Raw genomic sequence first — 57,265 nt, forward strand, 5'->3', positions numbered from 1 at the left:
TGAGCTTGCGCCGCACCCCCTTGATCCGCGCCATCAGTTCGCCGCCCTGGTTCTTGTCCACCAGCGGGATCAGCCGGTAGCCCACTTCCAGGCCCAGCGGGTCGACCGGGCGCAGTTCGTCCCAGGTCAGTTCGGCGGTGGGCGAGGGCGTGGCACCGGGCAGGCCGAGGGTCTCGCCGCGGCTGGCGGCCGGCGTCTCGGCGGCACGCGCGGCGGCCGTGCTCTTCTTCCAGGCCTTCCAGGCCACGAAGCCGAGGATGGCGGCCAGCGTCAAGAAGGCGACGTTGGGCATGCCGGGCACCAGCCCGACCACGCCCATGATGGCCGCGGCGATGGTGAGCGCGCGGTACTGACCGAACACCTGGCCCATCATGGCCTGGGCCATGTCCTGCGAGCGCGAGGCGCGGGTGACCAGCATGGCCACTGCCGAGGACACCAGCAGCGCCGGCAACTGCGCCACCAGGCCGTCACCGATGGACAGCAGGGTGTAGGTGGCGGCGGCGTCGCCGAACGGCATGCCGTGCTGGAGCACGCCGACCGCCAGGCCGCCGAGCAGGTTGATGAACAGGATCAGGATGCCGGCGATCGCGTCGCCGCGGATGAACTTGCTGGCACCGTCCATCGCGCCGTAGAAGTCGGCTTCCTCACGCACTTCCTCGCGGCGGGCCTTGGCCTCCTCGCGCGTCAGCAAACCGGCGTTGAGGTCGGCATCGATGGCCATCTGCTTGCCGGGCATCGCGTCCAGGATGAAGCGGGCGGTCACTTCGGACACGCGCCCGGCACCCTTGGTGATCACCACGAAGTTGATGATGGTCAGGATGGCGAAGACCACGATGCCGACCGCGTAGTTGCCGCCGATCACGAACTCGCCGAACGCGGCGATCACCTTGCCCGCCGCCTCGTGGCCGTTCTGGCCGTTGAGCAGGATCACGCGGGTGGAGGCCACGTTCAGCGCCAACCGCAGCATGGTGGTGATAAGCAGCACGATCGGGAAGATGGTGAAGTCCAGCGGGCGCTTCACGTACACCACCGCCAGCAGCACCATCAGCGAGATGGCGATGTTGAAGGTGAACAGGGCATCCAGCACCGGCGCGGCCAGGGGCATCACCACCATGGCCAGCAGCGCCAGCACGATCAACGGCGCGCCCAGGCCGTTCCGGATCATGTCCAGGACCTTGCGGGCGTTCATGCCGGCACCGACGGGCTGGGCGCTCATGCGCGGCCTCCCGTGCCGAATTCATCCACGTTGATGCTCGGGGCGGCCGGCATCGGACCGCCGCGCCAGGTGCGCAGCTGGTAAACGTAGGACAGGACCTGGGCTACGGCCGAATACAGTCTCACGGGAATTTCCTTTCCAAGTTGACCTTCCCGATACAAGGCGCGTGCCAAAGGCGGGGCAGAGACGATGGCGACCTTGTTGCCGTCGGCCACTTCACGGATGCGCAGGGCGGTTTCATCCACGCCCAGGGCCACCACGGTGGGGGCGCCCATCTTGCCGCCCTCGTATTTCAGGGCCACCGCGTAGTGGGTGGGGTTGACCACCACCACGTCGGCGGTGGGCACCGCTTCCATCATCCGGCGGTTGGACAGCTGCTGCTGCAGCTGGCGGATGCGGCCCTTCACTTCCGGGCTGCCTTCGCTTTCCTTCATTTCCCGGCGCAGCTCTTCGCGGGTCATCTTCAGCTTGCGCATCCAGTTCCAGCGCTGGTAGGGCGCATCGAAGGCGGCCAGCAGCATCATCGCCCCGCCGGTGGCCAGCATCAGCTTCAAGGTGAAGCCCAGGCCGTGCACCATGGCTGTTTCCAGCGGCTGGTTGAGCAGGTCGCGCAGCGGCCGCACGCCGTGCCAGACCACCAGCCCGGCGGCGGTGCCGACGAAGGCGATGCGCAACAGCGACTTGGTGAACTCGGCGATTGCCTCCGGGCCGTACAGGCGCTTCATGCCGGCCATCGGGCTGAGCCGCTTGAAATCGGGCATCAGCGACTTGTTCGACCAGCGCAGCCCGCCCATCACCACCGGGCCGAGGAAGCTGGCCAGCAGGCAGATCAGCACCAACGGCCACATCGCCCACAGCAGCTGCAGCAGCAGCTCGCCGAAGTGGCCGAACAGGGCCTGCGGGTGCATGCGCAGGCCCGGTTCCGGGCTCAGCGCCGTCTTCATCCAGGCCTTGGCACTGCTGCTGATGCTGCCCGAATAGGCCATCAGCGCCAGCACGCCGGCACCGAACACCGCGGCGGTGGCCAACTCCCGCGAGCGCGGGATGTTGCCCTGCTCGCGGGCATCGCGCAGGCGTTTTTCGGTAGGTTGCTCGGTCTTTTCGCCGGCTTGTTCGTTCTCGGACATGGCTGCACGACACGGGGGGATTACCCGGGGTCGTGCAAGAACCGTTCCGTGACGTCAGGCCGGGCCGCTGCGCGCGTGCGAGACCTGCACCTGGTCGGACTGCGTCGCGGTGGCGATGGTCTCCTTCAAGGGCACCTCACCCACGCCCAAGGCCCGTTCGATCACCAGCGCGGTGCCTTGCCCGTGCAACAGCGCCTGCAGCCGGCCGAACTCACCGCACCACAGGGTTTCGATGTCGCGGTCGCGAGCGCGGTCGCGGTCGGTCGCCAGGGCCACGGCCCGGACCTGCAGGCGCCCGCCGTCGGCACGGCCGCCCACCTCAACGCCATAGCCAGGGGTGGCCGCCTTCTTGAGAACGACCGCGCCAGTGTCCTGCCATGCGGTGGCCATGCCTTCGCGCACCTCATAGCCGAGGCTGGCCAGCCCGTCGAGCACGGCCTGGCGCCGGGAAACTGCCGCCAGCGCCTGCTGGTGGCTGGCAAGGGCGGTGTCGCACTGCAGGATGAGCTCGGTCAGCAGCGGCAGCGCGGTGTCGGTACTGCAGGCGGCCACCCGGGTCAGCAACGGCGCATGCTCGGCAGGGTCCACGGCAGCCAGCCTGCTGGCCACATCCTGCAGCTGTTCCAGCTGCGTGCGGCGCTGGGCGAACGCGGCCGAGGCGGCGGCCAGGTCCAGTACCAGGCTGTCCAGCAGCAGGTTGCGCCGTTGCGGGGCCGTTTCCTGCTCGGCCTTGTGCAGCGCCTCCAGGTAGGGTGCTGCGACTGCCGCGCCCTGCAGCAACTGCAGTTCGGCGATGTGGCGGTCCACGCGCAGCAGGCGCGCCTCGCGCTCGGGGTCGGCGGGCTGCCGGGCGGCCCAGTCGGCCAGCGTGGGGGTGGGCGTGGCGGTCTGCAATGCGGCGGCCAACGCGCGCTGGTCATCACTCAGCGTTGCCTGCGCGTCCGGCGGCGACAGGAGCGCGAAGGCACGGGCCAGCACCGCCTCCGCGTCAGTACCGGCGTAACCGTCGGCCAGTGCCCGCAGCGCCTGCAGCAGGCCGGCGTCTGCATCAACGGATCGGTCCTGCAGGGTGTTGAGCACGGCGGCGGCGTTGTCGCGCTGCCGCCGCTGCTGCTGGCGGCCTGCGGCAGCGCGGTCGATGGCGCGCGCCTCGCGGTCGCGGGTGTCGGCCTGCAGGAAGGCCGTTTCGGCCTCGATCAGCAGCGCATACCGCGTGTTGTCGCTGTCCGCCAACAGCGCCTGCAGCGCCTGGCGGCGTGCCACTACCGCGGCCACCGCCGATGCGTCGCTCTCGCCCACGCGCTCACACTGGGCCTGCCAGCGCGCCACCGCCTGGTCCAGCCGGTGCAGCATCGCCTCACGCAGGGCCAGCAGTTCTTCGGCAGTCACGATGCGGACGACTTTGGGACCACTCATGGCAGGGTTTCCGGTTGTGAGGGGACAGGCGGGGGCGGCACCGGGGCGGGGGCCATGGCCGCGTCGATGGCCAGGCGCAGCCGTGCCCGTTCGGCCTCGCCGTCGTGGTACCAGGCATGCGAGGACACCCGGTGGATGCCGCCGATGGCGCGGCGCAGGACCGAAGGCCGCCAGATTTCACGGGCGCGGGCATGCGCCAGCAGCGGGTGGCTGGGCGCGTCGCACTCGATGCCGATGGCGAAGTTGCCGGTGTCGGGATGTTCGATGGCGAAGTCCAGCCCGAATGCATCGCCTTCACTGGCGGCCGCGGCGTCCCATCCCAGCGACTGCAGGTAGGCCCCGACGATCTGCGTGAAGCCGTCGGCGGGCGCCGCGTGGGTGCGGTTGGCCACGCTGCGATCGGTCTGCAGGCGATCCAGCAGCCGCGCGCTGCCGTCGAACTCGCCGGCACACAGGGCGCGGGCGTACTCCAGGTACCCCTGCAGGTAGTCACGCGGGCTGGCCGGGGCGCGCTGGGTGTTGAACAGGTCGGAGATGTCGGCGATCGGCATCGAGGTGATCATCACCACCCGTTGCCGGGCGCGGGTGACGGCCACGTTGAGGCGGCGCTCGCCGCCGGTCTGGCCGAGCACGCCGAAGTTGCGCCGGAAGGTGCCCTGCGCGTTGCGGCCGAAGGTGGAGGAGAACACGATGATGTCGCGCTCGTCACCCTGCACGTTCTCCACGTTCTTGACGAAGACCGCCATGTCCTCGCCGTCTTCGCTGCGCTCGCGTTCCTCGGCGAACGCGGCACGGAAGGCGGCATCCTGCCCGGCGCGCTGCTCCAGGTGCTCTTCGATCAGCTCGGCCTGCTTGCGGTTGAAGGTGACCACGCCCACCGAGGGGCGGGCGGCATAGGGGTGCTGCCACAACTGGGCGAGGTACTCCACCACCCGCGCCGCTTCGGCAGGGTTGCTCTGGTGCTGGTACACACCGTCGACCTGGATCAGTTCCAGTGGCTTGATCCGCGCGATGCTGCTGCGCGGATGGCGCACCGGCACGTTGAGCCGGTTGCCGTAGAAGGCCGCATTGGAGAAGCCGATCAGTTCGCGGTATGCCGAGCGGTAGTGGATCTGCAGCGTGGTGCTGGGCAGGGCATTGCGGGCCAGCTGCAGCAGGTCCGGGCAATCCTTGATCTCGCGCCGGTTCCAGGTTTCCTCGAAGGCGTCGCGCTGCTCGGCATCGACCTCGGCATCGGGCTCGTCGCCATCGAAGACCTCGGCTTCATCGCTTTCCACCCGGCTGGAGAAGAAGGCAGTGGGCGGCATCTGCTTCTCATCCCCGCTGACGACCGTGACCCGGCCACGGAACAGCGTGGGCAGGGCGAACTCGACCGGCATCTGCGAGGCTTCGTCGTAGATCACCGTGTCGAACAGCCCGGCCTGCAGTGGCAGCACGCGGCTGGCCACGTCCGGGTTCATCAGCCAGATCGGGCGCAGGTGCATCAGGCCCAGTTCGCTGCCCAGCTCGATGAACTCGCGCAGGCGGCGCGAACGGCGCCCGGTCAGCCGGGTCACGTCTTCCCACTGCTTGCGGTTGCCCAACTGCTGCAGGTCGATGTGGGTGCCCAGCATCTGACGGTTGAGCCGGCGCATCTGCTGGTCGGCAGCGGCCAGGCTGGCGACCTTGGCCTGGGTTTCATCCTGGCCGAACTGCAGCGCCGGGATCGCCTGCTCCATGCGGTGCTTCCAGCCCAGCCGTGCTTCGCGATGCAGCAGGCGGCGCACGGCCGGCTCCAGCGCGTCGCTGGGAAGGGCATCCAGCTGCGGTTGCAGCTGGCGCAGCAGTGCCAGCAGGTCCAGGTCTGCGGCCGACAGCTGCCCGGCGCGCCCGCGGAAGGCCTGGTAGGCGGCCAGATGGGGCAGGGCATCCTGCAGGTGCTGCAGCACCTGGGCATTGCTCTGGTTGTGGGCGATGGCCGCGGCCAATGCGTCGGTCAGCGTCTGCTCCAGCCAGTCGGCCAGCAAGGCGAGCTGCTGCGCGCTGGCATGGCGGGCGGCATGCCGCGCCAGCGAGGCATCCAGGTCCTGCAGCAGTGCCTCCAGGTGCGCGCGGTCGCCCGCCAGCGCAGCGTCATCGGCCTGCTGGGGGCGTGGCGACTGTGCCAGCGCCTGGGCCAGTGCCTGTACGTCCAGCAGTTGGCGCCCGCTGGCGCGTGCCATCGGGCCCAGCGCCATGCCGGTCTGTTGGCCAACCGGGTCCAGCGCCAGCTGCTGGTGCAGGCCGGCCAGTTCGCTGCGCAGCGGGCGCAAGCGTGCTTCCAGCGTCGCGGCGGCCAGCAGTGCTGCGGCGCCTGCTTCGCCCGTCGCGTGGGACTGCTCCTGCAGGACACGGTTCACCCGTCGCCGGCGCAGCAGGTGCAGCGGGTTGAGGCGGGCCAGCAGGCCGCGTGCGCCCAGGACGCGCGCGGCGTCGCGCTGCAGCTGCGCCAGCGTGCGCTCGTCGACGCCGGTGAGGGCCGGCGACAGCGTGCTGGAGAAGGCGTCGAGGTCGAGCGCCGCCACGGCGTGCTCGATCTGGTGCAGCCGGTCCAGCGCGATGTCGCCCTGGCTTGGCTGGCCCGCGCGTGCGGTGCGGAACAGCGGCAGCCAGCGCGCCAGCCGGATCCGTTGTGCGTCGTCCAGGCCGAGCAGGGTCGCCACGTGCGCCGACTTCCACGCCTGGTGCGGAGCGGGATCGTCCAGCTCGAAGCTGGCCGGGTGTGCCAGCAGGATCGCCTGCCGGTGCTGTTCGGCCGCAGTGAACGCCTGCAGGGCGGCAACGAACGCGGCGAGGGTGTCCGCGTCGGCCGCGAAGGGACGCAACTGCACCAGCGGGCTGCCTTCGTAACGCGCCGGCAGCCACAACCGGATCAACGGCGCACACGCTTCCTCGCGCTGCACCAGGGTGGGCAGGTCCAGTGCCAGCAGCCGTTGGCGCAGGGCCGGCAGAACCAGCGGGGGCGTGCCGGTGTCCAGCGCGATCAGTTCGCCGAGCAGGCGCCGGTAGCTCAGTCCGGTGGCGTCGTCGATCTGGTGCAGGCTGTGCTGGTGGCGGTCGAGTTCGCCTTCCAGCGCCTCGATCCGCGCGGCCACCTGCTGGCGCTGCTGCTGCCAGGCCGATTGCGTGGCGCCGGCGGTGAACAGGCCGTCGAGCTGCTCGCGGATGCTGCGGATGACCGGTTCGCGGTCGCGGTTGACGTCGTTGAGCATGACCACGCGCTGGCCCAGCCCTTCGGCGACCAGGCGCTTGTGCACCACTTCCAACGCAGCGTGCTTCTGGCAGACGATGAGCAGGCTGCGTTGCCGGCCGATCGCGTCGGCCACCATGTTGACGATGGTCTGGCTCTTGCCAGTGCCGGGTGGGCCTTCGATCAACAGGCCCGGCCCCTGCCGTGCCTGCAGCACCGCCGCTTCCTGCGAGGGATCGCTGGCCACGGTGAAGTAGCGCTGCAGCTCTGGCGCGGCAGGCGGCGGGGGGCTGTCGGCGTCGGTCGGCGGTGCCAGCCGCAACGCGGTTTCAAGACCGGTGCCGGACGGCGACAGAACCTTGAGCTGGCGCAGGTCTTCGCCGATGGCCTGGCCCATGAACGTGACATGGAAAAGCACCGCGGCGCAGTCCAGCTCGTCCTGGTAAGGGGCCACCTCCACGCTGCTGGGGGGCAGGCCCACCAGGCTGCGCGAGCGGATCGTGGCCAGCATCCCGAAGGCATCCATCACATCGGCGGCCCGGATCGCCGAGCGCCCCAGCAGTTCGTCGGCGGTGCTGCGCCAGCGCTTGCAGGTTTCGGTGCCCAGCACGCTTTCAAGGGCAGGGTTGAGCCGCACTTCCTCGCGTTCGCCATCGAAGGCCAGCCCGACCTGGCCGCGCGTGCCCGGTTCCAGCAGCAGGGTGACCGGCCACAGCAGCAGCGGAATGATCCGGGTGCGCGACGTGCCGCGCGGATCGCGGCTGAGCAGGAACGGAAAGCCCAGATACAGCCCGTCGATGCCGGTGTCGCGCCTGTACAGCGCGCTCTGCCGTGCCAGGGCCATCAGGCGGGGTTCCAGCTGCGGGGTGCGCTGGAACGATTCGGGGTCCAGCTGGACGGCGCGCGCGTTGCGCTGCAACAGGTGATCGAGCAGTGCGGCGGCGGGGCGCCGGGTGCTGTCTACTTCGTGCATGTCCACGCGTGCGGTGGTCTTGCCGATGCTCATGCGCACCAACGGCCCGCGCATCACCGCGGTGACGACCTTCTTTTCGAAGAAGTCCAGGATCTGCGAGACGTACTGCTGCTTCTGGGGCTGCAGCCAGCGGCTGGCGGGCACGGCCAGCACCACCAGGGCGCGCGCCAGCGGCATGCGCCGCTCCAGCCGGAACTGTTCGGCCCAGCCATCCACCACGGGCAGGCCGGAACGGGCGAAGCCCAGGATGCGCGCGTCCACGCTGCGATACAGCTCGGTACGCGGGTGCAGCAGCAGGGCCGCGGCTGCGTCGTTGTCGAAGGTCTCGAGACCGGCGCTGGCGGCCAGCGTGGCAGCCTCGGCGAGGATCGCCTCGGCGCTGCGGAACTGGCCGATCTCCGCGCTCAGCAACACGATCAGGTCTTCTTCGGCCACCACCCTGCGCTCGGCCAGCGACAGCAGCCCGGGATGCGCGGTATCAGGTAGCAGGCGCTGGCGTTCCTGCCATTGCGAGGCCAGCTTGGCCCGCGAGGTGGACAGCAGGTAGACGCGCAGGGATTCTTCGACCAGGGCGATGTGCTGGTGCAGCGCGCGCTGGCGCACGCTTTCCTCGCGCCGCTTGAGCCTGCACAGCCAGTTGTCGGTCTGCAGGTGTTCCAGCAGGTCCGGCACCGACCCGCTGACCAGCCGGTAGCCCTCCAGCGGGTGCTCAAGCAACCAGCCTGGCGTGACGATGTCGCCACGATGGATCAACGGCATTTCCGGGTTGAGCACCTTCAACGCCAGCATCAGCCGGAAATCGTCCTCGATGCCTTCGTGGCGCGCGATCTGGCGCAGCCCGGCGATGCGGGTGGCGGGCAGGCCGACCTGCTCGGCCCAGGTGACGATCCCCCCGCGCAGCAGATGGTCCAGGGCCTGGTCCCAGCCGTCGGCCTGGGCGGCGGCCAGCGCGAACACCGCGGGGCGATGGTAGCGGCGCGTGCCCAGCGGCAGGCTGGCGCCGTCGCCCTCATCCTGCGCGTGTTGCGCCGCCGGCGGCGCCGGTACGGCAATGCCGGCCAGCCAGTCGGCCACCTGCGGCCATTGCCAGCGCTGGTGGCGGTCGCGGGCCAGCAGCCCACGCAGCAGCAGCACCAGCTCCGGGTCCAGCGTATCCGGGATCGGAACACCATTGGCCAGCACGTGGATCAGGAACGCGTTGGGATGGATGCCGTTGAAGCAGGCGCCGTCGGTGAGCTGTTCGAGCAGGATCATGCCCAGGCTCCACCAGTCCGACGCCGCCGCCACGCCACCGGCGATCGCCTCGGGCGCCATGTAGCGGCTGATCTCCAGGGGCGAGACGATGTCCAGGTCGAACTCGGACAACCGCGCCGAACCGAACCCGCTGATCACCAGATCCAGCGGCGTGCGGGCCCGTACCAGCAGGCTGGCCGGGCGCAGGTCGCGGTGGCGCAGCCCGGCTTCGTTGAACGCATGCAGCGCCTGCCCCAGTTCGCTGACGATATGGCGGACCGCCTCGCGGTCGCCGATCACGCTGCCCAGCTCGGCCAGGGTGCCACCGGTGAGCATTTCCACGACTTCAAAGGCGCGGTCATCCCAGCGCCCGGTGGCGATGATCTCCGGCACGTGCGCGCGGGGCAGGCGGCGGATCACATCGTAGATGGCCGGGTCGGGTTCGGCACCGGGGCGGTACAGGGTGAGCACGGCCTGCACCGCCGTGGCGGTGTGTTCGGCCTGGTAGCGGTCACGCACGCCGTCGGTGCTGCTGATCTGGCGCAGCAGGCGCCAGCCATCGATGACCGTTTCGCTGCTGTCGGCGGCCGGCGGCGGTAGCTCCGCCACCGCCGCCGTCGCGTCCGCTGCGCTGGCGCCACAGTGCAGGCACATCAGGTCGCCGGGCGTCATCGGGTGGCCGTTGTCGCAGACCACGTCCGCTGCGGCGGCGCCGACCGTCGAGGCCTGCACCGCTGCCTGGGTGACCACGCTCTGCGGCCGCCAGCCAGCGGGGTGGATCGGCTCGCCGGCCAGATCCCAGCCGCACGCGTGCGCGTCAACAAGGCCTTCGCAGAACATCTCGGCCAACGCGCGTTCGGTGTGGCAATTGGGGCAAAAACGAATCATGGACTTACTCGGCTGGACGACGCGATGAAGTGTGTGCGCTGGTCTGCACCTGATGACCCTGCGCGCGCAGCAGCTCGCGCAGGCGCAGCAGGTCGCCGCGGCGGGGGATGCCGGCCATCCAGACGGTGCCGGTGGCATCGAACATCAGGTCAAGTGCCTTGTCGGCCGGCGTGCTGGTGCGCGCCAGGCCGGCCAGGCGCGACCGACCGAGCGCGGTGAGCAGGGTGAGGCGCTGGTTGTCGCTGCCACGCAGCGCCAGCGACTGGGCTGCATGTTCAAGGTAGGGGTCGCTGATCACCGCGTCGATCAGGTCGCGCGCCTGGTCGAGCATGGGCTGCAGCGTTTCCAGCGGGTGCCCGCTGTACACCAGGATGTCCGCGGCGGTGCGTTGGCGCAGCCCCACCAGCATCTGCAGCAGCGCGTCGAACTGGTCGAACGGCTCGCCGCCGGAAATCGTGATGCCGTCGGCCTGTGCCAGCCACGGCGCCACCTGCTCGAGCAGGCTGGCCACGTCGACGACCGTGCGCCCCGGCCCCCAGGTGTCGGCCGAAATGCAGCCGCTGCAGCGGATGCTGCAGCCTTGGAACCAGATACCCAGGCGCTGCCCCGGCCCCAGCGTGGTCACTGGGAAATGCACGCGCGACAACTGCAGTGGACGGTTCAACCGCGCGCCAGGTCGAGGACGTTGGCGTCCACCGCAACGATGGTGAACTGCTGGCCGGGCTGCGCGTCCTGGTCGAACAGGGCACGCGCCAGCGGGTTGAGCAGGTGCGCCTCGAGCTGGTTGCGGATGCCGCGCCCGCCGTTGGACAGGTCCTTCAGGCAGAGCGACCGCAACGCATCGCGGGCCGACGCGGCCAGGGTCACGTGCAGCTGCTGGGCCTGCAGGTCGGCCAGGGTTGCGTCGACCATCTGGTCGAAGATCTGCACGGCGACCTCCTCGCGGATGAAATCGAACACGATGATGTTCTCGCCGATCCGGTTGAGGATCTCCGGCCGGTTCAGGACCAGCTTGAAGTGCCGGTCGATTTCGTCGTGCACCTTGCTCTGCACCTGCTCGAAGGGCTCGCCGGGCAACACGTTCGCCACGCGCTCGCCATGCTCGCCCTGGCGGTAGATGCCCAGGTTGGAGGTGAACACGATCAGCGCCTCGGAGAAATACACGCGGTCGCCACGCCCGGAGGTGAGCACGCCGTCGTCGAGGATCTGCAGGAACTTGTCGAGGATGCGCGGATGGGCCTTCTCGATCTCATCGAACAGGACCACGCTGAACGGTTTCTCGCGGATGGCGTTGGTCAGCTCGCCGCCCACGTCGTAGCCGACGTAGCCGGGCGGGGCGCCGATCAGCCGCTGGTCGGCATGCTCGGCGCTGAACTCGGACATGTCGAACCGGATGTAGGCGCTTTCGTCGCCGAACAGCAGGCTGGTGACGGTTTTGGCCAGCTCGGTCTTGCCCACGCCGGTCGGGCCGGCCAGGAATGCCACGCCGCGCGGCCGGTTGCCCTTGCGGCTTGCACCCACGCCGGTCATGGCGCGCTTGACGATGTCCAGCATGTGGGTCACCGCATGGTGCTGGCCCTTGACCCGCTGGTGGACGAACGCATCGCCCAGGCGGATGCGCTGCCGGTCGATGCGCAGCCACGGGTCTTCGGTGACGCCGACCTTGTAGCGGCGCACGGCGTCGCCGATCTGGTCCACGGCCACGCCTTCGACCCGGGCCAGCTGGGCGATGGCACTGAGGTCCAGCAACAGCAGCCCCTCGGTGCTCTGCACGAAGGCGTCCACCGCCTGCGCGGTAGCCTCGGCGCTGGCGTCCTGGGCACCGGCCAGTCCCTTGAGCAGGGCCGGGGCCAGTGCGCGCCGGGTGAGCTGGTCCGGCTTGGCCACCGGAACGTGGCGGATGCGCGGGTTGCCGACCAGCAGCCAGTCGGGCAGGTCACCTTCCTTCTCCACCACCCAGAGCACCGTGTTGAAGAACGGCTTGCGCTGCACGCCGCCCGGTCGGCTGCGGGCCTGGTGGGAGAGCACCAGGGCCTGGGTGAACAGCTGGTGTTCGGCCGCGCTGAGGGCGTCGCTGCGCACCGCCAGGCGCGAGGCGAAATCGATGATCAAGGCCACCGGCTCGCCCTGGCGGACGACCAGCCGTTGGAGCGTGGCACTGAGCAGGTCGATACCGGCAGGCGCGGCGCCGTCCACCGGGGTCAGTCCCAGCGATTGCAGCAGGGCGATGCCGCTGGCCGGATCGGTGCCGGGGCGTTCCAGGGCGCGGAAACCGGCCAACGGGTCCCAGCCCAGCACCTGCGCGTAGCCTTGATCGAGCAGGGTGTTGCACAGGGTCTGGTTGAAGCTCTGCGCGGTTACCGTGCCCGGCGCCACTTCGGCTGCCTGCAGGTCGCGGATGTTCCCGGAGAGCACGAACTGGCTCTTCAAGGGAAGGAAACGAACAAGATCGCGCTGCCAGCGCGGACCTTCAAACACATTCTTCCCTGACATCCTGCTGCCTGCTATTCCCATGGTATGGGCAGGGTATTGCGCGCAGCCGTCAATTTCCAGCGCGTGCCGCTAGCCCGCCGCCGCGCCCGGCCGTGCCTGCGCCTTCCATCCGGCGGCCATCTCCACCCGCGGGCGCGGGTGGTCGTGCAGCTGCATGAAGCGTTCCGGGTCCACCGGGCGCCCCAGCAGGTAGCCCTGCAGGTAGTCGCAGCCCAGCCGCTCCAGGTAGGCACGTTGGCCGGTGGTTTCCACGCCTTCGGCCACGATGTCCATGTCCAGCGCGTGGCCCAGCGCGACGATCGCCGAGACGATCACCACGTCTTCCGAGCTGGTTTCCAGGTCGCGCACGAAGGCGTGGTCGATCTTGATCTCGGTGGCGGGCAGGCGCTTGAGATACAACAGGCTCGAATAGCCGGTGCCGAAGTCGTCGATGGAAATGCCCACGCCCAGGCTGGCCATGCCCTGCAACAGGGTGAGGCTGGCCTCGGTGTCGCGCATGACGGTGCTTTCGGTGATCTCCAACACCAGCCGCCGCGGCTCCAGCCGATGGGTACGAAGCGCGTCGCGCACCTCCTGCAGCAGGTGCGGCGAGCTGAACTGGATCGGCGACAGGTTCACCGACACCGTCCAGCTTTCGTGACCGGCGTCTTGCCACTGGCGCAGCTGGCGGCAGGCCTCGCCCAGCGCCCAGCGCCCGATCTCGTTGATGACGCCGCTGCGCTCGGCCAGCCGGATGAACCGGTCCGGCGGAATCAGGCCCTGTTGCGGGTGGCGCCAGCGGATCAAGGCCTCGGCGCCACTGACCCCCTGGCCGGCCACCCGGATCTTGGGCTGGTAGTGCAGGAACAGCTGGTCGGTGCCGATCGCCCGGCGCAGATCGGCCAGCAGCTGGAACTGCTGCTCGGCGCTGTCGTTCATCCAGTCGGAGAACACCGCGTAGGCGTTGCGGCCGGCCTCCTTGGCCTGGTACATCGCCGCGTCGGCAAAGCCCATCAACTGGCGCTCGCTGGCGGCGTGGTCCGGGCAGATCGCGATGCCGATGCTGGCGGTGACCTGCAGCTCGTGGTCGGGCAGCAGCGGGCCGCCGCCGACCGCCTGCAGGATGCGGCTGGCCAGCGTGGCGATGTCCTCGTCGTTGTCGATCCGCACCACCAGCACGAATTCGTCGCCGCCCAGCCGTGCCAGCACGTCCGAAGGGCGCAGCAGCTGGCGGGTGCGCTCGGCCACGGCCACCAGCAGCGCGTCGCCGGTCTGGTGGCCGTAGGCGTCGTTGACCTGCTTGAACCCGTCCAGGTCCATGAACATCACCGCGAAGCGGCTGCCGCGCTGCTCGGCCTCGGCCAGCGCCTGCTCGATGCGTTGTTGCAGCAGCAGCCGGTTCGGCAGGCGGGTCAGGGGATCATGCAGGGCGGCCTGGGTGAGTTCGGCCTGGGCGACGTCCAGCGAACTGCGCAGCGTGTCGTTGCGCAGCCGCAGCAGCTGCGCCTGCATGCGCTGGTCCAGCCAGGACACGATCAGCACCACGGCCAGGATCGCCGTGGTGAGCACCAGCACCAGTGCGGCCAGCCACTGCGCCTGCAGGCCATCGCCGGCGGCCGCGCCGCAGATGCTGTCGGCCGGGAAGCGTGCGGCGGCCATGCCGGTGTAGTGCATGCCGACGATGGCGCTGCCCAGCAGCACGGCCGGCATCAGCCGGTGGCGCATGCGGCGCTGACTGTGGCGCAGCCGGAAGGCAACGAACAGCGCGGTCCACGAGGCCGCCAGTGCGATCAGCAACGACGCGGTGACCCAGCCGGGGTGGTAATCGATGCCGGGCTGCATGCGCATCGCCGCCATGCCCAGGTAGTGCATCGAGGCGATGCCGCTGCCCATCAGCAGGGCGCCCAGCGCCAGCCGCGAGTGCGGCAGGGTGGGGCGCGACACCAGCCACAAAGCGAAGATCGAGGAGGCCATCGCGGCCAGCAGCGACACCGCGGTCCACCCGAGGTCGTAGCCCAGTGGAATGGGCAGGCGGAAGGCGAGCATGCCGATGAAGTGCATCGACCAGATGCCCAGTCCCATCGCGCAGCCACCGCCGAACAGCCACAACGCGCTCAACCGCGCGCTGGGCGCGGTGGTGATCCGATTGGCCATGTCCAGCGCGGTGAACGACGCGAGCATGGCGACCAGCAGCGAAACCACGACCAACCACGGTGTGTAGCTGCCGTCGAGCATCGATGACTCTCCTTGGTCCGCGCATCTGCAATGGCGTTGGGCATGCAGGCCGCACGTGCCTTTCCCCGGCGTGTGCGGCTCCCGGCCCCGGACTGCGGGCGGTGACTACAGCCTACCGCCAACGATGGGGGGGATAGCAAGTGTCCGCGCACACTTTTTCGTGAGGGCGGGGTGAATCAGCGGGTCACGCCATCGGCGGCCTGGAAGGCGGCATCGAACAGGCGCTGCACGGGCGGACCCATTTCGCCGGCCAGGACGGTCAGCAGGAACAGGCCCAGCAGCAGCGCCACCGGCAGGCCCAGCTGGATGGGATTCAACGCGGGCGCGGCACGGGCCAGCACGCCGAAGGCCAGGTTGATCGCCAGCATCGCCACGGTGAGCGGCAGCGCCAGGCCGAGCGCACCGCGGAACACCTGCAGGGCAAAGGTCGGTGCGGCGCTGAGGAAGGTGTCGATGTTGGGCAGCGCGGCGCCGATCGGGACCGCCTTGTAGCTGTCCATCAGCAGCGAGATCAAGGCCAGGTGGCCGTTGGTGCTGAAGAACAGCAGGCCGAACAGCAGGTAGAACCACTGGCCGATGACGCCGGAACTGCCGCCGCGCAGCGGGTCGCTCATCTGTGCAAAGGCCAGGCCCGTGCCTTGGGCGACCAGCTCGCCAGCCATGGCGCCGGCTTCGAACACCAGCCGCAGCAGGAAGCCGATCGAGACGCCGATGGCCAGCTCGCGGGCGATGCTCAACACAGTGGCGGCGTCGAACCCGGTCCACTGGGGCACCGGCGGCAGCAGCGGCGACAGCGCCACGGCCAGCGCACCGGCCAGCACCACGCGCACCCGCGACGGCACCGCGCGGGTGCCGATCAAGGGCATCGCCATCAGCATGGCGCCGATGCGCAGCATGGTCCACAGGATGGTGCCGATCATGCCGAAGGCCTGCAGGCCGTCGGCAGCCATCTGGGTGGCGGAATCCATGGCCTGCTACCCGATCAGGTGCGGGATGCGCTGGAACAGCAGCGTGGTGTACTCCACCAGCTGGCCGATCAGCAGGCTGCCCAGCGCGAACAGCACCGCGGTGAGCGCCGCGGCCTTGGCCACGAAGGCGATGGTGGGCTCGTTGAGCTGGGTGGCGGCCTGCACCACGCCCACCACCACGCCGACGATCAACACGGTGAGCAGCAGCGGGCCGGCCACCCACAGCACCACGATCAGGCCGCCACGCAGTTCGGTCAACGCAAGTTCGGGCGTCATGTCACTGCACCGCGTTGAAGCTGGCGGCCAGGGTGCCGACCACCAGGACCCAGCCGTCGACCAGCACGAACAGCAGGATCTTGAACGGCGCCGACACCAGCATCGGCGACAGCATCATCATGCCCATCGACATCAGCACGCTGGCCACGACCAGGTCGATGATCACGAACGGGATGAAGATCAGGAAGCCGATTTCGAAGGCGGTTTTCAGCTCGCTGGTGACGAACGAGGCCACCAGCACCGGGAACGGAATCGCATCCGGACCGGAATAGGTGCCGTGCCCGGCCATGCCGGCGAAGGTCATCAGGTCGGTTTCGCGGATCTGCGCCAGCATGAAGGCGCGCAGCGGCTGGGTGGTGAGCGTCCAGGCGGTCTGGAAGTCGATCTCGCCGTTGAGGTAGGGCGCCATGCCGCTGCCCCAGGCCTTCTGCCACACCGGCAGCATCACCATCGCGGTGAGGAACAGGGCCAGGCCCAGCAGCACCTGGTTGGACGGGGTCTGGCCGGTGCCCAGCGCCTGGCGCAGCAGGCCCAGCACGATGATGATGCGGGTGAAGGCGGTCAGCACCAGCAGCATCGACGGGATCAGGGTGATCGCGGTCATCAGCAGCAGGGTCTGCAGCGGCAGGCTGACCGGCTGGCCGCCGATCTTGCCGACATTCACGTCCGGCAGCGCCGGGGTGCCAGGCAGGCCGGGGGCGGCCATCGCCAGCGCCGGCAGCGCACACAACAGCAGGAGCAGCAGCAACGGCAGGTAACGGGTCCAGGAGGCGTTCGGGCCACGCATGATCAGGGTTCCTTGCGCAGCCGCTGTTGCAGCAGCTGGGCGAAATTCGGGAGGTTCTTGAGCGTCGGCAGGTTCTTCAGGTCCGGCAGGCGCGCCGGGGCCGGCGTCGGCAGCGGTTCGGGCAGGTGGTGCAGGGTGTTGATGCCGCCAGCGGTGACGCCCAGCAGCAGCTGCTCACCGTTGACCTCCACCACCACCACGCGCTCCTTGGCGCCCACGTTGAGGCTGGCCACCACGCGCATGCCTTCGGCCGGGCGGAAGCCGCTGCCGGGCATGCGCTTGAGCAGCCAGCCCAGGCCGATGATCAGCGCCAGCACCGCCAGCAGCGCCAGCACCGCACCGAACATGCTCGGTGCGGCGGCCGCGTGCTGGCCGACCTTGGCCGCCGGGGTACCGGCGGCGATGAGCAGCGATGCGATCAACGCAGTCTCCGGATCCGTTCGCTGGGGCTGACCACGTCGGTCAGGCGCACGCCGAAACGATCGTTGATGACCACCACTTCGCCATGCGCGATCAGCGTGCCGTTGACGAACACGTCCAGCGATTCGCCGGCACCGCGTTCCAGTTCCACCACCGAGCCCTGGTTGAGCTGCAGCAGGTTGCGGATCGGCAGGCGCGCGCGGCCCACTTCCAGCGACAGCGTCACCGGCACATCGAGGATGACATCCAGGTTCAGTTCGGGCCCCAGGCTGTCATCGGACTGCAGCGTGGTGAACTGTGCCGGTGCCGGTTCGTTGGTTTCGATATCGTTCATTGCGGGTCTTCCTGGATAACGGGAACGCGTGGGCGGGTGCCCGGGGGATGGGTGGCGATGATCTTCACTGCGTTGCTGCCATTGGCGACGCCGAACTCGCCGGTGAACACCGGAATGTTCTCCACGCACACCGGCACCTGCGGCTGCAGGTCGATCGGCAGGATGTCGCCGACCTTCAGCCCGGTCAGTTCGCGCAGCGTCATGCGCTTGCTGGCCAGTACGCTGGACAGGGTGACTTCGGCGATGTTGAGCTGTTCGCGCAGCATCACGCCCCAGCTGGCATCGCGGTCGTTGCGGTCGCTCTGGATGCCGGCATCGAGCAGTTCGCGGATCGGTTCGAGCATCGAGTAGGGCAGGGTGACGTGGATGTCACCGCCACCGCCATCGAGCTCGACGTGCAGGCGGCAGACCACCACGTACTCGCGCGGGGTAACGATGTTGGCGAAGTGCGGGTTGATCTCGGAGTTGATGTACTCCAGCTCCACGTCCATCACCGGGGCCCACGCTTCCTGCAGGTCGGCGAAGGTCTGCTTGAGCAGCAGGTGGATCACGCGCATTTCGGTGGCGGTGAACTCGCGGCCTTCGATGCGGGTGGGGTAGCGCCCGTCACCGCCGAAGAAGTTGTCCACGATCGCGAACACCAGCGTCGGCTCGAACACGATCAGCCCGGTACCGCGCAGCGGCTTGAAGCGGATCAGGTTGAGGTTGGTGGGCACGTACAGCGAGTGCATGTAGTCGTTGAACTTGATCAGCTCGATGCCGCGCACCGACAGCTCGGCCGAGCGACGGATCAGGTTGAACAAGCCGATCCGCCACAGGCGCGCGAAGCGCTCGTTGACCATCTCCAGGGTCGGCATGCGCCCACGGATGATGCGGTCCTGGCTGGCAAAGTCGTAGCTGCGGGCTTCGCCGGGCGTTGCCGCGTCCACATCGGTTTCGACCGCACCCGAATCCACGCCGTGCAACAGCGCATCGATCTCGTCCTGGGAAAGCAGGTCATTCATGGTGTGCCCTTACTGGGTGACGAAGCTGGTGAACAGCAGTTCGTCGGCGCCCTTGGAGCCGGTTTCGGCCTTGAGCAGCTTCTGCACTTCGGCCAGCGAGTCGGCCTGCAGGCGTTCCTTGCCGGCGCGGTCGGCGATCTGGGTCGGCTCGACCTGCGAGAACAGCATCAGCAACTTGGCGCGGATGGCCGGGGCGTGCAGCTTGATCGCCTCCAGCGCGGCCGGGTCGCGGGTCATCAGCTGGACTTCCACCTGCAGGTAGCGCGGGCCGTCGAAGCTGCTGTTGAGGTTGACCACGAACGGCGGCTCCAGCCCGAAGTACTGCGCCGGTGCGGGCATGGCCTTGCTGGCGGCCGGCTTGGCTGCCTTGGGGTCGTGCGACTGGGACGAGGCGAAGTACCACGCACCGCCACCGGCGGCGCCGGCGGCGAGCACGGCCACCAGGGCGGTGATCAACAACGGACTACGCGGCTTGGAGGCCTTGTCCTTGTCGGCGGATTTCTTGGTTTTGTCGGCGGCTGCGGCCACGAGGGGAAGCTCCATTGGATTGCTTCCTGGCTACATGCAAAGGCCGTGCCTGAATGCCGGGGCAGGCCGGCGTCGGGTTTCTGGCGGGGGCGGGGCGGCAGCGCGCTGGCGCGCGGTGACGGTAGTGCCGGCCGCTGGCCGGCTTCACGCACACCCGTGATCCCCCGGTAGAGCCGGCCGCTGGCCGGCTCCACGCACACCCGTGATCCCCCGGTAGAGCCGGCCGCTGGCCGGCTCCACGCATACCCGTGATTTCCAGGTAGTGCCGGCCGCTGGCCGGCTCCACGCATACCCGTGATTTCCTGAGGAGCCGGCCAGCGGCCGGCACTACCGTGTGCGTGCAGGAGCCGGCCAGCGGCCGGCACTACCGGGTGCGTGCAGTGCGTAAACCGGCCCGTGGCCGGCATTTACAGGGGCTGCCTACGCGTACGCGTCAACCAACCCGCGCTGGCGCATCAGCTGTGCCGGCGAGACGGTGATGTCGGCCAGCGTCGGTTCGCCGTCGCCGCCGGTCGCGCCGGGCTGCCCGTTGCCGTCCTGGCCGCCCTGCGCGGTGTGCTGCTGGCCCACATCGGCGTTGCCGAGCTGGAAGCCCTGCTCGCCAAGCATCTCGCGCAGGCGGGGCAGGCTGGTTTCGAGCGCGTGGCGGACCTCGGCATGGGCGCTGCTGAAGCTGGCGTGCACCTTGTCCCCGTCAATCTGCAGGCGCACTTCGATCTGGCCCAGGTCATGCGGGGTCACCCGGATCACCGCGTGGCCGATCTTCTGGTCGGCCAACCAGCCGATGCGGGCGCTCATGGCATCCCCAAAGTCATCGGCGCCCACGTCCGGGGTGGCGGTCGGGCTGCCGGTGAATGCCGCCGTGACGGCACTGGTCTTCAGCTCGGCCGCGGCGTGCAGCGCGTGCAGCAGCGGGGTGGCCGGGGCATCACCGCTGTCGGCGCCGGCCAGGGCGTCGGTGACGGCCTTGAGCAGTGCCGGGTCGTCGGCCACCGTGGCATCGGCGGGCAACACCAACGCGGCGGCCGGTTCGCTGGCGGTAGCGGCACCTGCCGCGGCGGCCGCCAACGGCAGCGCCGGGGCGGGCAGCGGGGCGGCAGTGGCCAGCAGCGGGTCGGCATCGGTCGCCGCAGGGGCGGCCGGTTGCAGCGCGGGCGGCAGGTGCGGCGGGGTGCCGGCCAAGGCCAGCCCGGCCAGGCCGAGCGGTGGCCACGGCGCGGGCTCGGTCTCGTCCGCGCTGTCCTGGGCGGCCGGCTTGGCGGCGGCGGTGCTTTCGGTAGTGCCCGCGTCGGCCGTGGCCTCGGTGGCGGCGTCGCTGCCGGGGCGCTTGGGCGCATCGGCAGTAGCGGGGGTGTTCGGTTCGGTGCCGGATTTGGCCGACCCGTCGGCAGTGCCCGCGTTGCCGGCCTTGCCGGCGGGGCGTGCGGGCGCCTTGGCGGTGCTGGCGGCGTCGCCGTTAAGCAGCGCGTCAAAGTCCCGGCGGGTATCGCCGGACGACGCGTCGCTGCGCGGGGATGTACCGGTGGCCTTGGCAGCGCCCGTGGACGCGGTGCCCTGAAGTGCGGGAGGCATCACGGCGTACCTCCGGTGTCGGTGTCTTCGCGCTGCGCCTGGCGGCTTCGGCGTGCGCCGAGGTCATCCATCTCACGCTGGTCGCGGCGGTCGGTGACCACCTTCTCCTGTGCGCGGTAGCTGGCGGCCAGCTGTTCCAGCACCGCCTTGTCGCGGCTGGCCAGGATCAGGCGGGCGCGTTCGGCTTCGACCTTTTCACGGTTGTGGTCCACGGTCTGGCGCTGCTGCGCCACCGCACTGTCCAGGCGGTCCAGGAATGCGCGCCGGTTGAGCAGCTGGGCCGGGCTGGTGGCCGCCATCTGCGCGTTGGCGTACTCGTCGGCGTAACGGCGCAGCTCGTCCAGGCGCGACAGGTGGGTGTCGAGCGTGCGCTGGCGTTCGGCCAGGTCACGGGCAACCTCGTCTTCGTGGTCCTGGGCCCGCTTGAGCAGGGGATCGAAACGCTTGGACTGGATCATGGCTTAGCTCTCAGGTTCCACCAGGCGCTTGAGTGCGGCCTGGCTGTGCGGCAGGTCGGCGGCCTTGCCGACGTCCTGGCCGAGGAATTCGGCGATGTCCGACCAGCGCTCCAGCGCTTCGTCGGTGGCCGGATCGTTACCGCGCTGGTAGGCGCCGATCGCGATCAGGTCGCGGTTGGACGAGTACGCCGAGACCAGGCGCTTGAGCTTGCGGATGCGCAGGCGCCAGGGTTCGTCGGCAATTTCGGTGACCACGCGGCTGACCGACGATTCCACGTCGATGGCCGGGTACAGGCCGCTGTCGGCCACCCGGCGCGACAGCAGGATATGGCCGTCGAGAATCGCGCGGGCGGCGTCGGCGATCGGATCCTGCGGATCGTCGCCTTCGGTCAGCACGGTGTAAAAGGCGGTGATCGAACCCCGGCCCTTGGCGCCGTTGCCGGCGCGTTCCACCAGGGCCGGCAGCTTGGCAAACACCGACGGCGGGTAGCCGCGGGTGGTGGGCGGCTCGCCCACCGACAGGCCGATCTCACGCTGGGCCTGCGCGAAGCGGGTCAGCGAGTCCATCAGCAGCAGTACGTTCAGGCCCTGGTCGCGGAACCATTCGGCAATGGCGGTGGCGCGGTAGGCACCGTGCAGGCGGGCCAGCGGCGGTCGGTCGGCCGGGCTGGCCACCACCACGGCGCGGCGCAGGCCTTCTTCGCCGAGGGTGCTTTCAACGAAATCGCGCACTTCGCGGCCACGTTCACCGATCAGGCCCACCACGATCACGTCGGCGGCGGTGTAGCGGGTCATCATGCCGAGCAGGGTGGATTTACCCACGCCCGAACCGGCAAACAGGCCGACACGCTGGCCACGGCCGATCGGCAGCAGCGCGTTGATCGCGCGCACGCCCACGTCCAGCGGCTGGGTGATCGGCTCGCGGGCAAGCGGGTTGATCGACACCCCGGCCATGCTCACGGTGCCTTCGGCGCGGATCGGGCCTTTGCCGTCCAGCGGCACGCCATCGCTGTCGATGACCCGGCCGAGCAGGCCTTCGCCCACTTCCACGCCGCCGCGGCCCAGGACCGGCACCACCCGCGCGTTGGGCAGCAGGCCATGCAGTTCGGCGCTGGGCATCAGGTAGGTGCGCTCGCCGGCAAAGCCGACCACTTCGGCATCCACCCAGCCGCCGTCGGCGACTTCCACCTTGCAGCTGGCGCCCATCGGCGATTCGCAGCCGACTGCTTCCAATGTAAGCCCGACCGCGCGGCGCAGCACGCCTTCGCGGATCAGGCCGCGGCCGTGGTTGCCGTCGGGCTGGATGCTGTCCAGGCGCGCAGCCAGGCGCAGGTTGCGCGCGGGCGCCCACTCGGCGGCCGGGACGGGCAGGGGTTCGGTGTTCATGCACTGGCTCCGGATTTGCGCAGCACCGCATCCAGCGCGCCACGCAGGCGGGCTTCCAGGGTGCCGTCGATGCGCACCGCTTCGGCGTGCACGCGCAGGTCGCCGCGGCTCAGGCTGACGTCGGGGGTGAGGCGCTGGGTGGGCGACAGCTGCAGCAGCGGGGTGAGCGCGGCGATGTCGTCAGGGTGCAGGCGCACCTCAACCTCGCGGTTGGCGCCGCCGACCGCGTCGACGGCCTCGCCCACCAGCTGCGCGAGCAGCGCCGGGTCGGCCTGGTACGCGCGGCCGACCAGGGTGCCGGCAATACGGACGGCCAGTTCGCCCAGCGCGGCCACCACTTCATTCTCCAGCCGCACCAGCGGCCGGCTGAAGTTGTCCAGGATGCCTTCGATCTGCGCGACCAGACGGCGCACCTCGGCCTGGCCCTGGGCCTGGCCGTCGGCATGGCCGCGGTCGAAGCCGTCTTTTTCGGCGGCGTCCTGGATCTGCTGGATTTCCTCCAGCGTGGGCAGCTGCAGCAGCGGTTCCGGTTCGTGCTCCGGATCCGGTTCGGTGAGCTCGAAACTCTCCTCCACCGGTGCCGGTTCGGGCACCGCCAGCAGGTCCGGGGCAAGCCAGCGCACGGCGTTGTTCACAGCATCGCCTCCGCGTTGCCGCCAATGGTGACGGTGCCTTCATCGGCCATGCGCTTGACGATGGCCAGGATCTCGCGCTGCGCCACTTCCACGTCGGACAGGCGCACCGGACCGCGTGCTTCCATGTCTTCGAGCAGGATCTCGGCGGCGCGCTGGGACATGTTGCGGGTGATCTTGTCGCGCACCTTGATGTCCGCGCCGCGCAGGGCCAGGCCCAGACGCTCGCCGCTGACTTCGCGCAGCACCAGCTGCAGTTCGCGGTCGTCCAGGTCCACCAGGTCGTCGAACACGAACATCAGGTCCTGGATGCGCCCGCTCAGCGGGGCATCGATGCGGGCGATCTCGCCCAGGATCGCCTGGTCCTGGCCGCTGTCCATGAAGTTCAGGATGTTGGCCGCGCACTGCACGCCGCCGATGTTGGACGACTTCAGGTTCTGGTTGCCGGCGAACTGGCGCTCCATGATTTCGTTGAGCTCGTTCAGCGCGTTCGGCGGAATGCCGTCCAGGGTGGCGATGCGCAGCAGCACGTCCACCCGGGTACGTTCGGGCAGCAGCTTGAGCGCGTCGGCGGCCTGGTCGGTTTCCAGGTGGGCCATCACGATGGCGATGATCTGCGGATGCTCGTTGCGGACCAGGTCGGCCACCGCACGCGGGTCCATCCACTTCAGTGCGTCCAGGCCGGTGGTGTTGCGGCCGAGCAGGATGCGGTCGATCAGGTTGCCAGCCTTCTCGCTGCCCAGCGCCTGCACCAGCATGTTGCGGATGTAGTCGTCCGAGCCCACGCCCAGCGAAGTCTTGGAGCCCAGTTCGGAACTGAACTGGTCCATCACCCCTTCCACCTGGGCACGGGTGATGTCGGTCATGGTGGCCATGGCGATGCCGATCTTCTGCACCTCCTTGGGCTCCATGTGGCGCAGCACTTCGGCCGCGTCCAGTTCACCCAGCGACAGCAGCAGCACGGCGGCGCGTTGTACGCCGCTCAGCGGCGCAGTGGTGGCGTCAGTCATTGGCCACCCAGCCCTTGACCACCTGGGCCACGCGCTTGGAATCGGTCTTTACAGCTTCACGCGCCATGCGCAGTCGTTCCTCGTAGGAGTCCACCGGCAGTGCCAGGGTTTCATGTCCGGCCGCGTTCAGGCGTTCGCTGCCCAGCGCGGGCAGGCCTTCGCCATCGTCGACCAGCTGTACGTCGGCACTGTGCGGTTCCAGTGCGTCGTCGCTGTCTTTCTTGTTCTGGCCGGTGATCGAGCGCAGCGCCGGGCGCAGCACGCCGAACACCAGGGCCAGCACCACGATCGCGCCGAGCAGCAGACGCAGGGCGTCCTGCACCTGCGGCAGCTCCCACCACTTGGGCCCTTCGACCGGGGTGACTTCACGCACGAACGGGGCATTCATCACCGACACCGTGTCGCCACGTTCGGCATCGAAGCCGACCGCCTGCTTGACCAGGGCCTCGACGCGGGTCAGCTCGGCCGCCGACAGTGCCTGCTCGGTGGTCTTGCCGTTGGCGCCGGCTCGCGGCACGTTGTCCACCAGCACCGCCACCGACACGCGCTTGATGCGGCCCGCCGGCTGGCGGGTGTGCTGCAGGGTACGGTCCAGCTCGTAGTTGCGGGTGGCGTTCTTCGAGGTTTCGGTCGGGGCGGCGGCGGTGGCCGGCGCGGCGGCCGGGCCGGGCGGGGTGTTGCTGGCTGCACCGGGCACGCCCTGCGGGCCGGGCACGTTGCTGCTGTTCTCGCTCATCTGCTCGCTGCGCAGCTTCTGCGGCTCGCCGTTGTACAGCTCACGGGCTTCCTCGATGACCGAGAAGTCCATGTCCACGCTGGTTTCCGGATTGACCCGGCCCGGGCCGGTCATCGGTTCCAGCAGTTCGCGGATGCGCTGGTTGAACGAAGTTTCCTGGCGGCGCACCTGTTCGAACTGCGCGGCGTTCATCGCCGCATCGCTGTTGGGATCGGACACGCTCAGCATGCGCCCGCTCTGGTCCACCACGGTCACGCGCTCGGGAGCCAGGTCGGGAATGCTGGCGGCCACCATGTGCACGATGGCATCGATCTGGCCGCGTTCCAGCTGCTGGCCACCGCGCAGTTCCAGCACCACCGAGGCACTGGCCACGTCACGCTGGCGGGTGAAGGCGCTGGGCTTGGGAATGGCCAGGTGCACGCGCGAATCGCGCACCGGGCGCAGCGTGTTGATGGTGCGCGACAGCTCGGTTTCCAGCGAATGCTGGTAGCGGGCGTTTTCCATGAACTGGCTGACGCCGAAGCCCGGATCACGCTCCATCAGCTCGAAACCGAGCCGGCCACTGTCGGTCAGGCCCGAGCCGGCCAGCTTCAGGCGGGCGTCGTGCAGGTTCTTTTCCGGCACGGTGATGCCACCGGTGGCCGGGTCCAGTTCGAACGGAATCTGCGCGGTGCGCAGCAGGTCGGTGGCTTCGGCGGTGGCCTTCTGGTCCAGGCCGGTGTACAGCGGCACCATGCCCGGCTTCTGCGACCAGAAGAACACGAACAGACCTGCCGCCACGGCCACGGCGATCATCGCCATCAGTCCGAGCCGACGGGTGATCTGCAGGCTTTGCAGCCGGTCGAACCACTGCCCAGCCTTTTCGGTGTTCAGCGATTCTTTGGAGAGCGACAGGGCCATGCGTTTCTATCCTTACAGCGGCATGTTCATCACGTCCTGGTAAGCCTGGACGAGACGGTTACGGACTTCCACGGTGGCGCGGAAGGCGATCTGGGACTGCTGCGAGGCGACCATTACCTTGGCAAGGTCGGCACCGGGTTCACCCAGTTCGAAGGCCTTGGCCAATGCGCCGGACTTCTGCTGGGCATCGTTGACGCCGGCAATGGCGCCGCGCAGGGTTTCGGTGAAGCTCGGACCCTGCACTTCCTGGGGGGAGACAAGGCCCTGGATGGCATTGTTCTTCGGCGCCTCCGTCAGCGGGCTGACGGCGGACTGCCCCATCTGGGTCTGGAAGGAGCGGATCTGGGAAAGGACGGAGGTGACGGAGTGCGACATCTGGAACGTTCCGAAGCTGGGATGGGGTTTCGGGTGAATACGTTGCAAGTGGCGTGCCGAAACCGTTTACCGGTTCAGTTTTGTTGGTGGCACAAGGGCTTGCGCCTTCACGCGGCGAGGGCGGGTGGAGCGGCCGGTCGCGTTGCGCGACGGAATGTTGCTGCGGCGCGTTGACGCGGCGCGGGTGTCGGGGCGCCGGCGTCGGAAAACCGGCGGGGTGTCGTGCAGCCACCCATGGGGTGGCTCTACCGGGCGGTGTACCGGCTGTGCGGCCGCCCATGGAACGGTATCGGGGGTAGAGCCACCCCATGGGTGGCTGCTCTTCTGTGGCTGCTCTTCTAGGGCGTCAGCGTCCAGCGGCCGCTGTTCTGGCGGCGGGCCGGGGGAATGGGACCGGCGTGCTGGGTGAAGACGAACATGCCCTCGCTGTCGGTCAGGCAGGTGAGCAGCAGGGTGTAGGCGGCGGTGCCGCCCGGGAAGGCTTCGCGCATCCGGATTTCACCGAGGTGCGGGGCATGGCGCTGGTATCGGTAGCTACCCTGCACGCGCACCGGGGTGCCAAGGATGTCGAGCACGTATTGGTCGGCCGCGAAATTCACCTGCACCATCCGCCCAGCGTTGGGGTTGTCGGGGCGATAGAGCGGATCGCTGATATTGATGAACTGGCGCGCGTCGAGCGTGGTCGGCAAGGTGCAGGCCGGGGTGGCCAGGCAGGTGGTGGGCAGCAGGGCCAGGAAGAGCAACGCGGGGAACAGGCGCATCGGATGACCTCCAAGGGATGTGCCTTTGATGCTAGTCAGTGCATGGCGCGTGTCTGTAGGAAACGTTGCAATCTGTCTGCCGGCCGTTGCCGCGAACGCCACAACGACAAAGCCCGGGACAGGCCCGGGCTTCTGCGTCATTCCAACGTGCGGTCGGCTCAACCGGCCAGTTCGGCCTGGTCGCGCTCGATCCCGTACTTGCGCAGCTTTTCCACCAGCGTGGTGCGGCGCAGGCCAAGCAGCTGGGCGGCATGGGCGACCACGCCCTGGGTGCGTTCCAGTGCTTCGTTGATCAGGTTCAACTCGATGTTGGCCATGTGGTTGCGCAGGTCCAGGCCGGCGTCGGGCAGGGCCGGGGCGCGGGCGGCCGGACCGGCGTCCGCGGCGGCACCGGTGCCCGGCGTCGGCACGTGGAAGGAAAAGCTGCGCAGGTCCAGACGCTCGTCGGCGACTGGCGCCGGGGCCACCACGGGCGCCGGTACGCTGGCGCTGAAATCGCCGCGATAGCGTGCCGGCAGGTCCTGCACGCGCACGGTGCCGCCGGGGTGCAGCACGGCCAGGCGCTCGACCAGGTTGGTCAGTTCGCGCACGTTGCCGGGCCACTCGTAGCTGGCCAGCGCCTGCAGGGCTTCGGCGCTGAAGCGCACTTCGCCGCGACCGGTGCGCGCCAGCTGCGCGGCAATGGTGGTCACCAGCGCCGGCAGGTCTTCGCTGCGCTCGCGCAGCGCCGGCACGTCGATCGGGAACACGTTGAGGCGGTAGAACAGATCCTCGCGGAACTTGCCGTCGGCAATGCGCGATTCCAGGTCGCGGTGGGTAGCGGCAATCACGCGCACGTTGCAGCGGATCGTCTGGTTGCCACCCACGCGCTCGAAGCTGCGCTCCTGCAGCACGCGCAGCAGCTTGACCTGCATCGGCAGGCTCATGTCGCCGATTTCATCCAACAGCAGGGTGCCGCCCTCGGCCATTTCGAAGCGGCCCTTGCGGGCGCTCAGTGCACCGGTAAAGGCGCCCTTTTCGTGACCGAACAGCTCGCTCTCCAGCAGCTCGGCCGGGATCGCACCGCAGTTGATCGCCACGAACGGGCCATCACGGCGCGGCGAGCGCTGGTGGATCGAGCGCGACACCACTTCCTTGCCGGTGCCCGATTCGCCCAGCACCAGTACGGTGGTGTCGAACGCGGCCACCTGTTCGATCATCAGGCGCAGGGCGCTTACCGCCGCACCTTCGCCGGTGGGCCCCTGTTCCTGCACGGCACCGGCCTGGTGCTCGGCATCCAGCCGCTTCAGGCTGGCGCGGCGCAGCAGGGCTTCCATCTGGGCGTGGCGCAGCGGCGCTTCCAGCGGCCACACGTTGGCTTCATGCAGGCCATGCTGCTGGGCGAAGCGCGGGGCGTCGCCGTCGATCAGCATCACCGGCGGCGGCAGGGCGCCCTGGCCGGCCCAGGCAAACAGCGCATCGCTGCGCGCACCGGCTTCCAGGCCGCCGATGATCACGGCCATCCAGTCGGTGGAGCGCTGGCGGGTGATGTCGAAATCGGCCGCGTCGGCCACCCAGCGCGGGTTGAAGTCCATGAATTCGAGCAGGGCGACGGTGCGCTCGGCACGCACCGCGTCGCTGTCCAGTACCAGGATGCGCGACTCACTCATGATCCATTCCCCTTCAGACCTTCCAGGATCGGCATGACCTCCTGGATGTAGGACAGCTTGCTGACGAAGTTGTCGGCGCCAGCGCGCAGGGCGTGCTCGCGGTGCTCGACGTCGTCGAAGTGGCTGGCGATGACGATGTACGGGGCGTCGTCCTGCGACTTGATCAGGCGGGTGGCCTGCAGGCCGCCCATTTCGGGCATCGCCAGGTCCATCAGCACCACTTGCGGGCGCAGCGTTTCCGAGCGTTCGATGGCTTCCAGGCCGTTGGCGGCGCTGCCGATCACGTCCAGCCAGTCGACCTTGCGGAAGTGGCGCATGGCGGCGTTGATGAAGCCCTCGTGGTCGTCGACCAGCAGGACGGTGAGCTTGTTCATGTCTTCCATTTCCTTCAGCCCACCCGGGCCAGTTGCGGGGTCCTGGCATTGATCCGGCGGCGTTCACGCGCCGGGGCGATGTCCAGTTGTTCGCGGTATTTTGCAACGGTACGGCGGGCGATGTTCACCCCCTGGCGCGACAGCAGGCCGGCGATGGCCTCGTCGGCCAGCGGGCGGCCGGCCGGTTCGGCGTCGATCAGGCGGCGCACCATGGCCTTGACGGCCTGGCCGGAGACGCTGGCGCCTTCCAGCCGCACGGCGAAGAAGTGCTTCAGTTCCAGGGTGCCGCGCGGTGTCTGCAGGTACTTGCCGGTGGTGATGCGCGACACGGTCGATTCGTGCATGCCGATCGCATCGGCTACTTCCTTCAGGGTCAGCGGTGCCATGGCCTCTTCACCGCGGGTAAGGAAGCCGGCCTGGCGCTCGATGATCACCCGGGTGGTGCGCAGCAGGGTGTCATAGCGCATCGACAGGCCCCGGGTGAGCCAGCGTGCTTCCTGCAGCATGTCGCGCAGCGGCTGGGCCGCCTCGCCGGCATCGGCCAGCGCGTGCTCGTAGCTGGGGTTGATGCTCAGGCGACGGCTGGTGGCCGGGTTCAACGCCACGCGCCACTGGTTGTCGGCGTGCCAGGCGATGACGTCGGGGATGACCACGCCGTTGTCGTCTGGGCGCAGGCTGTCGCCCGGGCGCGGCTGCAGCGACAGGATCAGCCGAACGGCTTCATGGATGTCGGCCACTTCGGCATCGAGCTGGCGGGCCAGGGCGATGTAGTCGTGCGCGGCCAGGCTTTCCAGCCCCTCGTCGAGCACGCGCTGGGCCAGGTGGCGGGCCGGGACGCGGCCGGGCAGGGCGCGTAGCTGCACGCTCAGGCATTCATGCAGGTCGCAGGCGGCCAGGCCGGCCGGGTCGCCGTGCAGGATCTGCTGGCGGACCGCTTCGACGCCGGCGGCGTCCACATCGTGATGGGCGCTGGCCAGCAGTTGCAGCTGGGCCAGCGGCGCATCCAGGTAACCGGCGTCGTCGCAGTGCTCCAGCCAGAAGCTGGCGACGGCCAGTTCGCGTGCGTCCAGCTCCAGGGTCAGGCGCTGCAGGGCGCGCAGGTGCGGGTCGCTGGATTCGTCGGCGGCAATCCGCTGCATGCGGTCATCGTCGCCGTCCTGCCAGCTGGCGCCGGGCACGTCCCACATCGCGCTTTCGGGCAGTTCGTCGAACGCGGCCACTTCCTGCACGGTGGTGGTGTCGCTGGTGTCGACCGCGGGCGCTTCGGGCGCCTCTTCGATCTCCAGCAGCGGATTGGTCTCCAGGGCGCGGCGGATTTCCAGCTCCAGCTGCATGCCGTCCAGCTGCAGCAGTCGGATCGACTGCAGCAGTTGCGGCGTGAGGTGGAGCTGCTGACCCAGCTGGGTCGACATCGTCGGCTTCATGTGTATTCCCCATCGCACCGACTCCCCGGCGCGTTATGGAACACATCTTGCTTGTGTTATCCCGACACCGTAATCAGGGGGTTCCCTAGTGCTGTCGTCAGGTTCCTGACAGTGAGTCAGGAAAATCCCTACACCAGCGCGGAAAATTGACGCCGCCTGCGGCTGGAACCCCTGTATCTGGTGACCCGGGCGGCCCGGTGCCGTTCAAAATCCCGTCGCCACCCCGCCTGAAGGCTTCAGGCTGCCGGAGAACCGGCGCGGCTCATTCCAGTTCGTGCTGGTGGCGCGCGGCGAGCAGCAGCAGATCATTGGCGCGGCGGCAGCCCAGCGACTCCATCATGCGCGCGCGGTGGGTTTCCACGGTCTTGACGCTGATGCCGAGGTCGGCGGCGATTTCCTTGTTGCTTTCGCCGCGGCCGATCTGGCGCAGGATCTCGCGCTGGCGGGGCGACAGCGCGGCCACGCCCACCGGCTTTTCCTTGCCCAGCATGGGCGCCAGCATCTTGGCCGAGATCTGTGGGCTCAGGAACACCTGGCCGGCATGGGCGGCCAGCAGCGCCAGTTCCAGCTCCTGCGGGGCCGCGTCCTTGACGACGAAGCCGACCGCGCCACGGTCCAGCGCATCGCGCACGTGCACCGCGTCGTCGTGCATGGTCATCATCACCACCCGGGTGCCGGGGGCGCGCAGCAGAATGTCGCTCAGTGCTTCAAGCCCGGTACGGCCCGGCAGCGACAGGTCCATCAGGATGACATCGGGGCTGTGCTGGATGGCCATCTGCAGCGCCTGTTCGGCATTGCTGGCATCGGCGACCACCTCGACATTGGCAAAGCCCTGGAGCAGGCGGCTGAGGCCGGCGCGGACCAGGGTGTGATCGTCGACGATGAGAACGCGCACAGGCAGGCTTGGGGGGATGTGAAGAAGACGGCCACCTTAACGGAGTGGCGGCCTACCGCCAAGCCGAACCCGTCACGGTGTGGGCTGCCGGCCGCCGGCCGGCACCCGTCAGTCCCGGTCAGGGGCGTCGATCGGCCAACCGCGCCTGGGCGATCTGGCGCCGGTGCAGGCGGAACAGGTGCCGTTCCAGCGCCATTTCCAGCGCATCGCTCATCGGCTCGAAGCGCAGCCAGAGGAAGTGCGCGCCGGCGCCGGTAGCCGCTTCGGCCAGCACGGCGACCGGCAGGTCGATATGGTCGGGCAGCCAGTCGCAGGGCTGCAGCCGGATCACGCCCAGGCTGCCGGCGGCCGCACCGCTGCGCGCGCCCTGTTCCAGCCGGATGCCCCGGCGCGACCAGCGCAGCGGGCGCAGGTCCAGGTCCTGGGCGCTCTGCCGCACCAGCCGGCCCAGCAGCACCATGGTCAGGTCCAGCTTGGCCTCCAGCCGCTGCATCTGCGCCGTGGATTCGCCGCGATCGTCGTGGCCGTCGTCGCTGCGTGCATCTTCCACCAGCGCCACGCTGCGCAGCAGGGTTTCGGCACTGCCGGGGCGTATCACCGCACTGCCCAGGCGGAACTCGGCGGGCAGTGCCACCTCGCAGCTCAACGTTTCATCGAACAGCTCGCTTTCGGCCGGATGATGGATGGCCGCGGGGCGCGCGTCGTTCATGCCAGCGACTCCGCAGTGAGGTAGGCGTGCGCCGCCCGGTTGGCGTTGGCGCCGTTGCGCAGGTGGCGGCCGGCCTCGTCGCGCTGGCTCATCATCATCACCATGATCCGCTGCTGGCGGCCTTCCAGGGCACTCAGGCCGGGCACATCGTCAAGGGCACCGGGCTGGGCCAGGAACCGCGCCTGGTTGACGTGCAGCGTATCCAGACAGTCGCTGGCACGCTCGTGGTCATCGGCCAGCAGCGCGGTTTCCAGCGTGTCCAGCTCGGTGTTGAGGTCGGCCAGGGTGAGCAGGGGGGTGGCCATTACAGCGCGGCCTGGGCAGGCACGCGCTGGTCGCGCGGAATCGCGTTCCAGGCGGCGTCGATTTCGCCCAGCAGCTCCAGCGATTCGCGCAGGGCTTCGGGGTCGTTGTGCAGGTTGGCTTCGGTCAGCCGCTGCATCACATAGTCATACAGCGCCGACAGATTGCCGGCGATCTCGCCGCCGGCCTCGTGGTCGAGCGAGCCGTTGAGGTGGCCCACGATCGCGCAGACTTCGCCGATCGCCTTGCCCTTGCGGGCCTGGTCGCCGCCTTCCAGGCAGGCCTGGGCCAGGCGGACGCGTTCCAGCGCGCCGGCCAGGAGCAGGGCGACCAGCTTGTGCGGATCGGCATCGGTGATCGCGCTCTGTACGCCGACCTGCCGGTACTGCTCGGTGAATTGACGGTTCGAACCGTACATCAATCATGTCTCCTTCGTGCGGGGCCGCGTGCCTCGCGAGGTCTGCGGCACCGGGGGTGGAGCCTGCGTTGTTACTGCGTCGGTACCTGTATCGGCAGCGTGCGCGATTAACTTGAGCACGCTGCCGTAGGGATCAACCGGCCAGCTGGCTGAGCTGCGCGCTCAGCGAGGAGGTGGTCTGGCTGAGCTTGCCCATCAACGTATCCAGGGCCAGGAACTGCTTCTTGTAGCGCTCTTCGACACCGGCCATGCGCACGTCCAGGGCCTTGCGGCGCTTGTCGATGTCGGTGAGGGTGGCATTGATGCTCTTGGTGCGCGAAACGAACGCGCCTTCCTTGCCCACGGTGGTGCTGGTGTAGCCATCCACCATGGCAAACAGTTTGGCGGCCGCGCCGTCGTCACCGGTCAGGGCTTCCCGCACGGCGCCGGCCTTGTTGACCAGGGCCGCTTCAAACTTGGTGCCATCCAGCACCAGGCTGCCATCGGCATTGGGGTAGGCGCGGGTCTGCAGCCCCAGCGTCTTGGGGTCCAGGCCGGCTGCGGCCAGGTCCTTGAGCACGCCGCCCATCATCGCGCGCAGCTGGCTGGACGCGCCGCGCATCTGCGCATCGCCGGTCAGCGACGACGGCTCCTTGTTCTCGATGTCGTACTTGGTCGCGGTGTTGATCGCGCTGATCGCGCCGTTGTAGGCGGTCACGAAGTCCTGCATGACCTTGCGTGCGGCGGCCACGTCGGTGCTGACGGTGACGGTGCTCTTGCCCTTGGCCTTCAGGTTCAGTGTCAGGCCCGGCACCACGTCGGTGACGGTGTTCTCGCTGGCCACCACTTCCACGCCATCGATGGTCAGCTTGGCATCGGCCGCCGGGGTGCGCTCGGACAGGCTGGCCGCCAGGGCGGTCAGGTCGGCATTGCCGGCGCCTGCGCTGAGCTTGATGGCGTTGGCGGTGCCGGCCTTTTCCTGCGAGATCGACAGGAACTGGTTGTCGCCCGAGGCGATCAGGGTGGACTGCACGCCCAGGCTGCGGCCGGCCTTCTCGATCTTGGTGCGGATCGAGGAGAGGGTGTCATCGGCCTCGACCTGGATTTCCAGCGTCTTTTTCTTGTCGCCCACGCCAACGTCCAGCGTCAGGGTTCCGGCGCCGAAGGTCTTGGTCTTGGGCACCGAGGTGTCGGCGATCCATTTGTTGGCCGTGGCCAGCTGGGTGACGTCGATCTCGTGGCTGCCGGTTGCCGCGGCGTTGGTGCTGCTGACGGTCAGGATCTCCTCGGTGCCGGCCTTGGTCGCACTGACCAGGCGGGCATCGAACGCGGTGGAGGCCTTGAGCGCCTTGAGCGAGGTGGTCAGCAGGTCGAACGCGGACTTGACCGTGCCCACCGCCGACAGCTGCATCTTGGCCTTGGACTGCTGCAGGTTGAGTGCGTTGTCCGCCGGCTTGCGGTCGGCCGCGACCAGGCTGGCCACCATGCCGGAAATATCCAGTCCGGAACCGATGCCACCATAACCAAAGTCAGCCACGTTGTTTCTCCTGTCTGTGAGCCGCCGCGGGGGTGCCGCGTGGCCGTGCTGTCAACGAATGTAGCGGCCGTAGCCGCCGGGTCTTTAGAACCACGTTGATGCAGGAGTTGTGCCACTGGCTCGGCGCGGAAGAATGGCACGCGCTTTGCAGGGGTATCCGGGCGGGACGCAGTACGGTCCGGCCGGGGGTCTGTAAAAAACCCTCCTCCAATGTAGAGGAGGGCTCAGGCTACTGAAAAAGCGGGGGGAGACGAAGCCACCCGGGATGTTCAGTCAAACTAACAGCGCTGATAACGGTTCTGCCGCAGGGGCGGGCCATGGCCACGGGGATGTGGCTGCCGGGAGAGAGAGTCCGGCCCATGGCCATGGCCCGTTCCTGCGTGACGTTTGAACGGATGTTTCGGGCGTTGCCCGCGCCGCCGGCGGTTGCCGGCGGCGTGGACGCGTGGATCAGCGCAGCAGGCTGAGCACGTTCTGCGGCACCTGGTTGGCCTGGGCCAGCATGGCCGTACCGGCCTGCTGCAGGATCTGGGTGCGGGTCAGCTCTGCGGTTTCCTTGGCGAAGTCGGTATCGCGGATGCGACTACGCGAGGCCGACAGGTTCTCCGTGGAGGTCTGCAGGTTGGCAACGACCGAAGTGAAGCGGTTCTGGATGGCACCGAGGTCGGCGCGGGTGTTGTTGATCGCACCCAGGGCCTTGTCGACGATTTCCAGGGCCTGCTGTGCACCCTTTACGGTGGACACGTCGATCGCATCGGCGAACTGCTTGGTGCCCAGGGTCACGGTGCCTGCGCCAGCGACGTCGGTGGTGAAGACCTTGGCCACGCCGTCCTTGTCGACGCTGTCCTTGACCGAAGTCAGGGTCACGGCGCCGGCCGCATCGGCTTCGGCGTAGACGCCGGTTTCGCCGATCTTGGCATTGATGTGGGTAGCCAGCGCCTTGCCGGCGGCCACTTCGTTCTCGGCGCCGGTGCCGACGCTCTTCATGTCCAGCTTGTCGAACTTGACTTCAGTGCCCTTGCTGTCGGTGATGCTGAAGGCAGCGATCGCCACATCGGTGTCGGCCACGCCGGTCACCTTAGCAACCGTGGCGGTGGCGAACTGCGCGCCGCCCAGGGCGTTGGTCTTGGCGTCCACCACCTTGTCGATGGCAATGGCCTGGCCGGCGTTGGCGCCGACCTGGAACAGCTGGCTGGAGAACGAACCGTCCAGCAGCTTGGTGCCGTTGAAGTCGGACTGCTTGGCGACGCGGTCGATTTCGCTGACCAGCTGGGTCACTTCGGCCTGCAGCGCCTTGCGGTCGCTGGCCGAGTTGGTGGCGTTGGAGGCCTGCACCGACAGTTCGCGGACGCGCTGCAGGTTGTTGCCGATTTCGGTCAGAGAGCCTTCGGCGACCTGGGCCAGCGAAATGCCGTCGTTGGCATTGCGGATGGCCACGTCGGTGCCGCGGATCTGGGTACCGAAGCGCTCGGAGATGGCCAGGCCAGCCGCATCGTCCTTGGCGCTGTTGATGCGCGAACCCGACGACAGGCGCTGGATGGTGGTGGCCAGCGAGCTGCCGGAGGTGCTCAGGTTACGCTGAGCATTCAACGACATCGTGTTGGTGTTGATGACTTGTGCCATGGGATTTCCTTCGGGCGTACGTGGAGCGTGGTGCGGTGGAAGCGGCGCCGGTTGCCCGGCGCCTTCGGATCACACGGGATCAGCGCAGCAGGCTGAGCACGTTCTGCGGCACCTGGTTGGCCTGGGCCAGCATGGCCGTACCGGCCTGCTGCAGGATCTGGGTGCGGGTCAGCTCTGCGGTTTCCTTGGCGAAGTCGGTATCGCGGATACGGCTACGCGAGGCCGACAGGTTCTCCGTGGAGGTCTGCAGGTTGGCAACGACCGAGGTGAAGCGGTTCTGCACGGCGCCCAGGTCGGCGCGGGTGTTGTTGATCGAGCTCAGGGCGTTGTCGACCAGCGACAGGGCCTTCTGCGCACCGGTCACCGTGGACACGTCCAGGTTGGCGACGTTGGCGGTGGTGACAGCGGCATCGGCCGTCTGCGCAAAGCCGGCCGCGCCGGTCAGGGTGATGTCAGCGTCGGCCATTGCCACGCCGTCCTTGACCTGGGTGACCACGATCTTGCCGGTGTCATCCAGCTCTGCCAGCACGCCGGTTTCGCCGAGCTTGGAGTTGATGGCGGTGACGGCAGCCTTGTTCTGATCGGCAACGGTGGCGCCGCTCTTCAGTTCGATCTTGTCCAGCGTGACGGTGGCCGAACCGACCTTGATGGTGCCGGTCAGGGTGGCATCGGCGGTCAGGGCGGCCGTCGCATCAGCCACCTTGCCGGTAGCGAAGGTCGACGTGCCCAGCTTGGCGGTCGTGGCATCGACGATCTTGTCGATGGCGATCGCCTGGCCGGCGTTGGCGCCCACCTGGAACAGCTGGCTGGAGAACGAACCGTCCAGCAGCTTGGTGCCGTTGAAGTCGGACTGCTTGGCGACGCGATCGATTTCGCTGACCAGCTGGGTCACTTCGGCCTGCAGGGCCTTGCGGTCACTGGCCGAGTTGGTGGCGTTGGACGACTGCACGGCCAGTTCGCGGACGCGCTGCAGGTTGTTGCCGATTTCGGTCAGCGAACCTTCGGCGACCTGGGCCAGCGAGATGCCGTCGTTGGCATTGCGGATGGCCACGTCGGTGCCGCGGATCTGGGTGCCGAAACGCTCGGAGATGGCCAGGCCAGCTGCGTCGTCCTTGGCGCTGTTGATGCGCGAACCCGACGACAGGCGCTGGATGGTGGTGGCCAGCGAGCTGCCGCTGGTGCTCAGGTTACGCTGAGCATTCAACGACATCGTGTTGGTGTTGATGACTTGTGCCATGGAAGTTCCTTCAGGCGTGGGTGGAGCGTTGGACGTCGGTATCGGTGTCGGCGCCGGTCACGCCGGCGCCGACACTGCAGGCAGGGATCAGCGCAGCAGGCTGAGCACGTTCTGCGGCACCTGGTTGGCCTGGGCCAGCATGGCCGTACCGGCCTGCTGCAGGATCTGGGTGCGGGTCAGCTCTGCGGTTTCCTTGGCGAAGTCGGTATCGCGGATGCGGCTACGCGAGGCCGACAGGTTCTCCGTGGAGGTCTGCAGGTTGGCAACGACCGAGGTGAAGCGGTTCTGCACGGCGCCCAGGTCGGCACGGGTGCTGTTGATCGAGCCCAGCGCCTTGTCGACGATTTCCAGGGCCTGCTGGGCACCCTTGACGGTGCTGACATCCAGGTCGCTGGCGAACTTGTTGGCCGGTGCGCCGGCGGCGGCCGTGGCGGTGAAGGTCGGAGCGGTGGCGCCGGTCCAGGTACCCGGGGTGGCGGTGATCGCCTTGAAGGTGCCGTCGGTGTTGGTGCTGTCCTTGACCGAAGTCAGGGTGACGCCGGTGGTGCCGTTGACTTCGGCGTAGACGCCGGTTTCACCGATCTTTGCGTTGATCGCGCTGACCAGTGCTTCACGCGAGGCCTTGCCGGTGTCGGCAGCGGTGGCACCCTGCTTGACTTCGACATCGTCGATGTCGACGCCGTTGATCTTCATGCCGGTGGTCTTGAAGTCGGCATTGGTACCCGGATCGGCCAGCGCCAGTGCATTGGCGTCGAACTTGGCGCCGCCCAGTGCGTTGGCCTTGGCGTCCACCACCTTGTCGATGGCGATGGCCTGGCCGGCGTTGGCGCCCACCTGGAACAGCTGGCTGGAGAACGAGCCGTCCAGCAGCTTGGTGCCGTTGAAGTCGGACTGCTTGGCGACGCGGTCGATTTCGCTGACCAGCTGGGTCACTTCGGCCTGCAGGGCCTTGCGGTCGCTGGCCGAGTTGGTGGCGTTGGACGCCTGCACCGCCAGTTCACGGACGCGCTGCAGGTTGTTGCCGATTTCAGTCAGCGAACCTTCGGCGACCTGGGCCAGCGAGATGCCGTCGTTGGCATTGCGGATGGCCACGTCGGTGCCGCGGATCTGGGTGCCGAAGCGCTCGGAGATCGCCAGGCCAGCCGCGTCGTCCTTGGCGCTGTTGATGCGCGAACCCGACGACAGGCGCTGGATGGTGGTGGCCAGGGAGCTGCCGCTGGTGCTCAGGTTACGCTGAGCATTCAACGACATCGTGTTGGTATTGATGACTTGTGCCATGGGAAGAGGTCCTTGAGCGGTTGCACGTGATTTGGGTTAGACGCTCATGACGTGCTTCAGGAGCGGCTCATGTCAGCGCTGCAACAGGCTGAGCACGTTCTGCGGCACCTGGTTGGCCTGGGCCAGCATGGCCGTACCGGCCTGCTGCAGGATCTGGGTGCGGGTCAGCTCTGCGGTTTCCTTGGCGAAGTCGGTATCGCGGATGCGGCTGCGCGAGGCGGACAGGTTTTCCGAGGAGGTCTGCAGGTTTGCGACGACGGAAGTGAAGCGGTTCTGGATGGCGCCGAGGTCGGCGCGGACGCTGTTGACCGATTCCAGGGCCTTGTCGACAATTTCCAGGGCCTTCTGTGCGCCTACGTAGGACGAGACGTCCAGGTCCTGCACGAAGCTGGAGGTGGCGGTGGCGGCAACCGAGCTGGGCGCGGCGGCGGTGGAGTCGGCCAGGCCGAGCTGGGCGGCGCCGTCGATGACCAGGTCGCGGTCGGCCTGGACCGAGGTCAGCTTCAGGCGGTGGGTGTCGGGGGTGCCGGCGGTGGTGACCACTTCGGCATAGACACCGGCTTCGCCGATCTTGCTGTTGATCTGGGCCGCGGCGGAGGCGGCAAACTCGGCGGTGGTCTTGCCGGTGATGGTGCCGATGGCGGCGCCGTTGATGGTGACGCCGGCGAGGTCGGTGATGGTGGCGACGTCGGCGGTGCTGTCCACGGGGGCGGCGAACTTGGCGTTGCCCAGCGAGCTGGCCTTGGCGTCGACGACGTTGTTGATGGCAATGGCCTGGCCGGCGTTGGCGCCGACCTGGAACAGCTGGCTGGTGAAGCTGCCGTCGAGGAGCTTGGTGCCGTTGAAGTCGGACTGCTTGGCGACGCGGTCGATTTCGCTGACGAGCTGGGTGACTTCGGCCTGCAGGGCCTTGCGGTCGCTGGCGGAGTTGGTGGCGTTGGAGGCCTGGACGGCCAGTTCGCGGACGCGCTGCAGGTTGTTGCCGATTTCGCTCAGGGAGCCTTCGGCGACCTGGGCCAGCGAGATGCCGTCGTTGGCATTGCGGATGGCGACGTCGGTGCCGCGGATCTGGGTGCCGAAGCGCTCGCTGATGGCCAGGCCGGCGGCGTCGTCTTTCGCGCTGTTGATGCGCAGACCAGACGAGAGGCGCTGGATGGTGGTAGCGAGCGAGCTGCCGCTGGTGCTCAGGTTGCGCTGAGCGTTGAGCGACATCGTATTGGTGTTGATTACCTGTGCCATGGGTCGTCTCCCTTATTGGAATCCCGGTGGTGAATGGAACGAAGCGCCGCCGTTTTTTTTTGTTTGGCTGTGTGCTTCGCTGTTGCCAAATCAATAACGGCGCTTTGTCAACAACCTTTAGGCGGAAATCTCGCTGGGGTTGCTGCTGGTGCCGTCCGGGGCCTTGGCTGTGCTCCCCGATAGAAGGGTTAACGGCGCGGGAGGCGGAAATTGAAGGGGTTTTCACGCGTAACGCCGGGCGCGGCCGGGCTCGCGCCGTAGAGCCGGGCTCTGCCCGGCTTGTACCCACAGCCCCACGTAGAGCCGGGCTCTGCCCGGCTTGCATCCACAGCTCGACGTAGAGCCGGGCTCTGCCCGGCTTGCATCCACAGCCACAGCCAAAGCCAAGCGCCGCATCGGCCACGTCCTGGGAGGCCCGGCCCGGGTGGGTTGGCGGGACACGCCGTAAACCCATCCCTGGGGGCTCGTGGGCGCCATCCATGGCGCCCAACGGTCCCGCCAACCCACCCGGGCCGACCCTTCCTGAGTAGGTCGGCGCGGAAGGGAGGGGCGGTAGAGCAGGGCAGTGGAGCAGCATGCCTTCTGCGGCTTCGGCGCAGTCACGGCGCCCACGCACCACAAACACCGACGCGGCATGACGCCGGTAGGGTCGGTTCCCAAACGACTGCCGACACCCTGCATCGGCGCGACGAACGCCTGCTGCGCATCGAAGAAGGCTCACGCGCGCTCACGCGCGCGGAATGCTGCCAGGCGTTCGCTGCGCGCGGGCGCATTGACGACGCACAACAAAAAAGGCCGCGATGCTGTTCGCATCGCGGCCTTCAGGCCTTCCCGCTGTTTCGTAACGCGCTGTCAGCGCAGCGTGTTGAACAACGACATCTGCTGCATCTGCGAGAACAGGGTCTGCGCGGCCTGCAGGGCGGTGCTTTCCAGTTGGTACTGGCTGATGGCGTCGGCGTAGTCCAGGTCGCGCATCTGCGACAGCGTGCCCTTGAGGGTGACGGTGTTGGATTCGCGCATATCCGCGGCATTGTCCAGCGCCTTGAGCTGGGCACCGCCGGCGGCGCGGGAGTCGATCATGCGTTCGGAGGCACGGGCGACGTCGCGCAGGCCGCTTTGCAGGAGGTTCTGCTGGGCGGCGGACTGGCTGGCGCTGCCGGTGTCCATTTTCAACGAGCCGATCAGGCTGTCCAGGGTGCTGAAGATGTCGCGGCTGGTGGCGGGGCTTACGTTGAAGGTGTCGCCGGCGGCCGGCTTGCCATCCACGTGCAGGCGCACGCCATTGAGCACCAGGTCGTCGCCGGCCTTCATGGTGCCGGTGGACACCACCGTGCCGGTGTCGTCGAGCAGCTCGTACTGGTCGGCGGCGGTGAAGCGGACACTGAAGGCCTTGCCGTCCCAGCTGTTGCTGCCGTCGCGGGTGACGTTGGTGAGCACGCCGGTGCCGGTGTTGCCGGTGGCCGCCGCACCATCCACGTGGCCGTCGCCGGTGCCGATGCGCAGGAAGATCTCGCTGCCGGGCAGGGCATCGAGCACGTAGGTGTCCGGGCCCACTTCCACCTGGCGCTGGTTCTGGTCGCCGTTGTAGACCACCTTGCCGTCAACCTGGCTGAAGGGCGGGCTGCCATCGGCGGTGCCGCCGAACAGGTAGCGGCCGGTGCCGTCGGTGCTGTTGGCCAGGGCCAGCAGGTTGCTGCGGATCGCTTCGATCTCGGTGACCATCGACTGCTTGTCGGAGGAGGCCAGCGCCGGATTATTGGCGTAGATGGTCAGTTCGGTGATGCGGCCCATCATGTCACCGACCTGGGCCAGGGCGTTTTCCTGCAGGCCCAGCCGGTTCTGCACGTTACCGGCGTTGAGCTGCATGCGGTCCAGCGAGGCCAGCGTGCGGTCCAGGCCTACGGCGGCGCCGGAGGCGACCGGGTCGTCCTTGGCGGTCACCAGCCGGCGGCCCGTGGCGATCTGCTGTTCCAGGTGGCTCATCTTGGCCTGCTTGGCCATCATCAACGAGACCGACTGGCTGAACATCATGCCGGTGGAGATACGGTTGTTCATCGGCCTACGGCTCCGAGGATGGTCTGGAACATGGTGTCGGCGGTGGAGATCAGCTGCGAGGCGGCCTGGTAGGCCTGTTGCAGCCGCAGCATGTCGGCGGCCTCCTCATCGAGGTTGACCCCGGAAATCGAATCGCGCGCGGACTGCGCCTGGTCGGTGATGACCTGCTGGGCCTGCAGTGAGTAGTCGGCCGAGCGTGCGGCCGCACCCACCTGCGTGGTCAGCCCGCCGAGGGCGCCGCTCAGGGTAACGGTGCCATCGTTGAACGCCTTGGCCTGTTCCACCTTCGCCAGCAGCAACGCGTTGCTGTTGTCCGAGGAACCGGCCGGGGTCGGCCCGATGTTGAAGGTGTCGCCGGTCTTGGGTGCGCCATCGAGCACGAAGCTCCAGCCGTTGGCGCTGATGGTCTGGCCAGCCGTGTAGGTGAACGGGCCGGCGCCATCCAGCGTGTACTGGTTGCCGCTGGTGAACACGATCGCGGCCGGGTTGCGCAGCGCGGCGTTGCCGTGGTCGGTCACCTTGACCCCGGTCAGTTTGCCGGTGCCGCTGTTGGACAGGGCGGCGGTGCCCTTGATCGGGGCGGCCGCGGCAATGCGCGAGGTGTCGGTGATGGCCACCGACATCGTGCCGGCCACGCCGGCGGTGGGCTGCAGCAGCATGCGGTCGTTCACCGCCGGGGTGCCGGTCATCACCAGCTCCACGCCATTGAGCACCAGCGGGTCGGTGGCGGTGCCGGTACCGGTCATGGCGATCGCCACGCCGGTGTCGGCACGGCTGGCCTGCCACTGGGTACCGTCGAACTTCAGCACCACGTTCTGCCCGTCCAGCTTGGACAGGTCGCCGAAGCTGGCGGTCATGCTGGCGGTACCGGCATTGCCGGCATGGCCGGTGATGCGCGGCGCGCCGATGTTGAAGAAGTCGCCGCCCAGGTTGCCGTACAGGTCCGCGCCCTGGCGGTGCACGTCGTTGAAGCTGCTGGCCATGCCGATCGCCAGCTTGCCCAGTTCGGCCTGGGTGGGGGTCAGCACGGTGTCGCGGAATTCCAGCAGGCCGCCGATCTGGCCGCCGAGCGTCTTCGATTCCAGGGTGATCTTCTGGCCGGCACTTTCCAGCGCCAGCTGCAGGCGCTCGGGCATGTACGGGTCGGATACGGTGGTGACCTTGGACGCGGTGGTGCCCACCACCAGCGCCTGGCCGCCGGCCGTGTAGACGTTCATGATGCCGCCGTCCTGCATCACCGCGTTGCCGCCGGTGTAGCCGACCAGGTTGGCGATCAGCTGGTCGCGCCGGTCCAGCAGGTCCGGCGCCGCATTGGCCGCGTTGCCGCCGATGGCGCCGTTGAGCTGCGCGATTTCCTTGGCCAGCCGGTTGATCTCGCTGGCGCCGGCGATCAGGCCGTTGTTGACCTCGCCGTTGAGCGTATTGAGCTGGCCGTTGAGCTGCTGGAAGCGGCTGGCCAGGGTCTTGCCCCCGTCCAGCATGTTCTGGCGGTCGGCGGTGCCGGAGGCGTTGGAGGACAGGCCGCTGACGGTGTCGAAGAAGCTGGACCAGACCCCGGACACGTTGGTGGCGGTATCGGAGAACATCGCATCGACCCGGTCGGCCATGCTGGACAGCTGCTTCAGCCGCGCCAGTTCGCCGCTGCCATCGAGCAGCCGCGAGATCGCCAGCTGGTCGGCCACGCGGCGGATGTCGCTGATGCGCGTGCCATTGCCCACGTCGCCATAACCGAAGTTCTGCGGGTTGGCGGTGGCGAAGTCGACCTTCTGCCGGCTGTAGCCGGGCGTGTTGATGTTGGCGACGTTATGGCTGGTGGTCGCCAACGCCCGCTGGAAGGCGAGCAGGGCGCTGGTGCCGGTGGAAAGTACGCTGGACATGGGTTACCTCAACGACGGATGACACCCAGCCCGGTCGGGCTGGCGGTGCTGGCAAAGGTGCGGCCCAGCTGCTGGCTGGCATCGCCCACGGCGGCGATGGCGCGCTCGATGGTCGGGCCGCCGGCAATCGCGGCGATCTTGGCCGCGTAGCTGGGATCGGTGGCGTAGCCGGCCTTCTGCAGGCCCTGGGCAAAGCCGCGGACATCGCCACCGGCCTGCAGCGCGTTCTGGTAACGCGGGCTGTTCTTGAGCAGTTTCACGTAGTCGGCAAAGCTGTCGCCCACCGAGGTGTAGGCGCGGAAGCTGGCGGTCTCGTTGCGGCGCACGCCGTCCACATATTCATGCGTGCCGCTGCTGGCGCGTTCGCCGCTCCAACCGGTGGCCTTGATTCCGAACAGGTTGTGCGAGCTGCCGCCGCCGTTACGCTGCACCAGCTTGCGACCCCAGCCGGTTTCCAGCGCGGCCTGGGCGACCAGCGCCTTGGCGTCCACGCCCAGTTCGCGCGCGGCCTGCTGCGCGTGGCCCCAGATGCTGGCCACGAAGCCTTCCGGCGTGTGCGGCCCAAGCTTCGCGGCGGCGGTGTTGGCCGCCAAGGTATCGACCGCGCCCGGCCCGCGCGCGGTGTCGTTGACCCTGCTCCAGCGGTCGTTGGCCAGCGCCGCCCAGTTTTCCTGGGTGGGCTCGCTCACGCCCGGCGGCGTGGCATACGGATCGCTGCGCCCGATCGCCTCGTGCATCTGGCTGCTTTCGCGGCCGGCGATCAGGTCCAGGGCACGCTCCATCGGCTGCAGCACCGCCGACGGATCGGCGCCACGCAGCTGCTGCAGCAGGTCCACTTCGCTCGGCGCGCTGGCCGGGGCGGTGCCGGTCGGCAGCGCCATCGGCGTGGCGGCAGGCGCATTGAGCCGGTAGGCACGCAGCGCCGCCGCCGGGTTCAATGCGGTGTCGGTCGGCTTGGCCGCGTCGGCCTCCGCGCCGCCAAGCTGGCGGGTGATCATCGCCGACAGCCCCAGGCCGCGGCCACGGGTCATCGCCTCGGCGATCTTCTTGTCGTACATCTCGCGGAACATGGTGTTTTCGGCGGGGAACAGCGAATCGCCGAAGCTGGCATCGCGCATGCTCTTGACCAGCATCTGCGCGAACTGGCCTTCCAGCTGGCGCGCCACCTTGTCGACCTTGGCCGGGCTGTTGGCCTGGGCCGGATTGAGTTCCAGTGCGGGATTGATGCGCATGTCAGATCACCTCGAGTTCGGCGCTCAACGCGCCGGCCTGCTTGAGGGCTTCCAGGATGGCGATCAGGTCGCCGGGGGCCGCGCCCACCGCGTTGACCGCGTGCACGATCTCGTCCAGCGTGGTGCCGCCGGTGAACTTGAACATGCGGCTGCCATCGTTGGTGGCGGTGATGGTGGACTGCGGCGTGGCCACGGTCTGGCCATTGCCGAACGCGTTGGGCTGGCTGACGTTGGTGTTCTCGTTGATGGTCACGGTCAGCGAGCCATGCGAAATGGCCGCCGCGCCCACCCGCACCTGCGAGCCGATCACCACCGTGCCGGTCCGCGCGTTGACCACCACCTTGGCCGGCGCACTGCCGGGGGTGAGTTCCAGGTTCTCGATGCGGGCCAGCAGACCGATGCGCGCGCCCGGGTCGCTGGGCGACTGCACCGACACCGTCACGCCGTCGATCGCGCGCGCCGCGCCATCACCAAAGGCGTTGTTGAGCGCGGCGACCATGCGCGACACCGTGGTGAAGTCATTCTTGTGCAGGTTCAGGGTGATGTCGCCGCCGCCGTTGAACACGTCCGGCAGGGCGCGCTCGACGGTGGCGCCGTTGGGAATGCGGCCAACGCTGGGCACGTTCACCGACACCCGCGACCCGTCCTTGCCCTGCGCACCGAAGCCGCCGACCACCAGGTTGCCCTGGGCGATCGCATAGACCTGGCCGTCGGCACCGCGCAGCGGCGCCATCAGCAGCGAGCCGCCGCGCAGCGACACCGCGTTGCCGATCGACGACACGGTGATGTCGATCGGCTGGCCCGGCTTGGCGAACGGCGGCAGCTCGGCATGGATGGCCACGGCCGCCACATTCTTCAGCTGCGGGTTGACGTTCGCCGGCACATTGACGCCCAGCTCGCCCAGCAGGTTCTTCAGGCTCTGCACGGTGAAGGGTGCCTGGCTGGTGCGGTCGCCGCTGCCGTCCAGGCCGACCACCAGGCCATAGCCCACCAGCGCGTTGGTACGCACGCCGCCCACCTGGGCCAGGTCCTTGATGCGTTCGGCAGCGGCAGGGGAAACCAGCGCGAACACGGCCAGCAGCGCCAGCGTGGCACGCACCGCGTAGAGCGACGCGCTGCGTCGCTGCTTTGCCGTGTAGAGCGACGCCATGCGTCGCTGCCCGAACAGGGAGAAGGAAAAGGTCATGTCAGGCTCAGAACGGCGTCAACGCCGAGTTGAAGAAGCGGCTCAGCCAGCCCATTGCATTGGACTGGGCAACCGGGCCGCGGCCGCCGTAGACGATGCGGGCATCGGCAACGCGGCTGGACGGAATGGTGTTGTCGGGGAAGATGTCCGCAGCGCGCACGATGCCCTGTACCTGCACCAGCTCGTCGCCCTGGTTCAAGCGCAGGTTCTTGGCGCCCTGGACCACCAGGTTGCCGTTGGGCAGGCGCTGCACCACCGTGACGGTCACGCTGCCCTGCAGGCGGTTGCTCTGCGCGCTGGTGCCCTTGCCGGTGAAGTCGCGCGAACCGGCCGCACTGGCAGCCAGGATGTCCTTGCCGCCCAGCGTCACCGGTGCGCCGAACAGGGTCGGGGTGCCGATGCTCAGCTCCGATTCCTTGGCTGTGGTGGTGTTGGCGGTGGTCTGCGCGGTGGTGCTTTCGGTCAGGGTGATAGTCAGCAGGTCACCGACATCACGCGCGCGGCGGTCCGAGTACAGCTGCAGGCCGGGGCCGGCGGCGTAGATCGCACCGGCGGTAGCCTGCGCGTTGGGCGCCACGATCGGGGTGATCGGCGCCATCGCCGGGTAGGGCCGGACATCGCCGGCGATGACGCAGCCGCCGAGCAGGGCGACCACGGAGCTGGCAAGCAACAGGCGAAGGGTAGGGCGCAGGGGCAACATGGCAGTTCTTCCGGTTCGGCCGATCAGACGTTCTGGTTGAGGTAACCGAGCATCGCGTCGGTGGTGGAGATCGCCTTGGCGTTCATTTCGTAGGCGCGCTGGGTTTCGATCATCGACACCAGCTCTTCGACCACGTTGACGTTGCTGCCTTCCAGCGCGCCCTGCACCACGCCGCCCAGGCCGTTCAGGCCGGGGTTGCCGTTCTGTGCGGGGCCCGAGGCGGTGGTTTCCAGGAACAGGTTTTCACCGCGTGCCTGCAGGCCGGCCGGGTTGACGAAGTCGGTCAGGGTCAGCGCGCCGATCTCCACCGAGGCGGCGTCGTCGGCCATCTTCACGCTGATGGTGCCGTCGGTGCCGATGGTGAGCGACTGCGCGCCTTCGGGAATCTGGATGCCCGGCTGCACCGGGTAACCGCTGTTGGTGACCAGTTCGCCCTGCTGGTTGCGCTGGAACGAGCCGTCACGGGTGTAGGCCGAGGAACCGTCGGGCATCTGCACTTCGAAGAAGCCGCGGCCGTTGACCATCACGTCCAGTGCGCGACCGGTCTGCTGCTGGCTGCCCTGCTCGAAGTTCTTCGAGGTGGCCACCACGCGCACGCCGGTGCCCAGCTGCAGGCCGGTGGGCAGCTGGGTCTGCGCCGAGGACGCGCCACCGGGCTGACGCACCTGCTGGTACAGCAGGTCTTCGAAACTGGCACGGTCCTGCTTGAAACCGGTGGTGTTGGTGTTGGCGAGGTTGTTGGAAACCACCGACATGCGCGTCTGCTGCGCATCCAGTCCGGTCTTGGCGATCCACAATGCCTGGTTCATGGCGATGTTCCTTTGTCTGTTGCGGGTGGCCGCATGGGGCGGCCGTTACAGGAGCGAATGCATGGCGCGTGCCAGAACCGCGACGGAAAGCCGTCACCGGGGCGATCAGCCACCCAGGCGCAGCAGGCTGTTGGCGCTGCGGGCGTTGTCGTCGCCGTGCTTGATCACCTTCACCTGCATTTCGTACTGGCGCTGCAGCTGGATCATCTGCACCAGCGCACCGGCGGCATCGACGTTGCTGCCTTCCAGCTGGCCGCTTTCCAGCGACTTGCCTTGGGCCTGCACGAACGGCTGCTGCGGGTCGGTGTTGCGCATCAGCCCGTCCAGGCCACGCTCCAGCCGTTCGTCGGCGGCGGCGACCACGCGGACCCGGCCAATGTTGGCCATGGTCTGCGGGCCTTCGCCGAGCGGAATGATCGAGATCGTGCCGTCGTTGCCGATGTCCATCGCCTGGTGCGGCGGAATGGCGATCGGCGCACCGTTCTCGTCCAGCACCGGGTGGCCGCCGGCGGTCACCAGCTGGCCATTGGGCGTGATCGAGAGCGCCGCACCGCGGGTGTAGGCTTCACCGCCACCGGCCGGGGCCTGCACCGCCAGCCAGTTGCCTGACTGCAGCGACAGGTCCAGCGGGTTGCCGGTGATCTGCTGCGCGCCCATGCGCCGGTTGAAGCCGGCGTCGACGTGCAGGGCGTCCACGCGCGAGGCATAGCCGGTGCCCTTGATCGGGAAGGCCTCGGTGTTGGCGAGGGCTTCCTTGAAGCCAGGGGTATCGGTGTTGGCCAGGTTGTGCGAGAGCGTGCCCTGTGCCTGCAGCGACGCGCGTGCACCGGTCATCGCTACGTAGAGCGCCTTGTCCATCGTCTTGTTCCCGTGATGCGGTCAGTGGCTCATCAACGGATGTTGATGATGGTCTGGGTGATCTGGTCCATGGTCGAGACCATCTGCGAATTGGCCTGGAAGTTGCGCTGGGCCGTGATCATGTTGACCAGCTGCTCGGTCAGGTCGACCGTGGAGGCTTCCAGCGAACCGGCCTGGACCTTGCCCAGGTTGGAGCTGTCCGGCGAGCCGGTGCGCGGGGTGCCCGAGCTGAAGGTTTCCACCCACAGGTTGTTGCCCTTGGCTTCCAGCCCCTGGGTGTTGTTGAAGGTGGTCAGTGCCACCTGGCCCAGTGCCTTGTCATCGCCGTTGGAGTAACGCGCGTAGACCACGCCGTCTTCGGACACGGTGATCTCGTTGAGCTTGCCGGCCGCGTAGCCATCCTGCTGGGTGTTGCGCAGCGCGAACTTCTCGCCGTACTGGGTGGACCCGGAGATATCCAGGGTCAGCGCCAGCTGGCCGGCGCCGGTGCTCGGGGTGAACGGGGTCAGGGTGATCTGGCCGTTGGCCGGGGAGGTCAGCGCGCCGGCGTTGTTGAAGGTCAGCGCAGTGGGGGCGCCCGCAGCCTGCCCGTCCACATAGTTGTAGACCTGCCATTCGTTGGGGTTGGCGGTCTTGACGAAGTACGAGGTCTGGGTGTGGCTCACGCCCAGCGAGTCGTACACGGTGATGCCGCCGGTGGACTGGCTGTAGCTGTTGGAGTCGGTCGGGCTGAACGGGTTGACCGTCGGCACCTTGGCGTCGGCCGGCAGGGTGAAGCTGACGTTGACCTTGCTGGTCTGCTTGGGCGGGCTGTCGGTGGTGAGCAGCTGCAAATCGACCAGGCGGCCGGCATCGAAGCTGGTGCCGTCGGCGTTCGGGGCGAACACCTGCAGGCGCGCGCCCTGCGGGTTGGTCACGTAGCCGGCCTGGTCGGTCTGGAAGTTGCCGGCGCGCGAGTACACGCGGGCACCGTTCATGGACATGGTGAAGAAGCCCTCACCGGAAATGGCCATGTCCAGGCTGCGCCCGGTCTGTTCGTTGTTGCCCTGCGAGAACTGCTGGGCCACGTTGGTCAGGCGCACGCCCTGGCCGATGGCATTCTTGGACAGGCCGTAGCTGGTGGCCGAGAACAGGTCGGCGAATTCGGCACGCGACTGCTTGAAGCCGGTGGTGTTGACGTTGGCGATGTTGTTCGCGGTGACGTTCAGATCGGCATTGGCAGCGTTGATGCCGGACAACGAGACATTGAAGCCCATGGGATTGCTCCTGGTATGCGGGGTGGGGCGGCTCAGCTGATGCGGAGCACGTAGTCGATCGGGGCCGTGCCCAGGCCCTTGAGGTTGAGGTACAGCCCATCGGAGCCGACGGTGACGCTTTCCACCGGGGCTTCGACGTAAGTGTTGGCCTTGGTCTTGGCGCCGGCGCTGTCGGTGAAGGTGGCCGCGAGGGTGTAGCTGCCGGCCGGCATGCGGTTGCCGTTGGCGTCCTTGCCGTCCCATTCGAAGGTGACTTCGCCGGCGGCCTTGGCTTCCACGCTGAGCGTGTTGACCTTGACCCCGTTGGCATCGGTGATATCCACGTTGACGAAGCCGGCGCCGGGCGCGGCGACCATGCCGTTGGTGGCCCCTTCGGTTTCCAGCGACCACTTGGTGGAGGGAATCAGCACATCGTGGCCGACGAGGGCGGCACCGCGCAGGATCTGGTCGCCGGACATCTGGTCCTGGAAGCCCTTCACGGTGGTGTTGAGGTCGGTGATGCCCTGCACCTGCGACAGCTGCGCCATCTGCGCCACCATCTGGGTGTTGTCCATCGGCTTGAGCGGGTCCTGGTGTTGCAGCTGCTCGGTCATCAGGCGCAGGAAGTCGGCCTGGTCCAGGGTGCTTTTCTTCTTGCTGGTGTCGCTGTTGGGTGCGTTGAGGCCGAGCGCGGAATAGATATCGCTGCCCTGGCCGACGCCGCTGGTGCTGCTCATGACGGTATGTCCTGTGGAATGAAGGGTCAGCGACCCATGGTCAAGGTGGCCAGCGCCAGTTCCTTGGCGGTGGTCAGCATTTCCACGCCCGCCTGGTAATTGCGCGAGGTGGAGATGAGGTTGACCATCTGCGCGACCGGATCGACGTCGGGCTGGTAGATGTAGCCATCGCCGTCGGCGAGGGGGTGGCCAGGCTCGTAGCGCTTGATCGGCGCGGCGTCGCTCTGGCTGATTTCCTTGACCTGGACGGTGGTGATGTTGGGGTCGGTGCGGCTGGTGACCGACTGGAAGATGGGTTCGAGCGGCTTGTAGACGGTCTCGGCCGAGCCGGTCACGGTGTCGGCGTTGGAGAGGTTGGAGGCGATGGTGCTCATGCGCACGGACTGGGCCTGGAGGGCCGAGCCGGCGATGTCGAAAATGGGGAGGTTGCTCATGGCTTATTGGCCTGTGATGGCGGTGAGCATGGAGCGCACCTTGGATTCGACGAAGCTGAGCGAGGCGCGGTATTCCAGCGCGGCGCGGCCATAGGCGGCCCGTTCGGCATCGGGGTCGACGGTGTTGCCGTCGATGCTGGGCTGGACGCCTTCCTTGGCAATCTGGAAGGGGTTGAGGCCGCCGCCGATGGCGTAGTGCTGTTCGTTGGTGGTTTTCATGAGGCCGTTGCTGTCCAGGCCCTGGGCATTGCGCAGGGCGGCATCGAAGTCGAGGTCCTGGGCCTTGTACCCGGGGGTGTCGGCATTGCTCAGGTTGCTGGCGATGAGCTTCATCCGCTGCTCGCGCAACGGCATGGCCTGGGCATGGACCCCCAGATAGTCGGAAATCAGATTGGGCATGGCGCGCTCCCACGGGACGATGGGGGGAGCGGTGCAAGGGCTGTGCCAGTCGGCGCGTTGTTTCTGCGAGTGGCGCGGGTCGGCAGAGCCCGCCGGGACACGCCGTAAATCCGTCCATGGCGCCCAACGGTCCCGGCAGGGTCTACCGCCTCTCGCCCGGACAGGTCTGCATCGTCGGACGGAAATGCCACAGCCGGCTTCGGGAGGAGGGGTAGTGCCGGCCGCTGGCCGGCAACGCCTGCGACGCAGGCGACGTAGAGCCGGGCTCCGCCCGGCTGCGGCACCCTGACGCCCACAAAAAAGCCCAGCAGGCGCTGGGCGTGATGATGAAACGATGCCGCGTTGTACCGGGGAACGGAATGGAAGGGGCGCCAAGGTAGAGCCGAGCGTTGCTCGGCTGCTTCACCTCAGCCCCAATAGATAAGCGGGCGCCGACCCACTGTCAGGGGGCGGGGTGGGTGGGGTTGCGGGGCCCTGAGCCGCATGGATGCGGCGACGGAGCTTACAGGGACGTACTTGCAGCGTGCCCCGCGGCCCCACCCAGCCCGACCCGCCCTCAGCGAACCAATCGCCCCGCAATCAAGCCGCCATCGCCACCTTCCGCAAACGATCCAGCACGAAATCGGCCAGTTCGTGCGGGGAATACTTGGCCACGAACGCGTTGGCGCCCACCCGCTCGACCATCGCGTTGTTGAAAACGCCCGACAGCGAGGTATGCAGCAGCACGTACAACCCGGCCAGGCCGGGGTGGCGACGGATTTCCGTCGTCAGCGTGTAGCCGTCCATCGCCGGCATCTCGATGTCCGAGATCACCATCGCATAGCGCTCGGCCGGGTTCTCGCCCGAGGCGTGGATCTGGATCAGGTGGTCCAGCGCCTGCTTGCCATCGGACAGCAGCGTCGCGCCCACCCCCAGCTGGTCCAGCACGCTGCGGATCTGCTGGCGCGCCACCCGCGAATCGTCCACCACCAGCACCTGCAGTTGCGGGCCGTCGGAGGGCAGCGACTGGGCCAGCGACGGGTCCAGCACCGCCTCGCCGCGCACCTGGGCGATGTCGGCGAGCACGCTTTCCACGTCGATCACCTGGATCAGCTCGCCCTGGAACCGCGTGACCGCGGTCAGATAGCTCGACTCGGCCCCCAACTCCGGCGGCGGGTGGATGTCTTCCACCGCGATGTTGACGATCCGTTCCACCCCGCTGACCAGGAAGCCCTGGATCGACCGGTTGAACTCGGTCACCACCAGGTAGCCCGGGGCCTTGTCCGCGTCCGGTTCCCGTTCGGGATGGCCGATGGCCAGGCCCAGGTCCAGTACCGGTACCGAGCGGCCGCGTACATCGGCCACGCCGGCGAACTGGCTGGGCAGCCCGGGCACCTGGAACAGGTCCGGGCGGCGCAGGACTTCCTGCACCTTGAACACATTCACGCCAAAAAGCTGGCGTCCGCCGAGCCGGAACAGCAGCAGGGCCAGACGATTGTGGCCGGCCAGGCGCGTACGCTGGTCGATGCGGTTGAGCAGGTCATGTGACATGGAAGGGGTATCGGCGCCAGCGCGGTCGACTTGAGGGTCCGGCATGCCCGCGTCCGGCACGCCGCTTGCAGGACGCTGCCCATGTGCCTTGCCCCAGGAGTCGCCATGCGTTGGATCATCCTTGCCCTGCTTGCCGTTGCCGGCGCGCCTGCGTCTGCCGCCGGTGCCTGGCAGCCGGTGGACAGCATCCGCGCCGCCGCGCTGTCGACCCTCCCGGCCGGCAGCGAAGGCGACACCACCCTCGATTCGGCGTTGCGCCTGCCCATCTGCGGGCAGGGCCTGCGCGCCCAGCCCACCGGCACTACTACAGTAGAAGTGAGCTGCCCGGATGCTGGCGGCTGGCGGCTGTTTGTGCCGGTCAAGATCCGCCGCAACCAGACCGTGCTCATTCTCAACCGTGGCATCGCCGCTGGAGAAACCATCGCGCTGGCCGATATCACGACTGCCCAGCGTGACGTGGCCCGGATTGCCGGGGCGGCGCTGGCCGATCCGGCCGCCGCAGTCGGGCGGGTTGCCCGGCGCACCTTGAGTGCCGGCAGCCTGCTCGCCGCCAACGACCTGCTTGCCCAGCGCCTGGTGCGTCGGGGCGACAGCGTGGCGCTGGTCTCGCGCTTTGGCGGGGTGGAAGTCCGCGTGGCCGGCAAGGCGCTGGCCGATGCCGGTGAAAATGAACGTGTTTCAGTGGAGAATCTGTCCTCACGCAAGGTCGTGCAGGGTACGGTGGCCACCAACGGCGACGTTTTTGTGACGCGCTGAGCACATTGCTGAACCTGCGGCGGAAATCGTCAAAAAAACCGCAGAACCCCCTAAAGATGGCGGTCCCCATGCCGTTATCCCTTGTGAACCGCATTCCCAGGACAACTTCATGAGCCAGAAAATCGACGGCAACCTGCAGGCCACCGCCCATCTGCGCAGCGTCGCGCTTGGCAGCAAGCCGGCAGCCAGCACCGATGGCCCGACCCGTCCGGTCGAGGCTGCCGACAGCCTGCGCCTGACCGGCGAGGCCACCAGCCTGCAGGCCATGCAGCGCGAGCTGAGCACCGCCCCGGCCATCGATGCCGGCCGCGTGCAGGCCGTGCGCGAGTCGCTGCAGAACGGCACCTACAAGATCAACCCCGATGCCATTGCCTCGCGCATGCTCGAGCTGGACCAGCAGCTGCAGGGATGAACCTGGCGATGAGCGAGCCATTGCAGCGCCTCAGCGATGCCTTGGACGTCGAACGCCAGGCATTGGTGGAGCATGACGTGCAGGCGTTGATCCGCGCCACCGGGGCCAAGCTCGACGCGCTGCGTGCGCTCGAGGCCACGCTGCCGGTCGGGCAGGGCGAACGCCTGCAGGAGCTGGCCGAGCGCAACCGCGCCAACGGCGTATTGCTCTCGCGCCGTCGCCGCGAGGTCAACTGGGCGTTGCGCCAGTTGGGCCGCAGCGAAGCGTCCTCGGCGTATGACGCCAAGGGCCAGGCCAACATTCTGCATACGCGGCGGCCGCTGGCCGTCGCCTGATCCGGCCCCTCGCGGGCCGCTGCGCGTGCACGGGCTGCCGTCACGCGGGTCAACGCGTATATTGGGCGCCTGTTTAGACTGCCCGATGTGACCGTGACCGCTTCTTCCAATCTTGTCACCGCACCGCTGCCGCCGCAGCCGGTCCTGCTTGCCCTGTTCGAGCGGGTCAACGAAGGCATGCTGTTGTTCCGTGAGGATGGCAGCGTGGCCCTGGCCAATGCCGCGGTCAGCGAAATGCTCGGCCACGCCGAAGACGCCGCCGGCCTGGGCGCGGCGCAATGGCTGCGCCAACTGCTGCCGCCGGACGCGCTGGAGCACGCACGCCAGCACGGCCACTGGAACGGCAGCCTGCCGGTCGGCGAGCGCATGGTCATCGCCCACGTCTACCATCACGAAGACGCGGGCCAGCGCCACTACCTGGCGCTGTTCCGCCGCATTGAAGGCCAGGAAGACTACGAGCGCGAACTGCAGCAGCGCCATGCCGAGCTGCGCCAGGCATACCTGCGCCTCAACGGCACCCAGGAAAAGCTGCTGCAGTCGGAGAAGATGGCCTCCATCGGCCAGCTGGCCGCCGGCGTGGCGCACGAGATCAACAACCCGATCGGTTACGTGCACTCCAACCTGGGCAGCCTGCAGGAGTACCTGCGCAGCCTGTTCACCGTGATCGAAGCGTACGAGCGCGCCCTGCGCGCGCCGGACCCGAAGGCGCTGATCCCGGAGATCGACGATATCCGCACCCGCTTCGACATCGACTTCATCAGCCGCGACCTGCCGCAGCTGATGGCCGAGTCGCGCGAGGGCATCGAGCGGGTCACCCGGATCGTGCGCGACCTGAAGGACTTCTCGTATTCCGGCCGCGACGAATCGTGGAAGCTGGTCGACCTGCATGCCGGGCTTGAGTCCACCATCAACATCATCTGGAACGAGCTCAAGTACAAGGTGACCCTGCAGCGCGAATTCGGCCAGTTGCCGCTGGTGGAATGCCTGCCGTCCGAGCTCAACCAGGTGTACATGAACCTGCTGCTCAACGCCGGCCATGCGATCGCCGATCGCGGCACGATTACGGTGCGCACCGGCGTGGACGGCGACCACGTGTGGGTGGAGTTCGAAGACACCGGCGGCGGCATCTCGCCGGACCTGCGCCAGCGCATCTTCGACCCGTTCTTCACCACCAAGCCGGTGGGCAGCGGCACCGGCCTGGGCCTGTCGATCTCCTACAGCATCGTCAACAAGCACCACGGCCGCATCGACCTGGACAGCACCCCGGGCGTAGGCTCCAGGTTCCGCCTGGTCCTGCCGATCAAACAGCCGCGCTGACGCATCCCGCCACGTAGAGCCGGGCTCTGCCCGGCTACCGACACACGAGCAGACCGTTGATCGGCCACCGACGCACCCTGCCGGGTAGAGCCGACCGTTGGTCGGCTGCCGTCGCCCCCCACCGGGGGTAGAGCCGACCGTTGGTCGGCTGCATCGCGCGGGGGCGTCCTAAAGCAGCCGACCAACGGTCGGCTCTACCTCGATGAGGGGCGTCCTCGGTCGTCGTCCCGCGATGATTGGCGCCCTCAGTCCTCGTCCACCGCCGGCAGCGCCACCGGCGGCGCCGTATTGGCCCGGCGCTGTTCCTCATGCGTGCGGAACGCCTGGTGGATGTGCTTGCGCAGCTCGTCGTCGTTCCACGGCTTGGTCAGGAACCGGTAGATCGCGCCGCGGTTGATCGCGTCGGTGACCGTATTCAAGTCGGTGTAGCCCGACAGCACCAGCCGGATCGTGTCCGGGTACAGCATTTTCACCCGGCCCAGGAACTCGGTGCCGCTCATGTCGCTCATGCGCTGATCGGACAGAATCACCTGCACATCGTTGATCGCCAGCAGGTCGAACGCATCGCGTACGTTGCCAGCCGCCAGGATCCGATAGCCATCGCGACGGAACAGCCGCACCAGCGAGCGCAGCACGTTCTCCTCGTCGTCCAGCAGAAGCAGCGTGCGATCGGGGCGGGTCTCGGCGAAGGCTTCCGGGCGCAGGTAGCGGCGGCGCAGGGTCATGCCGGCCGCATCGGCCGACATCGGCTCGCCGAACAGGTAGCCCTGGAACACGTCGCAGTCGTTGCGCCGCAGGAAGCCCAGCTGCGCCTGCGATTCCACGCCATTGGCGATCACCGTCATGCCCAGCTGGTGGCCCATGGCGATGATGGCGCGCGCGATCGCCGCTTCGCGGTTGCCGGCCGGCGCGCTCTTGATGAAGCTGCGGTCGATCTTCAGCTTGTCCACCGGGTAGCGCACCAGGGCGCTCAGGCTGGAATCGCCGGTGCCGAAGTTGTCCAGGCTCAGGCTGATCCCCTCGTTGCGCAGGTTGACCAGGGTTTCATGCACGAAATTGACGTTGTTGGTCAGCGCGCTTTCGTTGATCTCCAGGGTCAGCATCTGCGCCGGTACGCCAGCGGCCTGCAGCACCGACATCACTTCGGCGAAGAAGTTCGGGCGCAGCAGCTGCAGCGTGGACACGTTGACGGCGATGGTGAAATCGTCGAAGCCCTGGTCGCGCCATAGCTTGGCCTGCTTCAGCGCGCCTTCCAGCACCCACGTGCCGATCTGCACGATGATGCCCAGCCGTTCGGCGGTGCGCATGAAGCGCTCCGGCACCAGCATGCCCAGCGTGGGCGACTGCCAGCGCAGCAACGCCTCCATGCCCACCACGTGGCCGTCGCGTGCGCTCACCAGTGGCTGGTAACGCAGCTTCAGCTCGCCATTGGGAATGGCGTCGACGATCTGGCGCGCAATGATGCTCTCGCTGTGCGCACTGGACGGCGTGTCCACGGCATGGATGCGGACCGCATTGCCGCCTTCGCGGGCGGCCTGGTGCAGGGCGTCTTCGGCGTGGTCAAGCAGGCGCGAGGTGCCGGTGGCATGTTCCGGGCACAGGCTCACGCCCAGTTTGCCGGTCATGAACAGCGTGTACGGCAGCACCGACAACGGCAGTTCCAGCTGCTGGCGGATCTCCTCGGCCAGGTCTTCCGGCAACGGCACGCCGGCACTGCGCGGCACCGCGATCAGGAACTCGTCGCTGCCATGCCGCCACAGCTTGCCACGGCCGCGCAGGTGGTGCTGCAGGCGTTGGGCCACCAGCACCAGCG

At 68.1% G+C, this 57,265-nt stretch carries 51 protein-coding genes (2 of these 51 running past the window's edge); 4 read left to right on the forward strand and 47 right to left on the reverse strand.

Going from position 1 to position 57,265, the window contains the following annotated elements:
- The 46 genes from flhA to ACZ0AE_RS09555 all read right to left on the reverse strand — a co-directional run.
- A protein-coding gene (gene flhA, locus ACZ0AE_RS09330) for a flagellar biosynthesis protein FlhA (RefSeq protein ID WP_038688501.1) crosses the window boundary here: on the reverse strand, positions 1-1,216 show its 5' portion. The gene continues 893 nt to the left of window position 1, outside the view; only the first 1,216 of its 2,109 coding nucleotides appear in the window; the start codon lies at positions 1,214-1,216; the stop codon falls past the left edge of the window.
- Positions 1,213-2,343, reverse strand: a complete 1,131-nt coding sequence (gene flhB / locus ACZ0AE_RS09335; protein WP_038688499.1) for a flagellar biosynthesis protein FlhB — start codon at positions 2,341-2,343, stop codon at positions 1,213-1,215. Before flhB ends, flhA begins: the two co-directional genes overlap by 4 nt.
- Before the next feature lie 54 nt (positions 2,344-2,397).
- Positions 2,398-3,759: a hypothetical protein gene (locus ACZ0AE_RS09340; RefSeq protein ID WP_463600906.1), complete on the reverse strand. Its 1,362-nt coding sequence runs from the start codon at positions 3,757-3,759 to the stop codon at positions 2,398-2,400.
- Complete coding sequence (locus ACZ0AE_RS09345; RefSeq protein ID WP_463600907.1) at positions 3,756-10,061, reverse strand: AAA domain-containing protein; 6,306 nt, start codon at positions 10,059-10,061, stop codon at positions 3,756-3,758. Before ACZ0AE_RS09345 ends, ACZ0AE_RS09340 begins: the two co-directional genes overlap by 4 nt.
- A gap of 4 nt (positions 10,062-10,065) precedes the next feature.
- A complete protein-coding gene (locus tag ACZ0AE_RS09350) occupies positions 10,066-10,725 on the reverse strand; it encodes a 4Fe-4S cluster-binding domain-containing protein (protein ID WP_463600908.1) in 660 nt (219 codons plus the stop codon).
- On the reverse strand, positions 10,722-12,554 hold the full coding sequence (locus ACZ0AE_RS09355; protein WP_051598827.1) for an AAA family ATPase: 1,833 nt from the start codon (positions 12,552-12,554) through the stop codon (positions 10,722-10,724). Before ACZ0AE_RS09355 ends, ACZ0AE_RS09350 begins: the two co-directional genes overlap by 4 nt.
- A gap of 69 nt (positions 12,555-12,623) precedes the next feature.
- Positions 12,624-14,768, reverse strand: a complete 2,145-nt coding sequence (locus ACZ0AE_RS09360; protein WP_448133597.1) for a putative bifunctional diguanylate cyclase/phosphodiesterase — start codon at positions 14,766-14,768, stop codon at positions 12,624-12,626.
- Positions 14,769-14,944: 176 nt separating this feature from the next.
- On the reverse strand, positions 14,945-15,736 hold the full coding sequence (fliR, locus tag ACZ0AE_RS09365; RefSeq protein ID WP_038688488.1) for a flagellar biosynthetic protein FliR: 792 nt from the start codon (positions 15,734-15,736) through the stop codon (positions 14,945-14,947).
- A gap of 6 nt (positions 15,737-15,742) precedes the next feature.
- Entirely contained in the window at positions 15,743-16,012 is a 270-nt protein-coding gene (locus tag ACZ0AE_RS09370; protein WP_038688486.1) for a flagellar biosynthetic protein FliQ, read from the reverse strand.
- A gap of 1 nt (position 16,013) precedes the next feature.
- A complete protein-coding gene (fliP, locus tag ACZ0AE_RS09375; RefSeq protein WP_038688484.1) occupies positions 16,014-16,799 on the reverse strand; it encodes a flagellar type III secretion system pore protein FliP in 786 nt (261 codons plus the stop codon).
- A gap of 2 nt (positions 16,800-16,801) precedes the next feature.
- The gene (gene fliO / locus ACZ0AE_RS09380; RefSeq protein WP_038692232.1) at positions 16,802-17,218 is read right to left on the reverse strand and encodes a flagellar biosynthetic protein FliO; all 417 of its coding nucleotides are present in this window, start codon (positions 17,216-17,218) and stop codon (positions 16,802-16,804) included.
- Positions 17,218-17,553, reverse strand: a complete 336-nt coding sequence (gene fliN / locus ACZ0AE_RS09385; protein ID WP_038688482.1) for a flagellar motor switch protein FliN — start codon at positions 17,551-17,553, stop codon at positions 17,218-17,220. The genes fliO and fliN overlap by 1 nt, the downstream gene beginning before the upstream one ends.
- On the reverse strand, positions 17,550-18,557 hold the full coding sequence (fliM, locus tag ACZ0AE_RS09390; protein WP_038688480.1) for a flagellar motor switch protein FliM: 1,008 nt from the start codon (positions 18,555-18,557) through the stop codon (positions 17,550-17,552). Before fliM ends, fliN begins: the two co-directional genes overlap by 4 nt.
- Positions 18,558-18,566: 9 nt before the next feature.
- A complete protein-coding gene (locus ACZ0AE_RS09395; protein ID WP_463600909.1) occupies positions 18,567-19,100 on the reverse strand; it encodes a flagellar basal body-associated FliL family protein in 534 nt (177 codons plus the stop codon).
- Between the two features lie 405 nt (positions 19,101-19,505).
- On the reverse strand, positions 19,506-20,657 hold the full coding sequence (locus ACZ0AE_RS09400) for a flagellar hook-length control protein FliK (RefSeq protein ID WP_463600910.1): 1,152 nt from the start codon (positions 20,655-20,657) through the stop codon (positions 19,506-19,508).
- Positions 20,657-21,115 (reverse strand): flagellar export protein FliJ, encoded by a 459-nt coding sequence (gene fliJ / locus ACZ0AE_RS09405; protein WP_038688476.1) that lies wholly within the window; start codon positions 21,113-21,115, stop codon positions 20,657-20,659. Before fliJ ends, ACZ0AE_RS09400 begins: the two co-directional genes overlap by 1 nt.
- A 3-nt stretch (positions 21,116-21,118) precedes the next feature.
- Positions 21,119-22,501 carry a FliI/YscN family ATPase gene (locus tag ACZ0AE_RS09410; protein WP_038688474.1) on the reverse strand — a complete coding sequence of 461 codons (1,383 nt, stop codon included), beginning with the start codon at positions 22,499-22,501 and terminating at the stop codon, positions 21,119-21,121.
- Entirely contained in the window at positions 22,498-23,136 is a 639-nt protein-coding gene (locus ACZ0AE_RS09415; protein WP_038688472.1) for a FliH/SctL family protein, read from the reverse strand. Before ACZ0AE_RS09415 ends, ACZ0AE_RS09410 begins: the two co-directional genes overlap by 4 nt.
- Entirely contained in the window at positions 23,133-24,119 is a 987-nt protein-coding gene (fliG, locus tag ACZ0AE_RS09420; protein ID WP_038692227.1) for a flagellar motor switch protein FliG, read from the reverse strand. Before fliG ends, ACZ0AE_RS09415 begins: the two co-directional genes overlap by 4 nt.
- 16 nt (positions 24,120-24,135) lie before the next feature.
- The gene (gene fliF / locus ACZ0AE_RS09425; RefSeq protein WP_463600911.1) at positions 24,136-25,779 is read right to left on the reverse strand and encodes a flagellar basal-body MS-ring/collar protein FliF; all 1,644 of its coding nucleotides are present in this window, start codon (positions 25,777-25,779) and stop codon (positions 24,136-24,138) included.
- Positions 25,780-25,791: 12 nt separating this feature from the next.
- Positions 25,792-26,154 (reverse strand): flagellar hook-basal body complex protein FliE, encoded by a 363-nt coding sequence (gene fliE / locus ACZ0AE_RS09430; RefSeq protein ID WP_038688468.1) that lies wholly within the window; start codon positions 26,152-26,154, stop codon positions 25,792-25,794.
- Between the two features lie 338 nt (positions 26,155-26,492).
- Positions 26,493-26,915, reverse strand: coding sequence for a hypothetical protein (locus tag ACZ0AE_RS09435; protein ID WP_463600912.1), 423 nt, complete (start codon positions 26,913-26,915; stop codon positions 26,493-26,495).
- Positions 26,916-27,073: 158 nt separating this feature from the next.
- The gene (locus ACZ0AE_RS09440; RefSeq protein WP_038688464.1) at positions 27,074-28,564 is read right to left on the reverse strand and encodes a sigma-54 dependent transcriptional regulator; all 1,491 of its coding nucleotides are present in this window, start codon (positions 28,562-28,564) and stop codon (positions 27,074-27,076) included.
- Positions 28,561-28,938 carry a response regulator gene (locus ACZ0AE_RS09445; protein ID WP_038692225.1) on the reverse strand — a complete coding sequence of 126 codons (378 nt, stop codon included), beginning with the start codon at positions 28,936-28,938 and terminating at the stop codon, positions 28,561-28,563. The genes ACZ0AE_RS09440 and ACZ0AE_RS09445 overlap by 4 nt, the downstream gene beginning before the upstream one ends.
- 14 nt (positions 28,939-28,952) lie before the next feature.
- Positions 28,953-30,362, reverse strand: coding sequence for an RNA polymerase factor sigma-54 (gene rpoN, locus ACZ0AE_RS09450; RefSeq protein ID WP_463600913.1), 1,410 nt, complete (start codon positions 30,360-30,362; stop codon positions 28,953-28,955).
- 262 nt (positions 30,363-30,624) lie between these two features.
- Positions 30,625-31,257: a response regulator gene (locus ACZ0AE_RS09455; protein WP_038688461.1), complete on the reverse strand. Its 633-nt coding sequence runs from the start codon at positions 31,255-31,257 to the stop codon at positions 30,625-30,627.
- Positions 31,258-31,375: 118 nt separating this feature from the next.
- Positions 31,376-31,966, reverse strand: coding sequence for a PilZ domain-containing protein (locus ACZ0AE_RS09460; protein ID WP_038688459.1), 591 nt, complete (start codon positions 31,964-31,966; stop codon positions 31,376-31,378).
- Positions 31,963-32,271, reverse strand: coding sequence for a hypothetical protein (locus ACZ0AE_RS09465; protein WP_463600914.1), 309 nt, complete (start codon positions 32,269-32,271; stop codon positions 31,963-31,965). The genes ACZ0AE_RS09460 and ACZ0AE_RS09465 overlap by 4 nt, the downstream gene beginning before the upstream one ends.
- A complete protein-coding gene (gene fliS, locus ACZ0AE_RS09470; protein WP_038688455.1) occupies positions 32,271-32,687 on the reverse strand; it encodes a flagellar export chaperone FliS in 417 nt (138 codons plus the stop codon). The genes ACZ0AE_RS09465 and fliS overlap by 1 nt, the downstream gene beginning before the upstream one ends.
- Positions 32,688-32,820: 133 nt before the next feature.
- Positions 32,821-34,203 (reverse strand): flagellar filament capping protein FliD, encoded by a 1,383-nt coding sequence (gene fliD, locus ACZ0AE_RS09475; protein WP_447593482.1) that lies wholly within the window; start codon positions 34,201-34,203, stop codon positions 32,821-32,823.
- Positions 34,204-34,653: 450 nt separating this feature from the next.
- Complete coding sequence (locus tag ACZ0AE_RS09480) at positions 34,654-35,826, reverse strand: flagellin (protein ID WP_463600915.1); 1,173 nt, start codon at positions 35,824-35,826, stop codon at positions 34,654-34,656.
- 79 nt (positions 35,827-35,905) lie between these two features.
- Positions 35,906-37,063: a flagellin gene (locus tag ACZ0AE_RS09485; RefSeq protein WP_137189427.1), complete on the reverse strand. Its 1,158-nt coding sequence runs from the start codon at positions 37,061-37,063 to the stop codon at positions 35,906-35,908.
- 87 nt (positions 37,064-37,150) lie between these two features.
- Positions 37,151-38,341, reverse strand: coding sequence for a flagellin (locus ACZ0AE_RS09490; protein ID WP_463600916.1), 1,191 nt, complete (start codon positions 38,339-38,341; stop codon positions 37,151-37,153).
- Positions 38,342-38,413: 72 nt separating this feature from the next.
- Positions 38,414-39,580: a flagellin gene (locus ACZ0AE_RS09495; RefSeq protein ID WP_137189429.1), complete on the reverse strand. Its 1,167-nt coding sequence runs from the start codon at positions 39,578-39,580 to the stop codon at positions 38,414-38,416.
- Between the two features lie 852 nt (positions 39,581-40,432).
- Positions 40,433-41,635 carry a flagellar hook-associated protein FlgL gene (flgL, locus tag ACZ0AE_RS09500; protein WP_369968851.1) on the reverse strand — a complete coding sequence of 401 codons (1,203 nt, stop codon included), beginning with the start codon at positions 41,633-41,635 and terminating at the stop codon, positions 40,433-40,435.
- Positions 41,632-43,512 carry a flagellar hook-associated protein FlgK gene (gene flgK / locus ACZ0AE_RS09505; protein WP_463600917.1) on the reverse strand — a complete coding sequence of 627 codons (1,881 nt, stop codon included), beginning with the start codon at positions 43,510-43,512 and terminating at the stop codon, positions 41,632-41,634. Before flgK ends, flgL begins: the two co-directional genes overlap by 4 nt.
- Positions 43,513-43,520: 8 nt before the next feature.
- Positions 43,521-44,744 (reverse strand): flagellar assembly peptidoglycan hydrolase FlgJ, encoded by a 1,224-nt coding sequence (flgJ, locus tag ACZ0AE_RS09510; RefSeq protein ID WP_463600918.1) that lies wholly within the window; start codon positions 44,742-44,744, stop codon positions 43,521-43,523.
- Between the two features lies 1 nt (position 44,745).
- Entirely contained in the window at positions 44,746-45,930 is a 1,185-nt protein-coding gene (locus ACZ0AE_RS09515) for a flagellar basal body P-ring protein FlgI (protein WP_463600919.1), read from the reverse strand.
- Between the two features lie 7 nt (positions 45,931-45,937).
- Positions 45,938-46,630, reverse strand: coding sequence for a flagellar basal body L-ring protein FlgH (gene flgH / locus ACZ0AE_RS09520; protein WP_038688437.1), 693 nt, complete (start codon positions 46,628-46,630; stop codon positions 45,938-45,940).
- A gap of 23 nt (positions 46,631-46,653) precedes the next feature.
- Positions 46,654-47,439 carry a flagellar basal-body rod protein FlgG gene (gene flgG, locus ACZ0AE_RS09525; RefSeq protein ID WP_038688435.1) on the reverse strand — a complete coding sequence of 262 codons (786 nt, stop codon included), beginning with the start codon at positions 47,437-47,439 and terminating at the stop codon, positions 46,654-46,656.
- A gap of 105 nt (positions 47,440-47,544) precedes the next feature.
- Positions 47,545-48,297, reverse strand: coding sequence for a flagellar basal body rod protein FlgF (locus ACZ0AE_RS09530; protein ID WP_038688434.1), 753 nt, complete (start codon positions 48,295-48,297; stop codon positions 47,545-47,547).
- A 32-nt stretch (positions 48,298-48,329) separates the two neighbouring features.
- Positions 48,330-49,553 carry a flagellar hook protein FlgE gene (gene flgE / locus ACZ0AE_RS09535; RefSeq protein ID WP_038688432.1) on the reverse strand — a complete coding sequence of 408 codons (1,224 nt, stop codon included), beginning with the start codon at positions 49,551-49,553 and terminating at the stop codon, positions 48,330-48,332.
- A gap of 32 nt (positions 49,554-49,585) precedes the next feature.
- Positions 49,586-50,269: a flagellar hook assembly protein FlgD gene (locus ACZ0AE_RS09540; protein WP_038688431.1), complete on the reverse strand. Its 684-nt coding sequence runs from the start codon at positions 50,267-50,269 to the stop codon at positions 49,586-49,588.
- Between the two features lie 26 nt (positions 50,270-50,295).
- Entirely contained in the window at positions 50,296-50,703 is a 408-nt protein-coding gene (gene flgC / locus ACZ0AE_RS09545) for a flagellar basal body rod protein FlgC (protein WP_038688429.1), read from the reverse strand.
- A gap of 3 nt (positions 50,704-50,706) precedes the next feature.
- Positions 50,707-51,102 carry a flagellar basal body rod protein FlgB gene (gene flgB, locus ACZ0AE_RS09550; RefSeq protein ID WP_038688427.1) on the reverse strand — a complete coding sequence of 132 codons (396 nt, stop codon included), beginning with the start codon at positions 51,100-51,102 and terminating at the stop codon, positions 50,707-50,709.
- A 579-nt stretch (positions 51,103-51,681) separates the two neighbouring features.
- Positions 51,682-52,632: a chemotaxis protein gene (locus ACZ0AE_RS09555; RefSeq protein ID WP_038688425.1), complete on the reverse strand. Its 951-nt coding sequence runs from the start codon at positions 52,630-52,632 to the stop codon at positions 51,682-51,684.
- Between the two features lie 105 nt (positions 52,633-52,737).
- Between ACZ0AE_RS09555 and flgA the strand changes: the two genes are divergently transcribed.
- The 4 genes from flgA (at position 52,738) to ACZ0AE_RS09575 (ending at position 55,452) form a co-directional block, all read left to right on the forward strand.
- Positions 52,738-53,388 carry a flagellar basal body P-ring formation chaperone FlgA gene (flgA, locus tag ACZ0AE_RS09560; protein WP_463600920.1) on the forward strand — a complete coding sequence of 217 codons (651 nt, stop codon included), beginning with the start codon at positions 52,738-52,740 and terminating at the stop codon, positions 53,386-53,388.
- A 109-nt stretch (positions 53,389-53,497) separates the two neighbouring features.
- Positions 53,498-53,800 (forward strand): flagellar biosynthesis anti-sigma factor FlgM, encoded by a 303-nt coding sequence (gene flgM, locus ACZ0AE_RS09565; RefSeq protein ID WP_038688422.1) that lies wholly within the window; start codon positions 53,498-53,500, stop codon positions 53,798-53,800.
- Positions 53,801-53,802: 2 nt separating this feature from the next.
- The gene (locus tag ACZ0AE_RS09570) at positions 53,803-54,135 is read left to right on the forward strand and encodes a flagellar protein FlgN (protein WP_463272645.1); all 333 of its coding nucleotides are present in this window, start codon (positions 53,803-53,805) and stop codon (positions 54,133-54,135) included.
- A 177-nt stretch (positions 54,136-54,312) separates the two neighbouring features.
- The gene (locus ACZ0AE_RS09575; RefSeq protein ID WP_392732944.1) at positions 54,313-55,452 is read left to right on the forward strand and encodes an ATP-binding protein; all 1,140 of its coding nucleotides are present in this window, start codon (positions 54,313-54,315) and stop codon (positions 55,450-55,452) included.
- Positions 55,453-55,697: 245 nt separating this feature from the next.
- On the opposite strand, the gene ACZ0AE_RS09580 is transcribed toward ACZ0AE_RS09575, so the two are convergent.
- Positions 55,698-57,265, reverse strand: partial view of an EAL domain-containing protein gene (locus tag ACZ0AE_RS09580; protein ID WP_038688418.1) — the 3' portion only. It continues 190 nt past the right edge of the window; 1,568 of the gene's 1,758 nt are visible here — the last part of the coding sequence; the start codon falls outside the window, past its right edge; it ends in the stop codon at positions 55,698-55,700.

The organism is Stenotrophomonas sp. AC248 (assembly GCF_979258185.1).

Coding starts and splice junctions, on each gene's coding strand:
- fliR (WP_038688488.1), bottom strand. CDS start 15,736: ATGGATTCCGCCACCCAGATGGCTGCCGACGGCCTGCAGGCCTTCGGC.
- flgL (WP_369968851.1), bottom strand. CDS start 41,635: ATGAACAACCGTATCTCCACCGGCATGATGTTCAGCCAGTCGGTCTCG.
- ACZ0AE_RS09435 (WP_463600912.1), bottom strand. CDS start 26,915: ATGCGCCTGTTCCCCGCGTTGCTCTTCCTGGCCCTGCTGCCCACCACC.
- ACZ0AE_RS09345 (WP_463600907.1), bottom strand. CDS start 10,061: ATGATTCGTTTTTGCCCCAATTGCCACACCGAACGCGCGTTGGCCGAG.
- ACZ0AE_RS09370 (WP_038688486.1), bottom strand. CDS start 16,012: ATGACGCCCGAACTTGCGTTGACCGAACTGCGTGGCGGCCTGATCGTG.
- ACZ0AE_RS09440 (WP_038688464.1), bottom strand. CDS start 28,564: ATGAGTGAGTCGCGCATCCTGGTACTGGACAGCGACGCGGTGCGTGCC.
- fliF (WP_463600911.1), bottom strand. CDS start 25,779: ATGGCCCTGTCGCTCTCCAAAGAATCGCTGAACACCGAAAAGGCTGGG.
- ACZ0AE_RS09355 (WP_051598827.1), bottom strand. CDS start 12,554: ATGTCAGGGAAGAATGTGTTTGAAGGTCCGCGCTGGCAGCGCGATCTT.
- ACZ0AE_RS09460 (WP_038688459.1), bottom strand. CDS start 31,966: ATGAACGACGCGCGCCCCGCGGCCATCCATCATCCGGCCGAAAGCGAG.
- ACZ0AE_RS09480 (WP_463600915.1), bottom strand. CDS start 35,826: ATGGCACAAGTCATCAACACCAACACGATGTCGTTGAATGCTCAGCGT.
- rpoN (WP_463600913.1), bottom strand. CDS start 30,362: ATGAAGCCGACGATGTCGACCCAGCTGGGTCAGCAGCTCCACCTCACG.
- ACZ0AE_RS09530 (WP_038688434.1), bottom strand. CDS start 48,297: ATGGACAAGGCGCTCTACGTAGCGATGACCGGTGCACGCGCGTCGCTG.
- fliE (WP_038688468.1), bottom strand. CDS start 26,154: ATGTCGCACTCCGTCACCTCCGTCCTTTCCCAGATCCGCTCCTTCCAG.
- ACZ0AE_RS09555 (WP_038688425.1), bottom strand. CDS start 52,632: ATGTCACATGACCTGCTCAACCGCATCGACCAGCGTACGCGCCTGGCC.
- flgC (WP_038688429.1), bottom strand. CDS start 50,703: ATGAGCAACCTCCCCATTTTCGACATCGCCGGCTCGGCCCTCCAGGCC.
- ACZ0AE_RS09490 (WP_463600916.1), bottom strand. CDS start 38,341: ATGGCACAAGTCATCAATACCAACACGATGTCGTTGAATGCTCAGCGT.
- fliP (WP_038688484.1), bottom strand. CDS start 16,799: ATGCGTGGCCCGAACGCCTCCTGGACCCGTTACCTGCCGTTGCTGCTG.
- flhB (WP_038688499.1), bottom strand. CDS start 2,343: ATGTCCGAGAACGAACAAGCCGGCGAAAAGACCGAGCAACCTACCGAA.
- ACZ0AE_RS09540 (WP_038688431.1), bottom strand. CDS start 50,269: ATGAGCAGCACCAGCGGCGTCGGCCAGGGCAGCGATATCTATTCCGCG.
- fliS (WP_038688455.1), bottom strand. CDS start 32,687: ATGTACGGTTCGAACCGTCAATTCACCGAGCAGTACCGGCAGGTCGGC.
- ACZ0AE_RS09515 (WP_463600919.1), bottom strand. CDS start 45,930: ATGACCTTTTCCTTCTCCCTGTTCGGGCAGCGACGCATGGCGTCGCTC.
- flgJ (WP_463600918.1), bottom strand. CDS start 44,744: ATGCGCATCAATCCCGCACTGGAACTCAATCCGGCCCAGGCCAACAGC.
- flgA (WP_463600920.1), top strand. CDS start 52,738: ATGCGTTGGATCATCCTTGCCCTGCTTGCCGTTGCCGGCGCGCCTGCG.
- ACZ0AE_RS09395 (WP_463600909.1), bottom strand. CDS start 19,100: ATGGAGCTTCCCCTCGTGGCCGCAGCCGCCGACAAAACCAAGAAATCC.
- ACZ0AE_RS09360 (WP_448133597.1), bottom strand. CDS start 14,768: ATGCTCGACGGCAGCTACACACCGTGGTTGGTCGTGGTTTCGCTGCTG.
- flgM (WP_038688422.1), top strand. CDS start 53,498: ATGAGCCAGAAAATCGACGGCAACCTGCAGGCCACCGCCCATCTGCGC.
- fliJ (WP_038688476.1), bottom strand. CDS start 21,115: ATGATCCAGTCCAAGCGTTTCGATCCCCTGCTCAAGCGGGCCCAGGAC.
- fliM (WP_038688480.1), bottom strand. CDS start 18,557: ATGAATGACCTGCTTTCCCAGGACGAGATCGATGCGCTGTTGCACGGC.
- flgB (WP_038688427.1), bottom strand. CDS start 51,102: ATGCCCAATCTGATTTCCGACTATCTGGGGGTCCATGCCCAGGCCATG.
- ACZ0AE_RS09410 (WP_038688474.1), bottom strand. CDS start 22,501: ATGAACACCGAACCCCTGCCCGTCCCGGCCGCCGAGTGGGCGCCCGCG.
- ACZ0AE_RS09575 (WP_392732944.1), top strand. CDS start 54,313: ATGCTGTTGTTCCGTGAGGATGGCAGCGTGGCCCTGGCCAATGCCGCG.
- ACZ0AE_RS09485 (WP_137189427.1), bottom strand. CDS start 37,063: ATGGCACAAGTCATCAACACCAACACGATGTCGTTGAATGCTCAGCGT.
- ACZ0AE_RS09495 (WP_137189429.1), bottom strand. CDS start 39,580: ATGGCACAGGTAATCAACACCAATACGATGTCGCTCAACGCTCAGCGC.
- ACZ0AE_RS09400 (WP_463600910.1), bottom strand. CDS start 20,657: ATGCCTCCCGCACTTCAGGGCACCGCGTCCACGGGCGCTGCCAAGGCC.
- flgG (WP_038688435.1), bottom strand. CDS start 47,439: ATGAACCAGGCATTGTGGATCGCCAAGACCGGACTGGATGCGCAGCAG.
- flgK (WP_463600917.1), bottom strand. CDS start 43,512: ATGTCCAGCGTACTTTCCACCGGCACCAGCGCCCTGCTCGCCTTCCAG.
- flgE (WP_038688432.1), bottom strand. CDS start 49,553: ATGGGCTTCAATGTCTCGTTGTCCGGCATCAACGCTGCCAATGCCGAT.
- fliN (WP_038688482.1), bottom strand. CDS start 17,553: ATGAACGATATCGAAACCAACGAACCGGCACCGGCACAGTTCACCACG.
- ACZ0AE_RS09445 (WP_038692225.1), bottom strand. CDS start 28,938: ATGAACAAGCTCACCGTCCTGCTGGTCGACGACCACGAGGGCTTCATC.
- ACZ0AE_RS09465 (WP_463600914.1), bottom strand. CDS start 32,271: ATGGCCACCCCCCTGCTCACCCTGGCCGACCTCAACACCGAGCTGGAC.
- ACZ0AE_RS09340 (WP_463600906.1), bottom strand. CDS start 3,759: ATGAGTGGTCCCAAAGTCGTCCGCATCGTGACTGCCGAAGAACTGCTG.
- flgH (WP_038688437.1), bottom strand. CDS start 46,630: ATGTTGCCCCTGCGCCCTACCCTTCGCCTGTTGCTTGCCAGCTCCGTG.